The 50,170-nt window shown below is 69.6% G+C and carries 44 protein-coding genes and 1 pseudogene; 26 read left to right on the top strand and 19 right to left on the bottom strand.

From position 1 onward, the window contains the following. Positions 1-19: 19 nt before the first annotated feature. The gene (locus ACFU6I_RS28270; protein WP_384371776.1) at positions 20-1,366 is read right to left on the bottom strand and encodes an APC family permease; all 1,347 of its coding nucleotides are present in this window, start codon (positions 1,364-1,366) and stop codon (positions 20-22) included. 115 nt (positions 1,367-1,481) lie between these two features. Between ACFU6I_RS28270 and ACFU6I_RS28265 the strand changes: the two genes are divergently transcribed. Both ACFU6I_RS28265 and ppgK read left to right on the top strand, forming a co-directional pair. Further along, entirely contained in the window at positions 1,482-2,507 is a 1,026-nt protein-coding gene (locus ACFU6I_RS28265; protein ID WP_384371768.1) for a 4-hydroxy-3-methylbut-2-enyl diphosphate reductase, read from the top strand. 126 nt (positions 2,508-2,633) lie between these two features. Further along, positions 2,634-3,371 carry a polyphosphate--glucose phosphotransferase gene (gene ppgK / locus ACFU6I_RS28260; RefSeq protein ID WP_384371766.1) on the top strand — a complete coding sequence of 246 codons (738 nt, stop codon included), beginning with the start codon at positions 2,634-2,636 and terminating at the stop codon, positions 3,369-3,371. A 9-nt stretch (positions 3,372-3,380) separates the two neighbouring features. Here the strand turns inward: ppgK and ACFU6I_RS28255 are convergent, their stop codons facing one another. Then, the gene (locus ACFU6I_RS28255) at positions 3,381-3,971 is read right to left on the bottom strand and encodes a DUF6542 domain-containing protein (protein WP_384371764.1); all 591 of its coding nucleotides are present in this window, start codon (positions 3,969-3,971) and stop codon (positions 3,381-3,383) included. 194 nt (positions 3,972-4,165) lie between these two features. Here ACFU6I_RS28255 and ychF point away from each other — a divergent pair, with 194 nt between their 5' ends. Then, positions 4,166-5,254, top strand: a complete 1,089-nt coding sequence (gene ychF, locus ACFU6I_RS28250; RefSeq protein ID WP_384036735.1) for a redox-regulated ATPase YchF — start codon at positions 4,166-4,168, stop codon at positions 5,252-5,254. 179 nt (positions 5,255-5,433) lie between these two features. Here the strand turns inward: ychF and ACFU6I_RS28245 are convergent, their stop codons facing one another. Continuing rightward, positions 5,434-6,204 carry a BTAD domain-containing putative transcriptional regulator gene (locus tag ACFU6I_RS28245; protein WP_384371762.1) on the bottom strand — a complete coding sequence of 257 codons (771 nt, stop codon included), beginning with the start codon at positions 6,202-6,204 and terminating at the stop codon, positions 5,434-5,436. A 137-nt stretch (positions 6,205-6,341) separates the two neighbouring features. Between ACFU6I_RS28245 and ACFU6I_RS28240 the strand changes: the two genes are divergently transcribed. The 7 genes from ACFU6I_RS28240 (at position 6,342) to ACFU6I_RS28210 (ending at position 11,402) form a co-directional block, all read left to right on the top strand. Continuing rightward, positions 6,342-6,875, top strand: coding sequence for a redoxin domain-containing protein (locus ACFU6I_RS28240; RefSeq protein ID WP_384371760.1), 534 nt, complete (start codon positions 6,342-6,344; stop codon positions 6,873-6,875). Positions 6,876-6,948: 73 nt separating this feature from the next. Continuing rightward, entirely contained in the window at positions 6,949-7,128 is a 180-nt protein-coding gene (locus ACFU6I_RS28235) for a hypothetical protein (protein WP_345515323.1), read from the top strand. A gap of 73 nt (positions 7,129-7,201) precedes the next feature. Continuing rightward, positions 7,202-7,735 (top strand): MauE/DoxX family redox-associated membrane protein, encoded by a 534-nt coding sequence (locus ACFU6I_RS28230; RefSeq protein WP_384371758.1) that lies wholly within the window; start codon positions 7,202-7,204, stop codon positions 7,733-7,735. A gap of 15 nt (positions 7,736-7,750) precedes the next feature. Next, complete coding sequence (locus tag ACFU6I_RS28225; protein ID WP_384371756.1) at positions 7,751-8,308, top strand: TlpA family protein disulfide reductase; 558 nt, start codon at positions 7,751-7,753, stop codon at positions 8,306-8,308. Continuing rightward, positions 8,305-10,137: an ABC transporter ATP-binding protein gene (locus ACFU6I_RS28220; protein ID WP_384371754.1), complete on the top strand. Its 1,833-nt coding sequence runs from the start codon at positions 8,305-8,307 to the stop codon at positions 10,135-10,137. Before ACFU6I_RS28225 ends, ACFU6I_RS28220 begins: the two co-directional genes overlap by 4 nt. Beyond that, a complete protein-coding gene (locus ACFU6I_RS28215; RefSeq protein ID WP_384371752.1) occupies positions 10,134-10,589 on the top strand; it encodes a S26 family signal peptidase in 456 nt (151 codons plus the stop codon). Before ACFU6I_RS28220 ends, ACFU6I_RS28215 begins: the two co-directional genes overlap by 4 nt. A gap of 309 nt (positions 10,590-10,898) precedes the next feature. Continuing rightward, positions 10,899-11,402: a levansucrase gene (locus tag ACFU6I_RS28210; RefSeq protein WP_384036758.1), complete on the top strand. Its 504-nt coding sequence runs from the start codon at positions 10,899-10,901 to the stop codon at positions 11,400-11,402. 15 nt (positions 11,403-11,417) lie between these two features. Here the strand turns inward: ACFU6I_RS28210 and ACFU6I_RS28205 are convergent, their stop codons facing one another. Next, a complete protein-coding gene (locus ACFU6I_RS28205) occupies positions 11,418-11,858 on the bottom strand; it encodes a hypothetical protein (RefSeq protein ID WP_384371750.1) in 441 nt (146 codons plus the stop codon). A 320-nt stretch (positions 11,859-12,178) separates the two neighbouring features. Between ACFU6I_RS28205 and ACFU6I_RS28200 the strand changes: the two genes are divergently transcribed. Further along, positions 12,179-12,661, top strand: a complete 483-nt coding sequence (locus tag ACFU6I_RS28200; RefSeq protein ID WP_384371749.1) for a cupin domain-containing protein — start codon at positions 12,179-12,181, stop codon at positions 12,659-12,661. A 36-nt stretch (positions 12,662-12,697) separates the two neighbouring features. Here the strand turns inward: ACFU6I_RS28200 and ACFU6I_RS28195 are convergent, their stop codons facing one another. Continuing rightward, entirely contained in the window at positions 12,698-13,801 is a 1,104-nt protein-coding gene (locus ACFU6I_RS28195; RefSeq protein ID WP_384371747.1) for a threonine synthase, read from the bottom strand. Positions 13,802-14,028: 227 nt separating this feature from the next. Here ACFU6I_RS28195 and ACFU6I_RS28190 point away from each other — a divergent pair, with 227 nt between their 5' ends. Then, the gene (locus tag ACFU6I_RS28190; RefSeq protein WP_384371745.1) at positions 14,029-15,612 is read left to right on the top strand and encodes a S8 family serine peptidase; all 1,584 of its coding nucleotides are present in this window, start codon (positions 14,029-14,031) and stop codon (positions 15,610-15,612) included. 69 nt (positions 15,613-15,681) lie between these two features. On the opposite strand, the gene ACFU6I_RS28185 is transcribed toward ACFU6I_RS28190, so the two are convergent. After that, entirely contained in the window at positions 15,682-17,091 is a 1,410-nt protein-coding gene (locus ACFU6I_RS28185; RefSeq protein ID WP_384371743.1) for a glycoside hydrolase family 18 protein, read from the bottom strand. 259 nt (positions 17,092-17,350) lie between these two features. On the opposite strand from ACFU6I_RS28185, the gene ACFU6I_RS28180 reads away from it, so the two are divergent. The 6 genes from ACFU6I_RS28180 to ACFU6I_RS28155 all read left to right on the top strand — a co-directional run bounded on the left by ACFU6I_RS28180 (position 17,351) and on the right by ACFU6I_RS28155 (position 24,459). Continuing rightward, positions 17,351-18,103, top strand: a complete 753-nt coding sequence (locus tag ACFU6I_RS28180) for a GntR family transcriptional regulator (protein WP_384371741.1) — start codon at positions 17,351-17,353, stop codon at positions 18,101-18,103. Between the two features lie 301 nt (positions 18,104-18,404). Continuing rightward, complete coding sequence (locus tag ACFU6I_RS28175; protein ID WP_384371739.1) at positions 18,405-20,186, top strand: purine-cytosine permease family protein; 1,782 nt, start codon at positions 18,405-18,407, stop codon at positions 20,184-20,186. Positions 20,187-20,395: 209 nt separating this feature from the next. After that, positions 20,396-20,578, top strand: coding sequence for an SPOR domain-containing protein (locus ACFU6I_RS28170; protein ID WP_266981936.1), 183 nt, complete (start codon positions 20,396-20,398; stop codon positions 20,576-20,578). A 73-nt stretch (positions 20,579-20,651) separates the two neighbouring features. Beyond that, positions 20,652-21,131, top strand: coding sequence for a (deoxy)nucleoside triphosphate pyrophosphohydrolase (locus tag ACFU6I_RS28165; RefSeq protein WP_384371737.1), 480 nt, complete (start codon positions 20,652-20,654; stop codon positions 21,129-21,131). A gap of 147 nt (positions 21,132-21,278) precedes the next feature. After that, a complete protein-coding gene (locus ACFU6I_RS28160) occupies positions 21,279-21,707 on the top strand; it encodes an ATP-binding protein (protein ID WP_266981932.1) in 429 nt (142 codons plus the stop codon). Positions 21,708-21,900: 193 nt separating this feature from the next. Continuing rightward, a complete protein-coding gene (locus ACFU6I_RS28155) occupies positions 21,901-24,459 on the top strand; it encodes a SpoIIE family protein phosphatase (RefSeq protein ID WP_384371774.1) in 2,559 nt (852 codons plus the stop codon). A gap of 51 nt (positions 24,460-24,510) precedes the next feature. On the opposite strand, the gene ACFU6I_RS28150 is transcribed toward ACFU6I_RS28155, so the two are convergent. The 3 genes from ACFU6I_RS28150 to ACFU6I_RS28140 form a co-directional block, all read right to left on the bottom strand. Continuing rightward, complete coding sequence (locus ACFU6I_RS28150; RefSeq protein WP_384371735.1) at positions 24,511-25,224, bottom strand: PspA/IM30 family protein; 714 nt, start codon at positions 25,222-25,224, stop codon at positions 24,511-24,513. A 111-nt stretch (positions 25,225-25,335) separates the two neighbouring features. Next, on the bottom strand, positions 25,336-27,444 hold the full coding sequence (locus tag ACFU6I_RS28145) for a TPM domain-containing protein (protein ID WP_384371772.1): 2,109 nt from the start codon (positions 27,442-27,444) through the stop codon (positions 25,336-25,338). Between the two features lie 29 nt (positions 27,445-27,473). After that, positions 27,474-27,896, bottom strand: a complete 423-nt coding sequence (locus tag ACFU6I_RS28140) for a hypothetical protein (protein WP_384371733.1) — start codon at positions 27,894-27,896, stop codon at positions 27,474-27,476. A 199-nt stretch (positions 27,897-28,095) separates the two neighbouring features. Here ACFU6I_RS28140 and ACFU6I_RS28135 point away from each other — a divergent pair, with 199 nt between their 5' ends. Further along, positions 28,096-29,154, top strand: a complete 1,059-nt coding sequence (locus tag ACFU6I_RS28135) for a hypothetical protein (RefSeq protein ID WP_384371770.1) — start codon at positions 28,096-28,098, stop codon at positions 29,152-29,154. Positions 29,155-29,169: 15 nt separating this feature from the next. Here ACFU6I_RS28135 and ACFU6I_RS28130 read toward each other — a convergent pair whose 3' ends face one another. The 5 genes from ACFU6I_RS28130 to ACFU6I_RS28110 all read right to left on the bottom strand — a co-directional run bounded on the left by ACFU6I_RS28130 (position 29,170) and on the right by ACFU6I_RS28110 (position 35,353). Beyond that, positions 29,170-30,678 carry a glucoamylase family protein gene (locus ACFU6I_RS28130; RefSeq protein WP_384371731.1) on the bottom strand — a complete coding sequence of 503 codons (1,509 nt, stop codon included), beginning with the start codon at positions 30,676-30,678 and terminating at the stop codon, positions 29,170-29,172. Between the two features lie 249 nt (positions 30,679-30,927). Beyond that, on the bottom strand, positions 30,928-32,130 hold the full coding sequence (locus ACFU6I_RS28125; RefSeq protein ID WP_384371729.1) for a glycoside hydrolase family 1 protein: 1,203 nt from the start codon (positions 32,128-32,130) through the stop codon (positions 30,928-30,930). Positions 32,131-32,211: 81 nt separating this feature from the next. Continuing rightward, entirely contained in the window at positions 32,212-33,114 is a 903-nt protein-coding gene (locus ACFU6I_RS28120; RefSeq protein ID WP_384371727.1) for a carbohydrate ABC transporter permease, read from the bottom strand. Then, positions 33,111-34,103 (bottom strand): carbohydrate ABC transporter permease, encoded by a 993-nt coding sequence (locus ACFU6I_RS28115; protein WP_384371725.1) that lies wholly within the window; start codon positions 34,101-34,103, stop codon positions 33,111-33,113. Before ACFU6I_RS28115 ends, ACFU6I_RS28120 begins: the two co-directional genes overlap by 4 nt. Before the next feature lie 5 nt (positions 34,104-34,108). Next, complete coding sequence (locus ACFU6I_RS28110; RefSeq protein WP_384371723.1) at positions 34,109-35,353, bottom strand: sugar ABC transporter substrate-binding protein; 1,245 nt, start codon at positions 35,351-35,353, stop codon at positions 34,109-34,111. A gap of 235 nt (positions 35,354-35,588) precedes the next feature. Here ACFU6I_RS28110 and ACFU6I_RS28105 point away from each other — a divergent pair, with 235 nt between their 5' ends. Next, positions 35,589-36,581 (top strand): acetylxylan esterase, encoded by a 993-nt coding sequence (locus ACFU6I_RS28105; protein WP_384371721.1) that lies wholly within the window; start codon positions 35,589-35,591, stop codon positions 36,579-36,581. A 100-nt stretch (positions 36,582-36,681) separates the two neighbouring features. Here the strand turns inward: ACFU6I_RS28105 and ACFU6I_RS28100 are convergent, their stop codons facing one another. Next, positions 36,682-37,752 (bottom strand): LacI family DNA-binding transcriptional regulator, encoded by a 1,071-nt coding sequence (locus tag ACFU6I_RS28100; RefSeq protein ID WP_384371719.1) that lies wholly within the window; start codon positions 37,750-37,752, stop codon positions 36,682-36,684. Between the two features lie 157 nt (positions 37,753-37,909). Here ACFU6I_RS28100 and ACFU6I_RS28095 point away from each other — a divergent pair, with 157 nt between their 5' ends. The 3 genes from ACFU6I_RS28095 to ACFU6I_RS28085 are packed head-to-tail and all read left to right on the top strand — an operon-like array spanning position 37,910 to position 40,445. Beyond that, positions 37,910-38,371 carry a MarR family winged helix-turn-helix transcriptional regulator gene (locus ACFU6I_RS28095; protein ID WP_384371717.1) on the top strand — a complete coding sequence of 154 codons (462 nt, stop codon included), beginning with the start codon at positions 37,910-37,912 and terminating at the stop codon, positions 38,369-38,371. Continuing rightward, complete coding sequence (locus tag ACFU6I_RS28090) at positions 38,368-39,897, top strand: MFS transporter (RefSeq protein ID WP_384371715.1); 1,530 nt, start codon at positions 38,368-38,370, stop codon at positions 39,895-39,897. The genes ACFU6I_RS28095 and ACFU6I_RS28090 overlap by 4 nt, the downstream gene beginning before the upstream one ends. Further along, the gene (locus tag ACFU6I_RS28085) at positions 39,894-40,445 is read left to right on the top strand and encodes an isochorismatase family protein (protein ID WP_384371713.1); all 552 of its coding nucleotides are present in this window, start codon (positions 39,894-39,896) and stop codon (positions 40,443-40,445) included. Before ACFU6I_RS28090 ends, ACFU6I_RS28085 begins: the two co-directional genes overlap by 4 nt. 6 nt (positions 40,446-40,451) lie before the next feature. Here ACFU6I_RS28085 and ACFU6I_RS28080 read toward each other — a convergent pair whose 3' ends face one another. From ACFU6I_RS28080 to ACFU6I_RS28065, 4 genes are read right to left on the bottom strand one after another with little or no spacing between them, the layout of a single operon-like run. Beyond that, a complete protein-coding gene (locus tag ACFU6I_RS28080; RefSeq protein ID WP_384371711.1) occupies positions 40,452-41,225 on the bottom strand; it encodes a succinate dehydrogenase/fumarate reductase iron-sulfur subunit in 774 nt (257 codons plus the stop codon). After that, positions 41,222-43,138 carry a fumarate reductase/succinate dehydrogenase flavoprotein subunit gene (locus ACFU6I_RS28075; protein ID WP_384371709.1) on the bottom strand — a complete coding sequence of 639 codons (1,917 nt, stop codon included), beginning with the start codon at positions 43,136-43,138 and terminating at the stop codon, positions 41,222-41,224. The genes ACFU6I_RS28080 and ACFU6I_RS28075 overlap by 4 nt, the downstream gene beginning before the upstream one ends. Further along, on the bottom strand, positions 43,139-44,008 hold the full coding sequence (locus ACFU6I_RS28070; RefSeq protein WP_384371707.1) for a hypothetical protein: 870 nt from the start codon (positions 44,006-44,008) through the stop codon (positions 43,139-43,141). It lies immediately after the preceding gene. Positions 44,009-44,017: 9 nt separating this feature from the next. Next, positions 44,018-44,266, bottom strand: a complete 249-nt coding sequence (locus tag ACFU6I_RS28065) for a hypothetical protein (protein ID WP_345510563.1) — start codon at positions 44,264-44,266, stop codon at positions 44,018-44,020. 284 nt (positions 44,267-44,550) lie between these two features. On the opposite strand from ACFU6I_RS28065, the gene ACFU6I_RS28060 reads away from it, so the two are divergent. From ACFU6I_RS28060 to ACFU6I_RS28050, 3 genes and pseudogenes are all read left to right on the top strand, one after another. Continuing rightward, on the top strand, positions 44,551-46,863 hold the full coding sequence (locus ACFU6I_RS28060; protein ID WP_384371706.1) for an ABC transporter family substrate-binding protein: 2,313 nt from the start codon (positions 44,551-44,553) through the stop codon (positions 46,861-46,863). A gap of 697 nt (positions 46,864-47,560) precedes the next feature. Beyond that, the gene (gene typA / locus ACFU6I_RS28055; protein ID WP_384371704.1) at positions 47,561-49,432 is read left to right on the top strand and encodes a translational GTPase TypA; all 1,872 of its coding nucleotides are present in this window, start codon (positions 47,561-47,563) and stop codon (positions 49,430-49,432) included. A 406-nt stretch (positions 49,433-49,838) separates the two neighbouring features. Continuing rightward, a pseudogene (locus ACFU6I_RS28050) lies at positions 49,839-50,170 on the top strand (ABC transporter substrate-binding protein); the annotation flags it as partial.

Here is a 50,170-nt window from a genome sequence, read left to right as displayed (position 1 = left end):
CCTGTCGTGGGGGCGGCCGTCATGCAGCCGGGTGCCGCCCCCACTGCAACGCCAGGACCACGATCCCCACCGCCAGCCAGAAGACCCCCACCACCTGCGCGCTCGCCGACGCCTCCGCGATCACCGCGACCAGCACCCCCGCACCCACCACCGGCACCAGCACGTGCCGCCACCAGCTGGGCGGCCCGTCCATCCGGCGCACGGCGAACCAGCCGATCACCGACGCGTGCAGCAGTACGAACGCCGTCAGCGCACCGATGTCGACCACCGACACCAGATGGTCGAGGCCGTCGGCGCGCCGGGCCGCCCAGACCGCCGCCACCAGCGTCACGGCCGCGGCGATCAGGATCGCGGTCCGCGGTACCCCGGACCGCGGGTCGACCCGTGCCAGCATCGAGGGCAGCCGCTGCTCCCTGGCCATCGCGAACAGCAGCCGCCCCGCCGCCGCCTGCCCGGCCAGCGCCGCGAACGCCGCCCCGATCGCCTTGCTGACCGCTACCAGGTCGTGCAGCCAGGTGCCGACGGCGAAGTCCACCGTGTCGTAGAAGGCGGACCCCTGCCCGGCCGGATGGGCGGCCAGCTCCGCCGACGTCATCGGCTCCAGCAGGGCCGCCAGATAGCCCTGCGCCACGAACAGGACGCCCGCGATCACCAGACAGAACAGCACCGCCCGCGCCACCTTCTCCGAGCCCCCGGTGGCCTCCTCCGCGAACGAGGCGATGGCGTCGAAGCCCAGGTACGAGAGCACGGCCACCGACACCGCGCCCAGCACCGCCGACGTCGAGAAGCCGGAGTCCCCGGTGAACGGCGTCCACCAGCCGCGTTGCGCCCCGTCCCGCACGAGCACGACCACCGCCGACACCAGGAACACCCCCAGCACCGCGATCTCCATCGCCAGCACCGCGAAGCCGACGCGGGCGGCAGCCCGCACCCCCCACAGGTTGAGCAGCGTGGTGACGACCACCGCGAGCGCCGTCCAGACCCACCGCGACACAGACGGCACCAGCGAGTTCATCGCGATCCCGGAGAAGAGGTAGGCGACCGCCGGGATCAGCAGATAGTCCAGCATCGCCATCCACCCGGCGATGAACCCGGGCCCCTCCCCGAGCCCCTTGCGCGCATACGCGAAGACCGAACCGGCCAGCGGCGCGACCCGCACCATCTGGGCGTAACTGAAGGCGGTGAACGCCATGACGACGGTCGCCGCGACGTACACGAGCGCGACCGCACCGCCCGATTTCGCGTCGAGCGTGCCGAAGATGCCGACAGGCGCCATGGGCGCGATGAACAGCAGCCCGTACACCACCAGATCCCGGAACCCGAGCGTCCGCCGCAGTCCCGCCCTGTCCGTACCGCTGCCGGCCATGAGCCCTCCGTAGATCGCGCGGACACAGTCGCGTACGGGGCGTACGTGGCGTACGTCGCGTATGGGCAAGTCTCCCGACCCGGCTGATCCCGCGCCTGTTCGGCACGGCCTTACGATGGGACGCATGACTGCTACGCCCAGCCCGTCACCCGCCACCGACCCGAGTGCGGGCGCCACGCGCCGCGTCCTGCTCGCCGCGCCCCGTGGCTACTGCGCGGGTGTGGACCGTGCCGTGATCGCCGTCGAGAAGGCCCTGGAGCAGTACGGGGCCCCGATCTACGTCCGCCACGAGATCGTGCACAACAAGTACGTCGTGCAGACGCTGGAGAAGAAGGGCGCGATCTTCGTCGACGTCACCGCGGAGGTCCCCGAGGGCTCCATCGTGATGTTCTCCGCGCACGGCGTCGCACCGACCGTCCACGCCGAGGCCGCCGAGCGGAGGCTCGCCACGATCGACGCGACGTGCCCGCTGGTCACCAAGGTCCACAAGGAAGCGGTCCGGTTCGCCAAGGAGGACTACGACATCCTCCTGATCGGCCACGAGGGCCACGAGGAAGTCATCGGCACGAGCGGCGAGGCGCCCGACCACATCACCCTGGTCGACGGCCCCGAGGACGTCGCCCGCGTCTCCGTGCGCGACGAGTCGAAGGTCGTCTGGCTCTCCCAGACCACGCTCTCGGTCGACGAGACGATGGAGACGGTGGACGCGCTGAAGGAGAAGTTCCCGCAGCTCCTCTCGCCGCCGAGCGACGACATCTGCTACGCCACGCAGAACCGCCAGATCGCGGTGAAGAAGCTGGCCGAGGACGCCGAGCTGGTCATCGTCGTCGGCTCCAAGAACTCCTCGAACTCGATCCGCATGGTCGAGGTCGCCCTCGACGCGGGCGCCCCCGCCGCCCATCTGGTGGACTTCGCGCACGAGATCGACGAGGCCTGGCTGGAGGGCGTCACCACGGTCGGCCTCACCTCCGGGGCCTCCGTCCCCGACGTGCTGGTCGACGGCGTACTGGAGTGGCTGTCCGAGCGTGGCTACGCAGACGTGGAGACGGTGAAGACGGCCGACGAGTCGATCACCTTCTCGCTGCCCAAGGAGCTCCGCCGGGACCTGCGCGCAGAGGCTGAGGCGCTCTCCGCGAAGTAACGACCCGGTGCAGGAGGCCGCGCACACCGGTGGGGCGGCCTCTCATCCGTCCCTCACTCCCCGGGGCGCGGACCCGTGCCCCGGGAAGTGGGGCACGGTGCGGCGCGGGCCCGTACCGTGGGTCGCATGCAGATCTTCGGCGTGGACATCGGCGGATCCGGGATCAAGGGTGCTCCCGTGGACCTGGGCCGCGGAGACCTGGCGCAGGAGCGCCACAAAGTACTGACACCGCAGCCGGCCACGCCCGAGGACGTGGCCGACAGCGTGGCCGAGGTGGTCGGCCACTTCGACTGGTCGGGACCGGTCGGCATCACCTTCCCGGGCGTGGTCACCGGCGGTATCACCCGCACAGCGGCCAATGTCGACAAGGGCTGGATCGACACCGATGCCCGCACGCTCCTCGGCAACAAGCTGAGCCTTCCGGTGACCGTCCTCAACGACGCCGACGCGGCGGGAATCGCCGAGATGACGTTCGGCGCCGGGCGCGGCCGCAAGGGGACCGTGATCATGCTGACGTTCGGTACGGGGATCGGCAGCGCTGTCTTCATCGACGGGCAGCTCGTGCCCAACACGGAGCTCGGCCATCTGGAGCTGAACGGACACGACGCCGAGAAGCACGCCTCCACGAAGGCCAAGGAGGACGAGGATCTGAGCTGGCACCACTGGGCGCACCGGGTGCAGAGGTACCTGACCCATGTGGAGATGCTGTTCTCACCCGAGCTCTTCATCATCGGCGGCGGAGTCAGCCGCAAGGCGGATAAGTTCCTGCCGCTGATCGACCACGTACGGGCCGAGATGATCCCCGCGGAGCTGCAGAACAACGCGGGCATCGTCGGCGCTGCCATGGCCGCGGCGGGCAGCTGACCGGGGGAGCTAATCCTTCGGACGCCGGGTGGACCGCGCCGTCCGCGCGGCCAGCAGCATCCGCCGCCGGCGCTGCCGCATCAGCCGGACCTTGCGCACGGTGGCGATGAGCCCCGCGACGAGCGTGCCGCCGTACAGCCAGCCGGCATGGACGGCGAGCGCGGTGACGACCGCCATCGTCTGCCCGCCGAAGCCGCCCGTGCCGCCGGAGATCGGAATCACACCGAGGGCGAACGCGATCGGCACGCTGATCGGTGCGGTCACCAGGTCCGCCGGCCGTACCCACAGTGCGGTCAGCGCGCTGACCGGCAGGAACAGCACCCCGTACACCACCGGCGAACCGTCGAGCAGCAGCCGGTCGAGGCACGCCAGCGAGAACATGACGGCGGCGGCGAACAATGCGGCACCGATGCCGGTGAGCCGAGGACTGGGCAGCCGGCGCAGCGCGAGCACGGCGGGCGCCACCGGGCGTGCCCGGGGGCGGGGCGAGCTCACGGCCCGATAGGCGGTGTCGGCCTCGTCGAGGGTGCCCTGCGGGGACAGCGGGGGCTGCTGAGGCGACTGCCGGTGCCGAGGGGGACGTGTTCTGGGCTGCTCCACCGGGACAACGTAGGTCGCGAGGCGTGAGGACAGAGGCGTGGGACACGCCCTTTGGGTGACCTTGGCGATGAGTTCGATGCCACATGGCCGAACGGGAACCGGATCGGCCCGGACCGGATCTGTGACTACCCGCTTGCCCCCGCCCGTAAACTGGAGAATCGGCCCATCCATCCTTACTGCAGGAAGTCGCCAACGTGTCGCTCACGATCGGAATCGTCGGTCTGCCGAATGTCGGCAAGTCGACCCTGTTCAACGCCCTGACCAAGAACGACGTGCTGGCGGCCAACTACCCGTTCGCCACGATCGAGCCGAACGTCGGCGTGGTCGGCGTCCCCGACGCGCGCCTGAGCAAGCTCGCGGAGATCTTCAACTCCCAGAAGCTGCTCCCGGCCACCGTCGACTTCGTGGACATCGCCGGCATCGTGCGCGGCGCGAGCGAGGGCGAGGGCCTCGGCAACAAGTTCCTCGCGAACATCCGCGAGTCCGACGCCATCTGCCAGGTCATCCGTGCCTTCAAGGACGAGAACGTCGTCCACGTCGACGGCAAGGTCTCGCCCAAGGACGACATCGAGACGATCAACACCGAGCTGATCCTCGCCGACCTCCAGTCCATCGAGAAGGCCGTCCCGCGCCTCACCAAGGAGTCCCGCCTCCAGAAGGAGAAGGTCGCGGTCCTCGCCACGGTCGAGGAGGCCCAGAAGATCCTGGAGTCCGGCCAGACCCTCTTCGCCGCGGGCATCACCGCGGGCACCGAGAAGGGCAAGCTCCTCCACGAGCTGCACCTCCTCACCACCAAGCCCTTCCTCTACGTCTTCAACGTCGACGAGGACGAACTGGTCGACGAGGACTTCAAGAACGAACAGCGCGCCCTGGTCGCCCCCGCCGAGGCGATCTTCCTCAACGCGAAGATCGAGTCCGAGCTCATCGAGCTCGACGACGACGAGGCCCTCGAACTCCTCCAGTCCATGGGCCAGGATGAGCCCGGCCTGGCCACCCTCGGCCGCGTCGGCTTCGACACCCTGGGCCTCCAGACCTACCTCACGGCAGGTCCGAAGGAAGCCCGCGCCTGGACGATCAAGAAGGGTGCCACGGCCCCCGAGGCGGCCGGTGTCATCCACACCGACTTCCAGAAGGGCTTCATCAAGGCGGAGATCATCTCCTTCGAGGACCTGGTCGAGACCGGCTCGGTCGCCGAGGCCCGCGCGAAGGGCAAGGCCCGCATGGAGGGCAAGGAGTACGTGATGCAGGACGGCGACGTGGTGGAGTTCCGCTTCAACGTGTAGCGGGCGACTCAGCACCACTCGCTGATCTGGTAAAAATGCAGGTCAGACGGGGTCCGACTCTTCGGAGTCGGGCCCCTGGTTCTTCCCGTGCCGGGACGGTGCCGGGAAATCCGATTCTTCGTCCCCCGTCACCCCTGCTCACCACTACCGTGCCGGGTCGGTGGGGATGCCACGGCGCATCACACGGCGCCCAGGGCGCCACAGCGGAAGATGCCGCGGTCCATGGGATTGCCCCGCAGGATCGCGTCGCGCAGATCCTGCAGCTCGCGGCTCAGATCCAACCCCAGCCGCGCGGTCATTCGTGCTCGCGCCGAGGACAGCACTCGCAGCGCGTCCGCGCGACGGCCGCACTCGTAGAGCGTGGCCGCACGGAAGGCCAGGAGCATCTCGTTTTCCGGATGGTCCTCGGTGAGCCGCGCGAGCTCCGCGGCAAGCGACCAGTAGTTACGCAGCTTGAACTCCGCAGCGACACGCAGCAGTTGTGCCGAGATCAGCAGTTCTTGGAAAGCGGTACCGACACCTCGGCGTGTCCGCTCGGATGCGACGTCCTCCAGCACCGCCCCCCGCCACTCGGCCAGGGCGGACGAGGCGAGCCGTGAAACCTCCTGCGGCTCGGTGGCCCGCTGGGCCCGGTTGACCAGCTGAGTGAAGCGGTGCAGATCCACCAGCTGCGGATCGCCGGTCAGGGCGTACGTCGAACCGCTCCGCACCAGCCGCACCGACCCGTCGCACCCGCCCTGGCGAAGGCTCGCCCGCAGCCGGCAGACATGCACATACAGATCGGTCCGGGACGGCGGTCGTTCGTCCTCGTCCGACAGCAGATCGATCAGCCGGTCCATCGGGAGCGGCCGGCCCATCTCCAGCAGGAGTAAACCCAGCAGCAGACGCTCGCGGCGGCGGCCGATGGCTCTGGGGTGTCCGTCGACGGACCACTCAACTCTGCCGAGCACTCGAAAATGCGACCCCGTGGCAAGCATGGCGGCAATCATGCTCAGCTCGTCATGTTCCTGGCAAGGTGTTGGCATCCTTCCGACAGGCCTCGTCTATCACACTGCTCCCCCGTGCAACCGGCCAGGGGGGTCGCAACTTGCCTTACGTCATTGCGGGTCTGGTGCTCGTCGGAGCCGTCGCCCTGCTCAACCTCGTCCTGCTCATGGTCATCATGCGTCGCTGGCAGGAGCTCGAAGTCGTACGCCGACGCGACGACTTCGCAGCCCAGGGGCCGCAACCCGGAGACGGGCTACCGGACTTCACCGCCACCGCGCTCAGCGGCCGGACCCTGACCCAGGACGACTTCCGCTCCGGGGAGCTGCTGCTGGGCGTCTTCTCCCACGACTGCCCGGCCTGCACCGACAGCCTCCCCGACTTCGCCGAACGGGCCGACCGGGCGCGGGCGGCAGGCGGCCGGGTCCTGGCCCTGGTGATCGGCGCCGAAGCCGGCGAGAGCAGCCTGACCGCCCAACTCGTCGGGCCTGCGGACGAGGTGGTACCGGGGCCCGAGGCATCACCACTGTTCCGCGCTCTGCGCGTCCCCGCCTTCCCCACGATCCTCGGCTACCGGGACGGCGTTGTCGCCGCTCCCTCCGCCGCCGGCCGCGAACCGGTACCGGCGGCCTCCTGAACCCCGGTGCGATCGCGGACCGCGGTCGCACCGCGGAGTACGCACATCCCATCCACACAGGAAGAGGAGAATCATGCGCACACTCAAGGCCGGTGCGGGCCGCCTGCTCGAGCGGATTCTGCCCAAGGCCGAAGCCGAGGCAGGCTGCGCGCCGGACTGCTGGACCGAGTGGAGCACCAGCGCCCAGCGGTGCCGCCGCTGTTGCTACACGGGCGCGTGCGGGGTCAGCTGCGGCAGCTGGAACTACTGCTGAACAACCACGGGGCGGGCCGCGCGCGGCCCGCCCCGTGTCCGCCGGCCCAGGACCCATTCTTTCGGAGTCACCCTTGTCCGACCTGCTGCTCGTCTGCCGCCTGACCCTGATCTGCGTGCTGGCCGTGGCCGGTCTCGCCAAGCTGCGCGACCGCCGCCGATTCGCCACGGCACTGGGCGACCTCACCTACCTGCCGGCGGCCGCCCGGCCGGCTCTCGCCGTCCTGGTGCCCGCGGCGGAGCTCATCGCCGCCGTACTCCTCGCCCTGCCTCGGACGCTCACCGCGGGCCTGGCCGTCGCCGCCGCCCTGTGCGCGGCATTCAGCGCCGTCGCCGTCACCACCATGCGGAGCCGCAGCTCCGCCGGCTGCCCCTGCTTCGGCAGCAGGACCACTGTGCCCATGGGCCCCTGGCATGTCGCCCGCAACGCCACGCTCACCGTGCTCGCCCTCCTCGGTGGCGCCATCGCCCTCACCCACGGCACCACCACTCCCATCAGCGCCCCCGCACTCGCGCTCGCCGTCGCCATCGCCGGCTATCTCACCGTGTTCGCCGTCTTCACCGACGACCTCGCCTTCTTCTTCTCCGCCCGCACCGGCCAACGCTGAAAGGACGATCACAGAGTGAGCTACGCCATCACCGGCCTCGCCCTTCTCGCCGCGGTCTCCCTCGTCAACGCCCTCCTCACCTTCGCGGTCGTCAAACGCTGGCGTGCCATGATGGCCGCCCCCGCCCCCGCCCCCGCCCCGGCCTCGGGCCCTCCAGCCCTCGCCGTACACGAAGGTGACCACACCCCCGCTTTCACCTTGCACACCCCCCGGGGCGAAGTCAGCGAATCCACCCTGGCCGGGCACCCCGCCCTCGTCTGTTTCCTCCGCCCCGACTGCGGGCCCACCAGGGAGAGCCTCCCCGAGATCCAACGGTGGGCCGAGGCGAACACCCCGTCGGGCGCGCATCTCGTCGCCGTCATCAACGGACCGCCCACCGAGGCCGGCCCCCTGCTCGAAGCAGTCGGCCCGCTCACCGAACTCACCGCCACCGAACCCCCGAACGGTCCCGTTGCCGGCGCCTTCGGCGTACGTCACCACCCCACCTTCGTCCTCCTCGACGCCGACGGGACCATCACCGAGACAGGCATCGGCCAAGGTTCCCTGCCCGCGCTCAACCTCCTCACCGCATGAGCGGGCGGTCCACCTCCCGTACGGCCGAATTCCTGCGGGGCCTCACCGCCGTACTCGCCCTCACGCTGCGGTCCTGCCCCGGGGCACTCGCCGTCCGCATCGCCACCGTCGTCATCGCGGGTACAGCCCCCGTAGCCGCCTCCTGGCTGCTCAAGTACGTGGTCGACAGCCTCACCGCGGATGAATTCCGCGCCTCGGACCTCAACTGGGCCGCGGCCGGCATCGGCCTGCTCACTGTCCTCCTCGCCGCCGCCTCAGCCATCTCCTCCTACGCCGACGGCCGCATCCGCCGCGCCACCTCCACCCGGGCCCAGACCGACCTGCTCACGGCTGTCAACCGGCTCAGCGGTCTGTCCAAGCTCGAACAGCCCGCCTTCCACGACCGCGTCCAACTCGCCATCCAAAGCGCGCAGGGGGCCGAGCGACTCGTCGGTGCAGCACTCCAGGGCGCCCAGGGAGTCCTCACCCTGGCGGGCTTCCTGGGAAGTCTCCTGCTCATCAGTCCCACTCTGGCAGCCGTCCTCGTCGCCGCGGCCGTTCCGGCCCTCTTCGCCCACCTGGCCAACAGCCGGCATCGCGCGGACATGTTCTGGCGCACCAGCAACCTCGCCCGCCGCCAGATCTTCTACCGAGGGCTCCTCACCGACACACAAGCGGCGAAAGAGATCCGCCTCTACGGCCTCGGCGGCTACTTCGCGCAGCGCATGCGTACCGATCTCGACAGCATCAACCGGCAGGAGGAACGCCTCGACCGCCGCCTCGTCACCCACGAGACGGCCCTCGCCGTCCTCGGAGCCGGCGTCTCCACCGGCGCACTCGTCTGGGGCGTGCACCAGGCCGCCGCACACGCCCTCACCGCCGGTGACGTGTCCCTCCTCGTCGCCGCCCTCGCCGGCATGCAGTCGGCACTCGTCGGCCTGGTGGGGTGCATCGCCCAAAGCCACCAGACGGCTCTGCTGTTCAGCCACTACCTGCATGTCACCCAGGTCCGGGACGACCTCCCCGCCCCGGCCGCCCCGATCGTCCCACCGTCCCTGAGCCACGGCATCGAACTCCGGGACGTCTGGTTCCGCTACACCGACGACGGACCGTGGATCCTCCGCGGAATCAGCCTGACCATCCCGCACGGCACCAGCCTGGCCGTCGTCGGTCTCAACGGCGCCGGCAAGAGCACCCTTGTCAAACTGCTGTGCCGCCTCTACGACCCGCAGCGGGGCAGCATCCACTGGGACGGCATCGACCTCAAGGACTTCCCTGCGGACCAGCTGCGCCGGCGAGTCAGCGTTGTCTTCCAGGACCCGATGGAGTACGACCTCACCGCCGGGGAGAACATCGGCCTCGGTGACCTCGGTTCTCTCCACGACCATGGGCGCATCCACGCCGCCGCCGCCGACGCGGACATCCACACCGCCCTCGCCCGCCTCCCACAGGGGTACGACACCATGCTCAGCCGGATGTTCTTCCCCGACGACACCGAAGACACCAGCCCCGGTGTCCAGCTGTCGGGCGGCCAGTGGCAGCGCCTCGCGCTCGCCCGGGCCCTGATGCGCTCCGAACGGGATCTCATGATCCTCGACGAACCCGGCACCGGCCTCGACGCGGTCGCCGAACGCCATGTCCACGACCGGCTCACCTCACTGCGCCGGGGCGCGACGAGCATCCTCGTCTCCCACCGCCTCAACACCGTCCGCGCCGCAGACGCCATCGTCGTCATCGCCGACGGAACCGTGCAGGAGACAGGCACCCACGAACAGCTCATGACCGCCCACGGCACCTATGCCGAGCTCTTCACCACGCAAGCCGAAGGCTACGAGGAGACCGTCCGGTGACCGCCGCGGCCCCGGTGCTCCTCGCCCTCGCAGGACTCCTCGTCCTCGCCGCAGCCCTGTTGGCGCGTGGGCGGCTGGTGGCTGTGACCGTCCGCGGACACAGCATGTCGCCGACCCTCATGCCCGGCGACCGGATCCTCATGCTCCGTGGAAGACGCCGTGTCGCCACGGGCCGGGTGGCCGTCGTCGTCGCACCCCACCCCGAGCACGGCTGGCACTCCGCCACGGGCACCACGCCCGACTCGTGGTACGTCAAACGCATCGTCGCCGTCGCCGGAGAGCCCGTACCGCACTGGGCCGGCCGATGCCCCGGTACCCACGTGCCGCCGGGCATGCTCGTCCTCCTGGGCGAGAAGCCGGGCTCGATGGACTCCAAACAGTTGGGCTACTGCCCCGAGGAGAAGCTCATCGGAACTGTCCTGTTCCGCCTGCGTGCCGCTGCGGCGTCGTGAGCGTCTGATGCGCGAGGCGGACCTGCACAGCGCGGGCCCATGCCGACCCCGATCCTCAGCAGGCGCCGGTTCCGATGAAGCGTTCCACCAGGTCGGCCGTGGACTCCGGGTCGTCCAGAGCCAGTTGGCGCCCGGCTCGCTGCAGTGGCTCCACGCGGCTGTTCCTGCAGTCCGTCCTGGTGCCCATCCTGCCGGAGCGGGCCCCGCACCGCGTCGGCGACCGCTGCGGAACCGGCCTCGGCGCACCCTGTGAACCCACAGGGCGCTCCGGACTTCCGGAGCGTGCCCGGCCCGTGGACAATCGCCGCCATGAGCGAAGAGTCGATACGGAACTACCTGGCCTCGGTCGAGGGCCGACTGGCGGCCGACGGCTGCGGGCCGCGCTGGGAGGACTGGGCGGGCGTGCCGGTTCTCGTCGGCCGGCGGGCCGACTTCCGGATGCGGTGGGCGGCCACCAACCTGCATCTGTTCACCGTGGCCGCCGCCGTGCCCGAGATCACCGTCCCGGTGATCGACACGTTCACCACACAGGTGCTCGCGTACGCCAAGAAGAACAAGGGCGGGCTGCCCGTCGGCATGCAGACCGGAGTCGCCTGCTTCCCCCTCCTGGTCAGCGACCGGATCGACCCGGCCGCGATGGCCTGGGCGGAGGAGAAGCAGCGCAACAAATTCGCCTGCTTCGCCCGTCCGGTCGTCGTCGACACGGCGCAGGGGTACGTGGGGCTGTACCGAGGGAAGCCGGCCATCGGGCGCGCCTACGCCGGGCACCTCATCGAGAAGGGTGCCCTGTACTTCCAGCCGCAGCAGGGCTGAGGAACCGGTCCGGGGTCAGGGGTACTTCAGGCGGCTCAGCCACCACGGGGTGTCCGCTGATCCGGCCGCAGGATCGTTGAGGGTGTGCCGCAGGAACCGCTCGTCGAGTGGGGCGAGCACTGCGCGTAACTCGCGGGCGCAGTGCGGCGAAAGCGCGTGCAGGAGCACGTCGAGCACGCCGCGCCATGCCTCCGGACCCCAGTGGTCGCCCTGGCCGACCAGTCCTTCCACACCCGTCCGCAGAGGGTAGAGCACTCCCTGCCCGGGGATGTCAGCCAGTTGCCGCCAGTGCCGGAACGCTTCGTACGCGGCGCCCGGCCAGAAGCGTTCCCGTTCGGCGTGGGCGAGTTCGGTCAGGGCGCGCATCGAGAGCCCGGGCACCACGGCCCGGCTCTCCCACGGGCGGTGACGGTGCCGCAGGCCCCTGCGGACGGCGGCCGGCGGCCTACGCGGCATGGGCCTTTCGCGTGTCGGTCATGCCGTCCATGATGCACCGCCCCCGGGGGCGTGCGCGAGCGGTTTCGGCCGAGCGGTGCGCCCGTGCGGCCTCGGTGTCCCCGGCCACCGGCCGTCGGAGCGGGGACGGCGGCGGTCGGGGGAGACGCCGTGTGCGGGGGGCGCCGGCGGGGCGATCAGCGCGCCCGCGATCAGGTGGGGAGGACCGTGGTGAGAGAGACGCGCGCGACGCTCACTGTGCGAACGTAAGGACGCCGACGCCGTGGGCGGGCGACGCGTGGGGTGATCGGCTGACAGTTCGATCGACGGAGGAGAACGGCATGTCGTACCCGGAACCGACGTACACGGACGGCAAGGGCGAGATCAGCGCCACGTACCGGCCGGCGAGCACGGCGGCGAATCTGCTGACCCGCAGCGGCGGAAGTACCCACTACCTGGCGACCACGGAGACGACGCACGGCGAATTCGGGCTCTACCGGATGGACATGGCGCCCAGATCCGGCGGCCCTGCCACACACTTCCACCGGTCCATCTCGGAGTCGTTCTTCATCCTCGACGGGACGGTGCGGATCTACGACGGCGCGCAGTGGGTCGACGCGACGCAGGGCGACTTCGTCTACGTACCGCAGGGCGGACTGCACGCCTTCCGGAACGACTCCGAGGCACCGGCGTCGATGCTGCTGCTGTTCACACCGGGCGCGCCGCGCGAGGATTACTTCGAGAAGGTGGCGGAGGCCGCGCAGTGGTCGGAGGAGGAGCGGACCGAGTTCTTCATCAAGCACGACACGTACTGGACGGACTGACCCCGGCTCGCTCCCTCGCCGTCGGCAGCTCCCCGATCAGGGAGCCAGGCCCGTCTTGAGTCCAGCCCCGCACAGGGGGACGACGACACTGCGGTCCGTCCAGTCGCCGACCGCCGCCCAGCAGGCGACCCCGGTCGTCTCGACGTAGAAACCGCGGGCCGCAAGGTCTCTCTGTGCGGCCCGGATCTGATCTTCCGTCACTGTGAGGAAGGTGCCGCCCGACTCCCGTACCGCCGCCAGGATCTGTCGGGCGCGCGGCGGGCGGGGGATGGCGATGCCCTCGGCGAGCGTGGGGGCGGCGGGGGCGGCCCGGCCGGGAGGGTCGGGCAGGCCGTCCGCGCCTCGGTGGAACGCGGTGGCCAGCGGCGACACGGCCTCGGCCTGCACGGCGATCAGGGCGGGACGCGTGTCGATCAGGCCCTGGGCGAGGAGTTCCGAGGTGGCCAGCGCCGCGCCCAGCAGCAGCGTGCCGTTGCCGACCGGCACGGCGATGGCGTCGGGGAGCCTGCCGCCGAGGTCTTCCCACATCTCGTACACGTACGTCTTCGTGCCGTGCAGGAAGTACGGGTTGAAGACGTGCGAGGCGTAGAAGGTGCCGGCGGAGTCGGCGGCGGCCCTGGCGGCCAGCGCGGTGGCCTCGCGGTCGCCGGGGACGATCTCCAGGCGGGCGCCGTGGGCCCGGATCTGCTCGGTCTTCTTCGGGGATGTGCCCTCGGGGACGTACACCGTGCAGGGCAGTCGGGCCCGCGCGCAGTACGCGGCGGCGGCCGTCCCCGCGTTGCCACTGCTGTCCGCGACGACGCGACCGGGGGAGAGGCGGCGGGCCAGCTCGGCGAGCATCACGGCGCCGCGGTCCTTGAAGGAGAGGGTCGGCATCAGGAAGTCGAGCTTGGCGGAGACCGTGCCGGTGAGCGGTACGAGTGGCGTGCGGCCCTCGCCGAGGCTGGTGGTGGGCGAGGAGAGGGGCAGCACCTCTTCGTAACGCCACAGTGAATTGACGCGTGCGGCAAGCGCGTTGACGGAGAGCGGCGCATCCGGTTCGAAGTCGAGGTCCCAGGGGCCGCGGCAGACCGGACAGCACCAGGTCAGGGATGTGGTGTCGGCTCGGGTGCCGTCCTGCGGGCAGAGATACGTGGCCATGTCCGCCAGCATGTCAGCCGTGTGGCGGGTGGATGGCAAAGGTATGGCGTTCCTCAAGGCCGTCTTGTGGGATTCCCATGGATCGGTCAATCTTTCGCTGGCAGCAGGGAACGGGCAGCGCGGAAGCCGGCGTTGCGCTTGTCATGCTCACGTCAATGCTTTTCGTCCGTCCCCGAGCGACCCCCAACGCTACGCCAAAGCACCGCAATTGAGGAGGACCCCCCCACATGCCAGTGATGCGTCACACCCCCCACGCGCGTCGAAGACTCGCTGCGGCGAGCGTCATAGCAGGCGCCGCCCTCGCGCTCTCCACCGCGGCGGCGTTCCCCGCCGCCGCGGCCGGGACCGCGGCGGAAGGCCGGATCGAGAACGCGGGCGCGCAGGGCGCCATCAGCGGCAGCTACATCGTCACGCTCGACGAGGCGGCGGCCGACGCCGGCTCCACGCAGGGCAAGGCGCTCGCCAAGGAGTACGGCGCCACGATCAAGAAGACCTACCGCGCCGCCCTCAACGGCTACGCGGTCGAGCTCTCCGAGGCACAGGCGAAGAAGTTCGCCGCGGACCCGGCCGTCGAGTCCGTCGTGCAGAACCGGACGTTCACGGTCTCCGGCACCCAGCCGTCACCGCCTTCGTGGGGACTCGACCGGATCGACCAGAAGACCCTGCCGCTGAACCAGAGTTACACCTATCCCGACAAGGCGGGCGAGGGTGTCACGGCGTACATCATCGACACCGGTGTCCGGATCACCCACAGCGACTTCGGCGGCCGTGCCTCGTACGGCTACGACGCCATCGACAACGACAACACCGCGCAGGACGGCAACGGCCACGGCACGCATGTGGCGGGCACCGTCGCGGGTTCCGCGTACGGCGTCGCCAAGAAGGCGAAGATCGTCGCCGTGCGGGTCCTCGACAACAGCGGCTCCGGCACGACCGCACAGGTCGTCGCGGGCATCGACTGGGTGACGGCGCACGCCGTCAAGCCCGCCGTCGCCAATATGAGCCTGGGCGGCGGGGCGGACTCGGTGCTCGACGCCGCCGTGCGCAACTCCATCGCGTCCGGCATCACCTACGCCGTGGCCGCGGGCAACGAGTCGACCAACGCCTCCACCAAGTCCCCGGCACGCGTCACCGAGGCCATCACCGTCGGCTCCACGACCAGCACCGACGCCCGCTCCAGCTTCTCCAACTACGGCAGCGTGCTGGACATCTTCGCCCCGGGCTCGTCGATCACCTCCTCCTGGAACACCAGCGACAGCGCCACCAACACCATCTCCGGAACGTCGATGGCGACCCCGCACGTCGCCGGCGCCGCGGCCCTCTATCTGGCCGACCACCCGGCCGACACTCCCGCACAGGTCTCCGCCGGCCTGGTCGCCGCCGCCAGTACCGGAGTGGTGACCAGCCCGGGCACGGGTTCGCCGAACCGGCTGCTGAACGTCGGCAGCGGCACCACGACGCCGCCGGGCCCGAAGTTCGAGAACACGACGGGTTACACCATCAGCGACAACTCCACGGTCGAGTCGCCGATCACCGTCACCGGTGTCACCGGCAACGCACCCGCGGCGCTGAGTGTGCCCGTCAACATCACGCACACGTACATCGGCGACCTGAGGATCGACCTGGTCGCGCCCGACGGGTCGGTCTACAACCTGAAGGCGTACGGAACGGGCGGCAGCACCGACAACGTGATCACCACCTACACGGTGAACGCCTCGTCGGAGGTGGCCAACGGGACCTGGAAGCTGCGGGTCAGCGACAATGCCGCGGCCGACACCGGGAGGATCAACTCCTGGGCCCTGCAGTTCTGATCCGTGCGACGACGGGTCCGTGAACGGACCGAGGGTGTGGGGGCGGCCGCCCCCACACCCTCTCGCCCGCTAACGCCGGCCCAGGCCCTGGTCGACGGCGGTCATCAGCTCGCCGTCTTCCGTGTCCCCGTCCAGCGACCAGAACATCGCGCCGCCGAGGCCGTGGCTGCGGATGTACGAGGTCTTGGTGCGCAGCACCTGCGGGTCGTCGTACGTCCACAGGGTCGTGCCGTCGAACAGCCAGGCGTGCCCGTTCCTCACGTCCCGGTGGATCTTGTACATACCGGAGTCGGCCAGCTTCTTGAGGGCCTTGTAGTCCTCGTAGCCCGCCGCCCAGGTGGCGGGTGCGGGGGCCGCGGCCGGCCGGCCGAGACCGTCGCCACCGCCCGTCACGCCGGTCCAGCCCTGACCGTAGAACGGCATGCCCATCACCAGCTTGCGGGCAGGGGCGCCGCGCTCGATCCAGTCGCCGACGGTCTGGTCGACACTGAAGTCGCCCTTCGCGTACAGCGCGGACTGCTGCGCGGTGGTTTTCTCGCCGGAGACATGGAAGTCGTAACCCTGGAGGTTCACGAAGTCGAAGTCCCGCATGATGCGGCGCACGTCGAAGCCCGCGTCGATCTTGGCGGGGGCGGTGGGGACGAACGCGGAGAGGTCGTAGTGCTTCGGCCTCGCGCCGTGGCCCTTCCCCTTCCCCTTCCCCTTCCCCTTCCGCGCCTTCGCGCTGCTCTTCGCGTACGCGTCGAGCTGGGTACGGAACTCGTGCACCAGGGCGGTGAAGTTCTGCTTGTCCTCGGGGCGGTGGACCGTGTCCGTGTCTCCGGCGGAGCCGGGCCATTCCCAGTCGATGTCCACGCCGTCGAAGAGCCCCGCTGCGGCTCCCTCGCCGCCGCGCGCCCCGTCCACCGGCAGATTGCCCTTGATGTACAGGTCGATGCAGGAGGAGACGAATGCCTTGCGGGAGGCGGCGGTGCGGGCCGCGTCCGAGAAGTGGGTGGACCAGCTCCAGCCGCCCAGCGAGATCATCACCTTCAGACCGGGGTGCTTGGCCTTGAGCCGGCGCAGCTGGTTGAAGTTGCCCGCGAGAGGCTGGGTGTCGGTGTCCGCGACGCCGTCCACCGACTCGGCGGCGTCGAGCGGACGGACGTAGTCCGCCCAGGCGTCCGCCTCACCGGGCACATTGCCGGCCAGGCACGTGCCGTCGGCGCTCGCGTTGCCGAAGGCGTAGTTGATGTGGGTGAGTTTGGCGGCGGTGCCGCTCGTGTCCAGGTCCTTGACCTGGAAGTCGCGCCCGTAGACGCCCCATTGGGTGAAGTAGCCGACGCGTTTGTAGGCGGGGGCGGACGCGGCGGCGCGGCGGTCGTGGCTTCCGGTGCCGCTGCTGGCGCGATCTGCGGTGGCGGAGGCGGGGGCGATGCCGGCCGCCAGAGAGAGGGCGGAGGCGGCGAGGGCGAGTCCGGACAGGGTTCTTCGACGCATGAGGCCCGTTCCTGTGCGTATGCCGAGAGGTATGAGAGCCGTGCTGTGAGGTGTGCTGTGCGCAGAGGAAGCTATTGGTCTGGACCAAATCGGGTCAAGGGGTGGGAGCCGATCGCGGATGATCGGGGGCGGCCGGGGGGTCGGGTATGCGTCGTGCGGCGCCAAGTCATCACTTCGGGTGAAACATTGGCCTGTGCTTGCGGTCCACAACCGACGGTTGCCAGGCTGTTGCAGACTGTCAACCTGTTGGGAGTGGCCTGTGACTTTCGGTGAGCAGCCCGCCTATCTGCGCGTTGCGAGCGATCTGAGAGAGAAGATCGCCAATGGTTCGCTGCCGCCGCATACGCGCCTGCCGTCGCAGGCCCGTATCCGCGAGGAGTACGGAGTCTCCGACACGGTCGCGCTGGAGGCGCGCAAGGTGCTGATGGCCGAAGGGCTGGTCGAGGGGCGCTCCGGTTCCGGTACGTATGTGCGCGAGCGCCCGGTCCCGCGTCGCATCGCCCGATCCGGATACCGTCCGGGCGCCGGTGCCAGCCCGTTCCGCCAGGAGCAGACGGCGGACGGGGTGCGGGGGACGTGGGAGTCCCACAGCGAGCAGGAAGGGGCGAGCCCGGAGATCGCCGAGCGGCTCGGCATCGAGACGGGTGACCGGGTGATGCGTACGAGATACGTCTTCCGGGAAGCGGGGGAGCCGATGATGCTCTCCACTTCCTGGGAGCCCCTCGCCATCACGGGGCGCACGCCGGTGATGCTGCCGGAGGAGGGCCCGTTGGGCGGCTGCGGGGTGGTCGAGCGGATGGCCGCGATCGATGTCGTCGTGGACAACGTGGTCGAGCAGGTCGGCGCGCGCCCGGGACTGGCGGAGGAGCTCCTGGCGCTCGGCGGTGTGCCGGGTCATGTGGTGATGGTGATCGGGCGCACGTACTACGCATCGGGGCGGGCGGTCGAGACGGCGGATGTGGTGGTGCCCGCCGACCGCTACCGGATCGCCTATCACCTTCCTGTCAGGTGAGCGGCGGTCCGCGCGCCGGTGGGCTTCATCGGGGCGCGCTGTCGAGCCCTCGGTCGAACACGGCGCCGATCCCTTTGCCGAGTGCGCCGGCGGGACTCTTCCGGGCCCCGGCGGGCCTGCGGCCGGGACTTCTGTCGGGTGACCGATACCCGGACGGTCTGTCCTGGACCCGTGACGACGAGTTAACGCCCACCCGGTTCCCGTAACCGAGGGGCAATCGCCGGCCGTAACGAGTTGTCATGTCCTGCTCCTACCTTCCCGTCCGTACCCGCACACCGGACAGACGAACGGGAAGTCACCGATGACGGACACAGCCACCCCTGCGACGGCCGGGGTCCCGGAAGCGCAGCCCGCCGGAGCTCCCGGATCCGACGGGGCTGCCGGGACACCGGCCGTCGCCCCGTCGCCTCCCGGACGCAGCTATGCCGGACTCGCCGCCGACGAGAGCCGGGAGGACTACTCCCTCCGCTACGCACCGCATTCCTTCCGGCGCTGGTCGCCCTCGGTGGTCGCGGGCACCGCGCTCGGCGGGATCGCCTATCTCGCCGACTTCGCGATCGGCGCCTCGATCGTCTTCACCTACGGCTTCACCAGCGGCCTCGCCTCGATCCTCGCCGCGGCGACGATCATCTTCCTCACCGGTATTCCGATCGCCCGGGCCTGTGCGAAGTACGGCCTCGACATGGACCTGGTCACGCGCGGCGCCGGCTTCGGCTACTTCGGCTCGACGCTGACCTCGTTGATCTACGCGTCCTTCACCTTCATCTTCTTCGCCCTCGAGGGCTCGATCATGGCGCAGGCCATGCACCAGGCCGTCGGACTGCCGGTCCAGGCCGGCTATCTGCTGACCACGTTGATCGTCATCCCGATCGTCTTCCGGGGCATGGGTGCGCTCGCCAAGGTGCAGGCCTGGACCCAGCCGATCTGGATTGTCGGCATGGTCCTGCCGTTCGTGGTACTCGCCTTCGAAGCGCCGGACGCCTGGGGCGCGTTCGGCTCCTTCGGCGGTACGGAAGGCGCGGGCTCCGGCTTCTCCTGGATCGGGTTCGGACTCGGCACGGGCGTCGCCCTCTCGCTGATCGCCCAGATCGGCGAGCAGGCCGACTATCTGCGCTTCATGCCCGCCAGGACCGAGGCCAACAAGCGTCGCTGGAACCTCGCGGTGCTCGTCGCCGGGCCCGGCTGGGTCGTCATCGGGGCGGCGAAGCAGCTCGGCGGCGCGCTGCTCGCCTTCGTGGCGCTGGAGGCGGTCGGCAAGACACATGCACTGGAGCCGATCGCACCGCAGATCGAGGCGCTGAGGCCGTGGCTCGGCTCGTTCGCCCTGCCGGCCGCCGCGGTCTTCGTGATCGTCTCGCAGATCAAGATCAACGTGACCAACGCCTACAGCGGTTCACTGTCCTGGTCGAACTTCTTCTCCCGCATCACCCACAAGCACCCGGGCCGGGTCTGGTACATCTTCCTCAACCTCGCCATCGCGCTCACGCTGATGGAGATGAACATGTTCGCGGCCCTCAACAAACTGCTGGGCTTCTACTCGAACGTGGGCATCGCCTGGATCGCAGCCGTCGCCGCCGACCTGGTCATCAACAAGCGGATCGGTCTGAGTCCCCGGTACATCGAGTTCAAGCGCGCCTACCTGTACGCGGTGAACCCGGCCGGATTCGGCGCGATGGTGATCGCCTCGACCCTTTCGATCCTCGCCTTCTTCGGGCTGTTCGGCACCTACGCGGAGGCCTTCTCGACCTTCATCGCCGCCGGACTCTCCCTGGCGCTCTGCCCGTTGATCGCGTGGGCGACGAAGGGCGCGTACTACCTGGCCCGCCCCAACCCGGTGAACGGGCCGGGCGTCGAGATCGAGGACCTCACCGCCACCCACACCTGCTCGGTCTGCGACACCGCCTACGAGCTCCCGGACATCGCCGACTGCCCGGTCCAGTCGGGGCCGATCTGTTCGCTGTGCTGCTCGCTCGACACGGAGTGCGGGGACGTCTGCCGCAAGGATCCGACCGCCGGCCCGGTCCTCATGCCGATGCCGACGCTGCGCACGGCGCCGGGGCCGGCCGAGGTGGCGGAGGCGTAAGCGGCACGACCGCTCCGCGCGGCACGGGGGCGCATCCGAATGGGTGCGCCCCTTTCGCGTTGGCCGGATCGGTGCCTCTTTGTGTAATTACGTATCCGTTGCGTAAAGGTCAGGCGTACGCTCGGGCATATGCGTACTGCGGTTTCCTGGGGATCCTTAGAGACGTGCACGCCGTTCAGGGGAGGGGCTCAATGCTCGGGAGGGACGCGATGAGCGACGGCGGTGCCGTGCTCCCGTGGCTGGTGATACGGCAGGACGACAACGGCAATCGGTACCGCGTCGGCAGGTACGCCACGCGGGACGAGGCGCAGAAGATCGCCGACAAGCTCGACAATCGCGGACACAAGCAGCTCTATTGGGTGGAGCGCATGGGGCAGAGCGCCCGGCCGTGACCGACGGGCGACTACGGGGGTGGTACGGGGCCGGGGCCGGTGAGGGGCGGAACCGGGGACTACGCTCCGGCCTATGAGTGATCGCGTGGTGGTGGCCGGAGCCGTCTATGACCAGGGGTGCCTGCTGGCCGCGCGTCGCAGTGCGCCGCCCGAGCTGGCCGGCCGCTGGGAGCTGCCCGGTGGAAAGCTGGAGCCGGGGGAGAGCGGCGAACAGGCGCTCGTGCGTGAACTCCGCGAGGAACTGGGCGTCGAGACCGAGCCGCTGGAGCGCATCCCCGGCGAGTGGCCGCTGGGGCCCGGATACGTACTTCAGGTGTGGACCGCGCGACTGGTGTCCGGCGTGCCCGCGCCGCTCCAGGACCATGACGAGCTGCGCTGGCTCGGGCCCGGCGAGGGTGACGAGATCGACTGGCTGGATCAGGACCGGCCCGCCGTCGCCGAAGCCATGCGCCGCCTCCCGGCCGGATCCGCGCCGGTCGAATCCACGACGGCCGAATCCACGCCGACCGGGACCGCGTCGACCCGGAGGCTGCCGGGCGGTGCGTGCTGCTGATCGGGTGCCCCTCTGCCCGCGCTGCGCGCACGTCGCCGTACGCCCGTACGCCCTACGCGTCGATTCCGGCGATAGGGCGCCCTAAATATCGGGTATGTGCTGATTAGCCCCCGTAAACAGGACGTTCTTCGTTGCTGGTCTTGGGAAGTGATCGGCGTGATCGATACCGAAGGCGACTGCGCCGAGTGGACCTTTCCAGCAGTGCCCGGCGCCGTCCGTACTGCTCGGCATGCGGTCCACGAGGCGCTGCGGGGGTGGGGACTCGATGCGGCCGTCGGTGATGTGACCGTCCTGCTGGTCAGCGAGCTGGTGACCAATTCCTTGCGCTACGCCTCGGGCCCCATCGGGGTACGGCTGGTGCGCCCCCACCTCGATGGCGAAGTTCCGGACGCCCACCCCGGACTGCTGGTGGAAGTCTCCGATCCGCTTCCGGATCCGCCCACCGAACGTGCTGCCGCGCCCGACGACGAAGGCGGCCGAGGACTGCAACTGGTGGCCTGTTCCGCACGCCGCTGGGGGACCCGGCGCGGAAAGAGCGGAAAGACAGTGTGGTTCGAGCTGGCCCTCCCTGGTTAGGAGTGGGGTGGGACGCACAGCGATCACCGGAGGCCGGGCCGAACCTGGCTGAAAGGGACTGTGGCCGTGCTGTGATCCTGAACGCCGTGCCGGAGAGCGCCGTAGTGCTGAATACTGCGGGCAGGACCGGTCCGGTGTGTGAGCTGGAGGGGACGGTCGCGTGAGCGAAATACCTGGGACAGCGGGCGACGTCGTGTGGCAGAGCAACCCGCCTGGCTCGATCTATGACTACATCAGGGTCGCCTCCTTCTCGATCGGCCCCGACGGGCTGATCGAGCAGTGGAGCCGCCGGGCCGCCGGCCTCTTCGGCATTGCCGCGCACGAGGCGGTGGGCAGGGACCCGGTCGAGACCTTCATGCCCGCAGAGCTGCGCACCGGTGGCCATCGCCGGGTCGGCGAGATACTCGACGGCAAGGAGTGGACGGGCCTCGTCCCCTTCCGGATGCCGGGCGAGAACGCCGTGCACGGTCTCGCCGAGGTCTATGTCATGCCCAGCGAGACGGAGAGTGGGGAACCGGCCGCCCTCTGTATAGTCGTGGACGTCCGCGCCCTGCGGCGTATCGAGACGGACCTTGCGGCATCGCAGGCCATTTTTGGTCAATCTCCCTTCGGTTTCGTGCTGTTCGGCACAGACTTCACGGTCGTGCGCGCCAACCAGCGCTTTGCCACCGTCTTCGGCGGCCAGGCCGACGACCACCGCGGCCGCACGGTCGACGACTATCTCGCCCGCCCCGAGGCCGAGCGGCTCACCACCACACTCCGGCGTGTTCTGGAGACCGGGGACTCCGTCACCGATCTCCAACTCGTCGGCACCGCACCGGGCAAATCCGAGAGCCGCCACTGGTCGATGAACCTCTACCGCGTGCACAGCGGAGCAGGCCGCCCCATCGGCATAGCCGGACTGGCCACAGATGTCACCCGTCGGCACATCGCCGCCCGCGAGGCCGCCAGCGCCCGCCGCAACCTCGCCCTGCTCAACGAGGCCGGCGCCCGCATCGGCAACTCCCTCGACCTGGAGACCACCGCCCGCGAACTCCTCGGCGTCGCTGTACCCGGCTTCTGCGACCTCGCCTCGGTCGACCTCTATCAGGGGCTGCTCACCGGTGACGAAGCGCCGCCAGGCAGTTGGGGCTCGCTCCACCACGAGCCCGTCGGCGGATCCGCGGAACTGCGCCGTGTCGCCTTCGCCAGTGCCGTGTCGGATGCCTTTCCGGCCACTGCCCCGGACAGCGCCTCGACCGACGGTGCCGTCGACCCGCCCGCCCTGGGCGCCGTCCACCGCTACTCCTTCAACTCCCCCTGCTCCATAGCCCTGCGGACAGGCCACGTCGAGGACGTCCCCGGCGACGACCGCGGCTTCGTCCAATCAACCCTTGCCGTTCCGATGGTCGCCCATGACACCGTCGTCGGCCTCGTCCAGTTCTCCCGCACCAAGGGCAGCGAACCCTTCGGCGAACGCGACCGGGCCCTCGCCACCGAACTCGCTGCCCGCGCCGCCGTCTGTATCGACAACGCCCGCCTCTACCGGCGCGAGCACGAGCGCGCGCTCATCCTCCAGCGCAGCCTGCTGCCACCGGGCGATCCCGAGGCAGCCGGTCTCGACATCGCCTGCCGTTATCTCCCCGGCAACACCGCGACCGAGGTCGGCGGCGACTGGTTCGACGTGATCGAGCTCCCCGGACACCGCACCGCCCTGGTGGTCGGCGACGTCATGGGCCGTGGACTGCGGGCCGCCGTCGCCATGGGCGAACTGCGCACCGCCGTAAGGACCCTGGCCCTCCTCGACCTGGAACCCGCCGAGGTGCTCTCCGCCCTCGACGAGGTCGCCCGCGGTCTGGGCACCCCCGGTGCCAGCACTCCCTCCGACGGCCTGGGCGGCGCCCAGTGGCCGTCACGGGCGTCCCACAAGGCCCGGGACGCAGATCTCTCCGAGGTCTATCTGGCGACCTGTGTCTACGCCGTCTATGACCCGGTCACCCGGCGGTGCACCTTTGCCAACGCCGGACACCTCCCCCCTGTTGTGGTCGAGCCGGGCGAACCCGCCCTGCTGCTCGACGTCCCGCCCGGGATGCCGCTCGGCGTCGGCGGCGAACCCTTCGAGGAAGTCGAGGTCGAACTGAAGGAGGGCGCCCTCCTCGCCCTCTACACCGATGGTCTCGTCGAGTCCCGCGACCACCCGCTCGACGAAGGACTGCAGGCGCTGCGCAACGCCCTCGTCGAACCCGAGCTCCCGCTCGAGGACGTCTGCGACCATGTACTGACCACGCTCGACACCCGGCACGGTGAGGACGACATCGCCCTGCTGATGGCCCGCATCCAGGGGCTGCCGATCGACGCGGTCGGCGACTGGCGGCTGCCGCGCGAACCCCGCTCCGTCGGCCGTGCCCGCGAACTGGCCCGTCGCCAACTGCTCGCCTGGGAACTCGATGACCTGGTGGACACCACCGAACTGCTCGTCAGTGAGCTGGTCACCAACGCTTTGCGCTACGGCGAGGGCGAGATCCGGCTCAGACTGCTGCGTGACCGTACGCTCGTGTGCGAGGTATGGGACGCAGGTCTCGTCCAGCCGCGGCGACGCCGAGCACGCGACACGGACGAGGGCGGGCGCGGGTTGCAGCTGGTCGGGCTGCTGAGTGCGGCCTGGGGTTCGAGGCGGACTCCGCGCGGCAAGACCGTCTGGTTCGAGCTGCCGCTGCCCGACGGGGAACCGGCCGCAGAACGCACGGTCGAGCAGCTGCTGAGCATGTTCTGAACGCGGGACCGGGACCCGGGGCCGGAACGGCTGCCGCTCCGGGTGCGGCGGTCATGACGCCGTTTTCAGGGCGGCAAGCCGGGCCTCGATCTCGGCGCTGTCGCCCAGGCTGTCCAGCCGCTCGAACTGGGCGTCCAGGGACGATGCGGCGAGCTCCTGCTTGCCCATCGCCTTCGCCTCCTCGCGCCTCACCTTGTCCTCGAAGCGGCTGAGCTCACTGGTCGGGTCCAGCACGTTGATGTTCTTGACGGAGTCCATCATCTGGTTCTGTGCCCGGGCGGACTTGGCGCGTGCGACGAGCTCGTCCCGCTTGGACTTCAGCTCTGTCAGCTTGCTCTTCATCCGGTCCAGGCCGGACTTGAGCTTGTCCACCACCTCCGTCTGCGCGGCGATCGTCGGCTCTGCGGTCTTGGCCTCCTTCTCCGACTGCAACTGGCGGCCGAGCGCGACCTTGGCCAGGTTGTCGAACGTGTCGGCCTCCGCTGCCGATCCCGCCGCCCGCAGCTCGTCGGCCTTGCGACTGGCGGCGAGGGCCTTGTCGCCCCATTCCTCGGCCGCCTCGACGTCCTCCCGGTGGTCCTGCTCCATCAGCCGCAGATTGCCGATGGTCGCCGCCACCGCCTGTTCGGCCTCCGAGATGTTCGCCGTGTAGTCGCGGATCAGCTGGTCCAGCATCTTCTGCGGATCCTCCGCCTGGTCCAGCAGCGCATTGATGTTGGCCTTCGCCAGCTGAGTGACGCGGCCGAGGACGGTCTGTTTGGTCATGGCACCTCTCCTTGGTATGGGCCGTGTGGACCGTATGAATTCCATGGGCCGTTCGAATCGGACAGGCCGTACGGGCAGCCCGAACGCAAGCGCGGATGTTCCGCCGATTTTTCAGAAGCGGCCGCCGCCGCCCCGCCTTCCGCGGGTGCCCCCGCCGCCGAAACTGCCGGGCCCGCCCCTGCCACCGCTCCCGCCGAATCCGCCCCCGAACCCCCCTCCGTAGCCGCCGCCCCCGCCGCCCAGGAGACCGCCGAGGATGATCCCGCCGAGGACTGCCCCGCTCATCCCGCCTCCGCCTCCTTGTACACCGCCCGGACCGTTTCGGTTCCCGTACGCCCGCACATCCTGTTCGGCCAGGCTCTGCGCCTGTCTGGCCAGCGAGTCCGCCCGATGTGCCTCGGCCAGGGCGCCCTGCGGATCGTCGTTCCCGGCCAGCTCCCCGGCCCGCTCCAGTCGCCGCTGCGCCTCCGCGAGGCGGGTCCGGGCCTGGCTGCCCACCGCCCCGCGGTTCGTCGTGATGTAGTCCGCGGCTGCGGCAATCGCCGACCGTGCGGTGAGCGTCGCGTGGTCGAGCAGGGACTGGGCGCGGCGATGACCCTGCTCCCGCTCGCGTGCCCCGGCCAGCGCCTCGTCGAGCGCCGCATCCGCCTCCTCCACCCTGCGCAGCGCATCGATGGGGTCGTGAGGCCCGGCCGCCAGCTCCCTCCTCACCTCGCCGAGCACCGACCGGGCCCGGGCGATCCGGCCCCGTAGATCCGCGGTCGGCACGTTTTCCGCGGTGCCTTCGAGCAGCCCGTTCGCATCGGCAAGATCGGCTTCTGTCTCGGTGAGGGCGGCCGGCAGCTTCGCCGCCGCCTCAGCGAGCTCCCGGGCCCGCCGGTCCACGGCGTCGACGAGGGTGGTCGCCTGGCCGACCGCGCCCTCGGTGGCCCGTACATACACCGCGGCTGCCGCGTTGTTGCCCCCGTCCACCGCCTGTCGCGCCTGGTTGAGACTCGAGGTCGCGAAGAGGAGACGGTCCTTCGCCTGTTCGACATCGCCCGTGACGGAGGAGGAGGCCGATTCCGCATACCGATCGCGCAGCGTGGTGAGAACCGTGGCGGCCGCCGAGACCCGACCCGCGAGCGCACGGAAAGCGGACTCGGCGGTGGCCACTGCCTGCGGAGCGTTGCGTTCCAGTGCGCGCAGCCGGTCGAAGTCCTCGGAGACGGCGTCGAGTCGTGTGTTGGCCTCGGTGCAGCGGCTGATGATCTCGTCCAGCATCCGACGGCGCGTCGCGTCGTCCTCGGGGAAGGCGTCGTCGAGCTGCTGGCGCAACCGGAACGCGGCGGTCAGCTCGTCCTTCGCGCATGTGACGGCCCCGGTGAACGGGGCGGCGGTCTCCTCCCCGAACTGCGCGGTGGCAAAACCGAGTTCTTCTTCGCTGGTACGGACCGCGTCGTCCGTGTCCACCAGCGTCTGTTTGGCCCGGGCATCGAGCTCCGGAAGCGGAGTCGGCAGCTCCGGCGGAGGGGCGCCCTGTCCCCAGCCGGTCGCGCCGGGAGTGGTGCGGGTCGTGGTGCGTTTCTTCCTGCGGGTGTACGTATAGGCGGCGAACGCTCCGGCCCCGCCGACGAGGGCCACGGGCAGGAGCAGGTCCCAGGCGCTTGTCCCGCCGGGAGTCCCCGTTCCGGGATCGTTGACGCCGGGTGTGACGGCGGGGGTGGGCACGGCCTTCCCGGCCAGCACGGCGGTATAGCCGTCGGCGGCTCCGATGGCGGCGCCCGCCCAGTCGTTCTCCCTGAGGGCCGGTTCGATGGCCGTGCTCGCCACGTCCCGAAGCTGGGCGTCGGTCAGGCGGGAGCCCTGGTCGACGGTGTACGCGTACTTCCGGTCGTGTGTGGCGACAGCGAGCAGGACGTCCTCCAGGCCGAGTCCGTTCCTGCGGGCGGTCTCATCGGCCCAGTTCTGCGCGGAACGGCCGGAGAAGTCACGTACGTACACGACGAAGAGCTGGATGCGGCGGTCGGTGTAGAGACGGTCGAGCGCGGCGACCACTTCGGACCTTCGATCACCGAGAGCACCCACCTTGTCGGTGATCTGCCCGTCCCGGGACAACGTCACGGGGCCGTCGGCGCGGGCGATCGGCGCAGCGGGAAGGGCCGGCCAGGCCAACGCCAACAGCACGGCGACGAGGGCGCGGCCCGGTATGAGGATCCGGGTACGGCTCACGAGCTGCATCACCTTTGTGAGGCTATGTCCACCCTCAGTCACCCGCGACCCGGCGGTCCGCCCGGGGTGGCGCCACGTGGTCCTCCGTGGTGGGGTCCCGCGATCCGCACTGCGGGGGATCCGATGACGCCGTCGTACGACCGCATCCGCCACCACGCCTCCCGTCGCCACGGATGACCGGGCGCGGGTGGATCGAGGAGGGTCCGGCGGAACGGCTTCCTGTCGTTTCGGGCGACGAGGCGGCGCAGCTCGGCCTGCGGCCGGGGCGGCAGCAGCGCCAGGACGTCGTCGAGCACGTCCCTGGCAAGGGTCACGTCGTCGAGCGAGCAGCCCCGGCAGTGGCAGTCGGCGAGGCCGGGGTGCAGCGTGCGGCCCGGGAGGCCGAAGAAGGAGTGACAGCGACGCACGGCTGCGGCTGTGACACCCGGGAAGACCGTGTACCCATCGTTCTCGTGCTCCACACGACGGATCGCGGCGCCGGCGCAGAGGGACAGCCGGTGATCCTGCCCGGCTCGAACAGCCGTCCGGGCGTTCTCTGCTGGGCGGCGCGCAGCGCGCCGGGCTGCTTACGCGGCATCGGCCCTTCGGCAGGGAGGAGTCAGGGCGGTCATACTGCCACGGCACGCCGACAATCAAGGGGGTACCGGAGTGCGTACGCGTATGAGGGGTATGGCCAGTGCTGTGCGGAAACGGCTGGGCCGGTTCCGCTGGAGCAGGCTCTGGGAGACCTGGCCGCGACGGATCGCGCTCGGCCTCGTCCTGGTGATCGTGATTCCGGTGGTCACGGCGGGTGTCGCGCTGCGGATCAACTACTTTGGCGATCCCGGCGCCGGGACCCGTACCCGCGGCCGTGATGCCGTCTGGCTCGGCCACGCCTGGGTCGACGGGCGCAAGACCGACAAGGACCTCGCTGCGTTTGCCGCCCGGATCAGGGGGACCGGGATCAAGGACCTGTACGTCCATGCCGGGCCCCTGGAACACGACGGCACGCTGCCCACCACCCGCTACCCGAGGGCGTCATGGCTGCTCGATGCCGTGCACCGCACTCTGCCGGGCATCCGGGTGCAGGCCTGGCTCGGCGACGTCCTGGCCACCGAAGGTCCCGACGGGCTCCGTCTGGAACGGTCCGCGTCCCGCACCGCGGTGGTCGCCTCCGCGCGGCAGATCCTCGATGCCGGTTTCGACGGTGTCCACTTCGACCTCGAACCCCTGCACTCCGGCGACCGGCACTATCTGTCGCTGCTCGACGACCTGCACGCCCTCACACAGGCCCGATCGGCACCGCTCTCCGTCGCCGCCCACCAGATCGATCCGCTGCCCGCCGCGCACAGTGTCGTGGGCACGCTCAGCGGCAGCCCCAAGTGGTGGTCGCAGAAGTTCTTCGGGCAGGTGGCGCGACGGGTGGACCAGATCGCCGTCATGTCGTACGACAGCTGGATGCCGCTGGAGGGCATGTACGGCGGCTACGTCGCGGAGCAGACAGCGCTCGCCCTCGAAGTGACCCCCCGGGAGACCGACCTGCTGATGGGCCTGCCGTTCTTCCACGAGGACGATCTCGGGCACCACGAGTCGGCGGAGACGGTCGAGGCCGCGGTCCGCGGCACCAGACTGGGTCTGGGACGCACGGACCGCGGCCGGGAACGGTTCGGGGTCGCGCTCTATGTGGACTTCGCCGCGCGGGAAGGTGACTGGGCGGCGTACCGCGAGGGCTGGAACTGACCCCGCCGCCGGGGGTCAGATGGAGAACCGCTCCTTGGCGAGCAGCGGACGCACCTTCGACCGGAACCCGCCCGTCCGGAAAGGCTGTTGCAGCAGACCGGGGCGGATCGCCTGGGCCAGTGCCGCGGCGATCATGCCCTGGTCGAGGGCGAGCATGTAATCACTGACCCGTCCGGTCCGGACATTGACGGAGTCCCGGAAGCCGTAACCGTCGTGGTAGGCGCCGAAGTCGCGGTCGAGCGCCCGCAGGTTGGCCATCGCCTCCACCGGTGCGTACGGCAGGGCGAGGAACGATGCGTGCGGGGTGACCACACCGTTGGTGAACGCCGACGCGGGCGGCAGCGGCGCGCCGTCCGTGGTGTACGTGCGGTCGGTATTGGAGGTATAGCCGTCGATCTGCATGCCGATGGCGTCGACGCCGTACTCCTGGTAACCGCCCTCGGGAATGTTGGCGGGGGAGAAACCCCAGTACCCGTACTTCGCTTCGTCCATGCCGTGTTCGATCTGGCTGCGGACGTAACGCTGGTGGGTGAGGCCCCAGGACTGCGGCGACCACTCCGGCTCCGGCACGAACAGCGGCACCATCAGCGCCTCGAACATCGAACCACCCCAGCTGGGGATGATCTTCCGGCCGCGGTGGGTGTAGTGGCCCTGCCAGACGCGGACGCCGTCCATGGCGACGTACGAACCCTGCGGATACTGCTCCTGCCCGTGCTCCGGAAGCATCGTGCGCAGCAGGTGCCAGTAGTGGTCGGGCGGCAGTGATCCGTCCGCGATGCCCAGGTAACTGGCCATGCGGGGCTCGGTGTTGAGCGCGCCGTAATGGTGGCCGGTGGGCTCCTCGGTGTCGGTCCAGAAGCCGCCGCGCAGCTGGCCGGGCCCGGCGGCCGGGTCGGCCGGGTCGTACGGCGTGTAGTAGTACGACCAGTCGGCGGCAGCCAGGATCCGGGAGATGCGCGGGCGCAGCGCGGGCGAGGCGTCGGCGGCGATGCGCAGGCCGGTGATCAGCCAGGCGTTGTCGACGGAGGAGAGGAACGGGCGGACCGGGTCGCCGGTGCCGGGCCACTCGGTCAGCACCGAACCGTCGTGCGCGTCGTACCAGTTGAGCCAGAAGCCGTGGTGGCGCTCCAGCTTCTCCACGGCCTGCACGGCGCGCTCCAGCCTGCGGTGCATTGTGGCGTCGCTGATCACGCCGAGACCGCCCGCGGCCACGGTCGACCAGAGCCCGCAGCCGATATTGGTGGGCGAGGTCTGGCGGGACTGGACGGGGCCGCCGGATCCGCTGACATCGATCTTGTCCGTGGCCAGACCGAGGTCGGTCGTCATTGCCTCGATCGAGTGGTACGTGTCGCGGAACCAGCGCAGCAGCAGCGGTGTATCAAAGGCATGAACAGGATGCGCGGTACGAGTGGGTCGACCGGATCGAGCGGTCGGAGCGGCGCTCGCGGAGGACGCGGATGCGACTCCGAAGGACAGGGCGGCAGCCCCGGTCCCTGCAGCGGTGATGAACGTGCGACGGTCCATGAAGGTCCAGCTCCCGGTGGCAGAAGGGGGATGGGGGGATTTCGTGGCGTGCTCGATGCGGCGGCAGGAAGACAGCCGCGGGTGTGGCTGCGCCGGTGGCGCGGTTTTCGGGTGTGGCTGTCGGCGCGTCCGAGGCCGTGGGGCGTCGGGCGCGCCGAAGGGTGCAGTGCGGGAACCGGCGGCCGTCAGGTTCCGCCGGTTCCCGCACTGGAGGGGGCCGTCAGGTGGCTCCCGGTCTGTGGGGTTTCGTCAGTCGGCGATGCGCGGCAGGGTGCGGGTGCGGCCCATTTCGCCCAGCCAGACGGCGGACGGCTTCGGCAGCCGCTCGAAGGTCTCCGGGTTCCAGCCGATCAGACCGAAGGTGGGCTTGTAGGAGCCCCACTCGTAGTTGTCGAGCGCGCTCCACGCCAGATAGCCCTGAACGTTGAGACCGTCCTGCAGTGCGGACGCGACCTCGTTCAGAGCCCCGGTGTAGTAGTCGACCCGGCGACTGTCGACATCGGTCGCGATGCCGTTCTCGGTCACGATCAGCGGCATCTCGCTGCCGACCACCTCGGCGGTGTGGCGCAGCGCGTAGCCCACCGCGGACGGGTAGTACTCCCACTGCGTGAGGGTGCGCTCGACGCCCTCGGCCGTCGGGATCGGTCCGTCGGCGCCGATCCTGGTGCGGGTGTAGGACTGGACGCCGATCCAGTCGTCGCCGCGGGCGGCCTCGATGAAGATGTCCTCGCGCGGGTAGCGGTACGCGGCCGTGACGTCCTCGGCGCCCGGGAGCGCCTGGTAGACCTGGTTGGCGATGGTCCAGCCGACCTGGATGTCGGCGTTGATCGCCTTGACCTCCTTGACGGCGGCGTGGTGGGCGGCGATGACGGCCTGGGTGGTCTCGTCGTCCGGGGTCGGCAGCCCGGCCGGCGGGAAGCTGTTGTCGCCCCGCTTGGCCTGGCCGGCCATCACGGCGATCATGTTGGGCTCGTTGATGGTGCAGACGTGGCTGACGTCCTGGCCGATCACCGGTGCGCAGGCTGCGACGTAGCGGGCGAAGAGCTCGGTCGCGCCCTCGGCGGTCCAGCCACCGCGCGCCTCGAACCACTGGGGCACGGTGAAGTGGTGCAGGGTGATCATCGGGCGCAGGCCGCGCTCGACGGCGCCTTCGACCATGCGGCGGTAGTGGGCGAGTTCGGCCCGCGAGAACTGGCCCTCGGCCGGCTCGATGCGCGCCCACTCGATGGAGAACCGGTAGTCGGTGAAACCGAGACCGGCGAGTACGTCCATGTCCTCGTGCCAGCGGTGGTAGCTGTCGCAGGCGTCCAGGCTGGGCTCCTGGATGTGGGTGCCCGCGGTGTGTTCCTTGACCCACCAGTCGCTGTTGGTGTTGTTGCCCTCGATCTGGTGGGCGGCCGTGGAGGCACCCCACAGGAATCCTTCGGGGAACGGGACCTGGGTGTGAGTCATCGCAAAATGTCCTTCTGGTGCATGGAGGGGTGTGGCCGACAGGGGAGTGGGGTGCGGCCTTGTGCGTTTTGGCCGGGCGGGCTACTTCATGCCGGCCGTGGCAATGCCCTGGGTGAAGTGGCGCTGCAGCGCGATGAACAGGACCAGCACGGGCAGCACGACCAGGAACGCCCCGGCCATCAGCATGCCGTTGGAGCCACCAGCCTTGTTGGGGTCCGTGGCGAAGGTCGCGAGTGCTACCGGCAGGGTGTATTTGTCCGGGTCGTTGGTCGCGATCAGCGGCCAGACGAAGTTGTTCCAGGAACCGAGGAAGGTGAAGATCGAGAGCGTTGCGAGGGCAGGCTTCACCAGCGGCATCACGATCCGCCAGAAGATGTACCACTCGCCGGCGCCGTCCATCCGGGCCGCTTCCAGCAGTTCGTCCGGGATCGACTGCATGAACTGCCGCATCAGGAAGACACCGAAGGCTCCGGCGGCGAAGGGCAGCACGAGCCCCGCGTAGGTGTCGATCAGCTGGAGCTTGCTCATCAGCACGAAGAGCGGCAGCAGCATCAGATTGCCGGGCACCATCAGGGCGCCGAGGACCAGCCCGAAGATCTTGTTGCGCCCGATGAAGTTCAGCTTGGCCAGGGCATAGCCGAGCATCGAGCAGAACACCAGGTTCGAGAGGGTGACCAGCACCGCCACGATCACCGAGTTCATGAAGTACAGCGGCAGATCGAGCTTGTCGAGCAGGTCCCGGAAGTTGTCCAGGGTCCACTCGGTGGGGATCCACACCGGAGGGCTGGCCGACAGTTCGCTCGACGTCTTGAAGGCCGAGAGAGCCATCCAGAGGAACGGTGCCGACATGATCAGCAGACCGACCGAGAGCAGGACGTAGACCAGCGGCCGCTTGGGGTTCCGGGTCTTCTTCACGCCCTGGGGCCGGATCGGCTCCTTCGACTTCGCCGTCGGGACGGCGCCGGGTGCACGGGTGGCGCTCATTTCGTGTTGTCCTTCAGCAGTCGGAGCTGGAGCACAGTGATGCCCATGATCACTACGAAGAGGACATACGCCATGGCGCTCGCATAGCCCATGTGGAAGAAGTTGAAGCCCTCGCGGTACATGTTTAGCGAAACGGTGAGGGTGGAGTCCGAGGGCCCACCCTGCGTCATCACGAACGGTTCCTCGAAGACGTTGAGGTAGCCGATGGTGGTGATGACCGTGGCGTAGAGGAGCGTGGGCCGCAGCAGAGGCACGGTGATCCTGCGGAACTCGTGCCAGACGCCGGCACCGTCGAGCTTCGCCGCTTCCCGCACTTCGGTGGGAATGGCCTGCAGGCCGGCGATGAAGAGCACCATGACCGTGCCGAGGTTGCGCCAGACCGCCATGGCGATCATCGACGGCATCGCCAGCGTCTCGGAGCCGAGGAAGTCCGGAGGGGTGAGGCCCACTTCTGTGAAGAGGCCGGCGATCAGCCCGTCGCTCGGGTCGAGCACAAAACGCCAGACCACGGCGACCGCGACGATCGTGGTGACCACCGGAGCGTAGAAACCGACCCGGAAGAAGGTCCGCGCCCGGTCGATGCCGTTGTTCAGCAGTACCGCGGCGACCAGACCGAGGAAGATCGTCAGGGGCACACCGATGACCACGAAGTACGCAGTGTTGAAGAGCGACTTGAGGAACTTGTCGTCACTGAACAGATTGACGTAGTTCTCGAGACCGATGAACTTCGCGTCCAGCGGGTGCGTGACATTGCGCAGCCCGAAGTCGGTGAAGCTCATCAGCAGAGTGGCGAGGATCGGGAACGCCATGAAGACGGCGAAGAGGACGAGGAAGGGAGTGGAGAACAGCCAGCCGGCCGCGTTCTGCACACCCATCGAAGCCCTCTTGCGACCCCGGCGCCCCTGTGGCCCGGCGGCCGGGGACGCGGAGGTCCCCGGCCCGGCCTGCACCTTGGCCGACTGTGCGGCCTGTCCGGTCGTGGTGCTCATGGCTCCTACTTCACGAGGCCTTCGATCTGGGACTGCGCCGTCTTCAGCGCGTCCTCGGCGGAAGCCTTGCCCTGGGTCACCTTCGCGATGGCCTGGTCCACCTTGTCGGTGATCTCGGTCCACTTGGCCAGCGAGGGCGAGGACTTGGCGGTGTCCATCTGCTTCTTGAACACCTGGAGGTTGGCGTCGTCGGCGAGCGTTCCGGAGGTCCAGGCCGCGGTGTTGGCGGGCAGGTCCTTGGTGCGCTTGTACCAGTCGGCCTGGCCCTTGGCGTCGGTCAGGTACTTGATGAACTGCGTGGCAGCGGCCTTGTGCTCACTGTCCTTGGAGATCACCAGGGAGGAGCCGCCCGCCATCGAGACGGAGGACTTGTCGGCGGGGACGTTGGCCACCGCCCACTTGCCCTTGAGCTGCGGCTGGCCCTCGTCCAGCAGGGTCACGTGCCAGGGGCCGCCGAAGAACATGGGGACGCGGCCGTTGCCGAAGTCCTTCACGACGTCGTAGCCGGGCTGCACGGACTTGTTGGAGAGACCCTTGTCGAAGTACGAGCCGTACTCCTTCAGCGCCTTGACGGCCTCAGGGCTGTCGATGACGGCTTCGCCCTTGTCGTTGACGATCTCGCCGCCGGCCGAGTACAGGAAGGAGTAGAAGTTCTGCACCGTGTCCAGGCCGCTGGGCTGGATGGACAGGCCCCACTTGGTACCGGCCTTCTTCTGGTAGGCGGTCGCGAGGTCCTGCATCTCCTTCCAGTTGGTCGGGGCCTTGTCGATGCCGGCCTTCTCGGCCAGGTCGGTGCGGTAGTAGAGGACGCGGGTGTCGACGTACCACGGCACGCCGTACGCGGTGCCGTCCACCTCGCCCTGGTTCCAGCCGGAGGCGAAGAAGTCCTTCTTGTCGAAGGTCTTGGTGTCCACCGGCTCCAGGACGCCCAGCTCGGCGAACTCGCCCATGTAGCTGCCGCCCATCTGCGCCACGTCCGGCAAGGTGCCGGCGGCGGCCGCGGAGACCAGCTTCTGGTGGGCGACGTCCCAGCCGACCGGGGTCACCTTGACGGTGATGTTCGGGTGGGACTTCTCGTAGACCTTCGCCACATCCGCGAGCTTCTCGCCCTCGGCCCCCATGGCCCAGACGGTGATCGTCTGCTTCTTGTCCGCGGCGACGTCGTCGCCACCGGAACTGCCGCACGCGGTGAGGCCGAATGCGAGAGCGACTGCTATGCCGACCGAGGCGGTTCTGACGGTGCGGGACATGGAGGGCTCCTCCTTGAGCAATCCGAATGTATGCGCTGCCTGTAAGCGCATACATCACTCTGCGGCACATATTCGGGGATGCGCAAGAGGGTGCTAGGTCACACTCGTGCAACGTGTCGGTCATCTGAATGTTCAACTTTGGAACCGTAAACGGGGTGTTTGTGGATATGAAACCGATGTGACCGATTCGGTAAGTGGTCTGGACCGCGGATGGTGGGGCGATACTGTCGCGATCATGGCTCCGTTCACGCATGACTTCCCGTTCGATCCGTCCTACGGGCGCTCGCTCGATGAGCTCCTGCGCGTCCCGCCGCCCGCCGCCCCGGGCGATTTCGCGGCCTTCTGGCGAGCCCGCCACGACGAGGCCCGCAAGGTCGCCACGGAGCCGCGGATCGGCCCGTCGGAGGGGGAGCGCGACGGGCTTCGGATCCACGGTGTGACGTACACCTCCGTGGGTGGGGCCCGGATCGGCGGCTGGCTCGCACTGCCTGCCGAGGGGGCGGCGGAGCACGGATTCGTGATCGGCCACGGCTACGGCGGCCGGCAGGAACCCGGGCCCGATCTGCCGCTGCCGCTGCCCCGGTCCGCCGCGATCCTGCCCTGTGTGCGTGGCATGGGCAGCCGCGGCCTGCAGCCGGGCATTCCCGACGCGGCCGACGCGCATGTCCTGCACGGCATCGAGTCGCGCGACACGTATGTCATCGGCGACTGCGTGGCGGACCTGTGGTGCGCGGCCTCGGCGCTGCACGAACTCGTCCCGGAGCTGGCTCCCGAGGGCGGGCAGGGGGCTCCTCGCCTGGGCTACCTCGGGGAGAGCCTCGGCGGTGGACTCGGCGCGCTGGCCCTGCCGTGGGACGACCGGTTCGGGGCCGCTCAGCTGACGGTGCCGACGTTCGGGAACCACCCGCTGCGCCTCACGCTGCCGTGTGTCGGCAGTGGTGAATCGGTGCGCGCGTACCACCGGGAGCACCCTGAAGTCACCGATGTGCTGCGGTACTTCGACGCGGCGACGGCCGCCGCGCAGGTGGGGTTGCCGACGCTGGTGGCGGCCGCGCTGTTCGATCCGGCGGTGCCGCCGCCCGGTCAGTTCGCCGTACACAATGCGCTCACCGGGCCGCGGGAACTGCAGGTGCTGAGCGCGGGGCACTTCGAGTACGAGGGGCTTGCCGCGGAGACGGCGGAACTGCGGGAGAACCGGCGGCGGTTCTTCGGTACGTACCTGGCCTAAGGGCTGCCCCGGGGGGCCGGGATCAGCCGGCTGCCGGGTCGTCCTCGGGCGCCCGAGGGGCTGGGACGCGTGCCCGGCCGTGGGTGACTTCCGGCGTCCGTCAGCCGCAGCCGCAGCTGGCCCGGCGGGCCAGCGAGACCGGGAGCATGAGGGAGACCGGGGGGCGTTCCCGGTTGCTCAGGCGCTGCACCAGCAGTTCGACCGCCTGCTCGCCCAGCTGGCGGATCGGCTGCCGTACGGTCGTCAGTGGCGGTCGTACGATCCGGCTCAGCGGGATCCCGTCGAACCCGGTCACGGCGATGTCCTCGGGCACCCGCACCCCCCGGCGCTCCAGTGCGCGCAGTGCGCCCACCGCCATCTGATCATTGGCGAACAGCATCGCCTGCGGACGTTCGGAGTCGCTGAGGCCCGCGTTCCGGTCCAGCAGCGCCTCTGCCGTCCGAGCGCCCTCGGCCTGCGTCATCATCTCGGCCCGCAGGTCCGGTGCCTCCGGCACCGGGAGCCCGGCGTTCCGGCAGGCCTGCTGGAAGCCGCGGAACCGTGCCTCCGCGTCCGGGGACTCCACCTCGCCCCCGATGAAGGCGAGCCTGCGCAGCCCGTGGTCCTCGATCAGGTGGCGGGCCAGTTCGCGTTCGCCGTCCGCGTTCGCGACGACGATGTGGTCGAGGTGGTCGATCTCGCGCGGCCCGGCGAGCATCACCACCGGCAGCCGGCGCGATATCACTTCGAGGTCCTCGGTCGGCACGGTCTGCGCCAGTACGGCGAAGCCGTCGACCCGGCCCGCGACCTTCGCGACGAGGCTCTCCGGCCCGCCCTCCAGCGATGCCGCGATCAGCAGGGCGTATCCGTGCCGCCGCGCCGCCCGTTCCATGCCGCGGATGATCTGGTCGGAGTAGAGCATCACCGCGTCGTCGGCGTCGCTGTCCGCCTCCGCGTCGGCCTCGGCGTCAGGGTCGGCGTAGTCGGGGAAGCAGAGTCCGAGCACACCGGTCGTCCGGCTGGCCAGTCCGCGGGCGTTCCCGCTGGGTACGTAACCGAGCTCGCGGGCCGCTTCGAGAACCCGTTCGCGGGTCTGGGCGCGGACGGAATCCGGGTTGCGGTAGACCCGCGAGACCGTCGCGATCGAGACCCCCGACCGCTCGGCGACGTCGTACACCGTTGGGGCGCTCACCCGACCGACCGTCCGCTTCTTCTTCCGTACCGAAATTTCTTCTGAAAGCGCATTCACCCTAGATCGCGGGGTCGTGCACGAGCAAGGTCCCGAGCGGCTCGGAGGAAATAGACAGGCAACCTTGCAAGATGGCCTGTGCATCTTTTACCTTGGGGATATGCGGGAACCGACATCGTCCGAAGACGCACCCCTCGAGCTGGGCGCCGAGCAGGTGGCGACGCAGCTTGTCTCCGTCGTCAACCGGCTGCTGCGGCGGCTGCGCACCAGTTCGTCGGACAGCCTGCTCACCCCCACCCAGCGCTCGGTGCTGTCGCGGCTGGACCGGGAAGGTCCGGACACCACGGCCGGGCTGGCCCGCGCGGAGTACGTACGGCCCCAGTCCATGCGGCTGACCCTCGGCGCGCTGGAGAGCCAGGGGCTCGTCGAGCGGGCCGCCGATCCCGCCGACGGCAGGAAGTCGGTCGTGTCCATCACCGGATCCGGCCGCACCACGCTCGACGCCGTCCGGGCCGCCAAGCACAACTGGCTGGCCGAAGCGATTGCGGCCGGACTCGACGGCGACGAGCGCCGCACCGTCGCCGAGGCCACGGCCCTCCTCGACCGCCTGGTCGAGAAGTGACCGCCTGCGAACCGATACCACTACGGGCGGCCGGCGACCGGCCGGCACCGGAAGCGGCCTCCGGCCCGGCCGCCGCCACCGCACCCGCGCCCGGCCCGGCCGCCGCCGCAGCCCCCGGCCCGGCCGCCGCCGTCCCCGGCTTCAGCGCCCGCCTCACCGCCCCGCTGCTCCTCGGCTCCGTGCTCAACCCGCTCAACACCACCATGATCTCCACCGCCCTGGTGGCGATCGGGCATCACTTCGGCATCGGTGCCGCCGACATCGCGTGGCTCATCTCGGTCCTGTACCTCGCCAGCGCTGTGGCCCAGCCCGTTCTCGGCAAGCTCGCCGACGCCCTCGGCCCGCGCCGTGTCTTCCTCGCCGGTCTGGTCGTCGTCATCGCATCCGGCCTGGTCGGGGCGTTGGCGCCGAGTTTCGGCTGGCTGATCGCGTCCCGGCTGCTGCTCGGCATCGGTACGTCGGCCGCCTACCCGGCCGCCATGGCAGTCCTGCGCGACGAGTCCGCCCGGGTCGGCCGCGCCACCCCGCGTCCCGTCCTGGCCCGGCTCTCCTTCGCCGCGCTCGGCAGCGCGGCCGTGGGGCCGACGCTCGGCGGGCTGCTCGTCATGGTGGTCGGCTGGCGCGGCATCTTCGCCGTCAATGTGCCCGTCGCCCTGATCGCGCTGGGCGCCGCGCTGCTCTGGATCCCGGCGGATCCGCCGCGCACGCGCGCCGCGGACGGCCGTGCGCCCCGCCCCGACGTGGATCCGCTGGGCATCGGCCTCTTCTCCACCGCCCTGACCGTGCTGGTCTTCTTCCTGCTCGATCTCGCCCACCCGGTGTGGTGGCTGCTCGGCCCCTTCGCCGTGCTGAGCGCGGCCCTGGCGTGGTGGCAGCTGCGCCGCCCGCAGCCCTTCATCGATCTGCGGATGCTGGCGGGAAACGCCGCGCTCGCCCGCACGTATCTGCGGCACGGGCTGAGTTATCTGCTGATCTACTGCGTGATGTACGGATACACACAGTGGTTGGAGGAGGTACGCGGCTACTCCTCCGGGCACACCGGACTGCTGATGCTGCCGATGTCGGTCGCCGCCCTGGTCTGTTCGCTGCTCGGAGCCCGCACGAAGGGCATCCGCGGCCCGCTCACACTGGCCTGCGTCCTGCTGACCGTCGGCGCCGCGATGATGGTGTTCCTCTCCGGCTCCACCCCGCTCGCCCTGCTGCTGCTCGCCGGAGCCTGCTTCGGCATACCGCAGGGGCTGATCGGTACGAGCAACCAGGCCGCTGTCCAGACGCACGCACCACCGGAGAGCATCGGCTCCGCCGCCGGACTCCAGCGCACCGCCCAGTACATAGGGGCCATCACTGCGTCCAGCCTGATCGCCCTCGCCTACGGGCAGTCGCCGAGCGACGGCGGACTCCATCTGATGGCAGCGGTCTCGGCCGTGCTCGGCCTGCTGCTGATCGTGCTGACCGTCACCGACCGCGCACTGCGCACCTCTCACCGACACCCACCGACAAGAACCGAGCAAGGAGCTCCACCATGACCGCCACCACCCTGGACGCGAAGACCGCCCTGGTCGTCGTCGATCTCCAGAAGGGCATTGTCGGCCTGCCAACCGCCCATCCGGCGGCCGACGTCGTCGCCAACTCCGCGACCCTCGCCGACGCCTTCCGGGCCAAGGGTCTCCCCGTCGTCCTGGTCCGTGTCACCGGCGGCGCCCCCGGCCGTACCGAGGGCCCCCGGCGCTCCGGGCAGCCCGCCGCCGACTGGGCCGAGATCGTCCCCGAGCTCGGCCCGCGCGAGGGCGACGCCGTGGTCACCAAGCAGCAGTGGGGCGCCTTCCACGGCACCGATCTCGACCTTCAGCTGCGCCGCCGCGGCGTCACCCAGGTCGTGGTGACGGGAGTCGCGACGAGCATCGGCGTCGAGTCCACCGCCCGGGCCGCGCACGAGCACGGCTACCACGTCACCGTCGTCACGGACGCGGTCACCGACATGGACGGCGGCTCCCACACCAACAGCATCGAGAAGATCTTCCCGAGGCTCGGCGAGACGGACACCACCGAGGCGATCGTCAAGCTGCTCGGCTGACCGGCATCAGGGAGCCTCCCGCCGTCGGATCCTGTTCCCCAGCCACACCAGCGGGTCGTACTTGCGGTCCACCGCGCGCTCCTTCAGCGGGATCAGCGCGTTGTCCGTGATCTTGATGTGCTCGGGGCACACCTCCGTACAGCATTTCGTGATGTTGCAGTAGCCCAGCCCGTGCTCCTCCTGCGCCGTCGCCTTCCGGTCGAGTCCCGCTTCGGAGGCGGCGTCCAAGGGGTGCATGTCCAGCTCGGCGACCCGCATCAGGAAGCGCGGTCCGGCGAACGCCGCCTTGTTCTCCTCGTGGTCGCGCACCACATGGCAGGTGTCCTGGCAGAGAAAGCACTCGATGCATTTGCGGAACTCCTGCGAACGCTCCACATCGACCTGCTGCATCCGGTAGTCGCCCGCCTTCACGCCTTCCGGCGGTACGAAGGCGGGCACCTCCCGTGCCTTGGTGTAGTTGAAGGTCACGTCCGTCACCAGATCGCGGATCACCGGGAACGCCCGCAGCGGAGTGACGGTGATCGTCTCGTCCCGGTCGAACACCGACATACGGGTCATGCACATCAGTCGTGGCCGTCCGTTGATCTCCGCGCTGCACGAACCGCACTTGCCCGCCTTGCAGTTCCAGCGCACCGCCAGATCGCCCGCCTGACCGGACTGGATCCGGTGGATGATGTCGAGGACGACCTCGCCGTCATTCACCTCGACCGAGAAGTCCTGCAGGTCACCGCCGTCGGCGTCGCCGCGCCAGACCCTGAACCGGGCTTCGTAGCTGCTCACTCGTACAGCTCCTCTTCGGCGAGGTACTTGACCAGCTCCTCCTTGTCGAAGAGGGAGAGCAGGTCCGGTCGGATGGGTTCGGTCGTCTTCCGTACGAGTTCGATCCGGCCGTCCAGCGGCAGGGCGCCGTCGTCGGACGGCCGGCAGAGCAGATTGACCGGCCGCCAGGAGCGCTCCATCGTCGGACAGTCCTCGCGGGTGTGACCGCCGCGGCTCTCCGTGCGTTCCAGCGCGGCGCGGGCGATGCACTCGCTGACGAGCAGCATGTTCCGCAGGTCCAGGGCGAGGTGCCAGCCCGGGTTGAACTGGCGGTGGCCCTCGACCCCGGCGCGGCGCGCCCGTATCCGCAGCTCGGCGAGCTTCTCCAGCGCCTGTTCCATCTCGGGTGCCCGCCGGATGATGCCGACCAGGTCGTTCATCGTCTGCTGGAGTTCCTGGTGGAGGGTGTACGGATTCTCCGCCGGCCCCCCGGCGGCGTCAGGCTCCTCGGCGCTGAACGGACGCAGTGCCTCCGCCGCCGCCGCGTCGATCTGTTCCTCGTCCACCACCGGCGGTTCACCGATCCCGCTCGCGTACTCGGCGGCGTGCAGTCCGGCGCGTCGGCCGAAGACCAGCAGGTCGGAGAGGGAGTTGCCGCCGAGCCGGTTGGATCCGTGCATACCGCCGGCGACCTCGCCCGCCGCGAACAGACCGGGCACGGCGACGGTTGCCGCGGTGTCCGAGTCGACGGCGATCCCGCCCATCACGTAGTGGCAGGTCGGGCCGACCTCCATCGCCTCCGCCGTGATGTCGACATCCGCCAGCTCCTTGAACTGGTGGTACATCGAGGGCAGCCGCCGCCGGATCGTCTCGGCCGGCATCCGGGTGGACACGTCCAGGAAGACGCCACCGTGCGGTGAGCCGCGGCCCGCCTTCACCTCGGAGTTGATGGCGCGGGCGACCTCGTCGCGCGGCAGCAGCTCGGGCGGGCGGCGGTTGTGGTCCGGGTCCTCGTACCAGCGGTCGCCCTCCTCCTCCGACTGCGCGTACTTCTCCTTGAACACATCGGGGACGTAGTCGAACATGAACCGCTTGCCCTCGGAGTTGCGCAGCACCCCGCCGTCGCCGCGCACCGACTCGGTGACGAGGATCCCCTTCACCGACGGGGGCCAGACCATGCCGGTCGGATGGAACTGTACGAACTCCATGTTCAGCAGGGGCGCGCCCGCCAGCAGCGCGAGGGCGTGGCCGTCGCCGGTGTACTCCCACGAGTTCGACGTGACCTTGAAGGACTTGCCGATGCCGCCGGTGGCGAGGACGACCGCGGGCGCCTCGAGGACGAAGAAGCGGCCGGACTCGCGCTCGTAGCAGAAGGTCCCGCTGACCCGCCCGCCGTCCTTGAGCACCCGCGTGACGGTGCACTCCTGGAAGACCTTCAGGCGGCCCTCGTGGTCGCCGTGCTCGCGGTGGTCCTCCTGCTGCAGCGAGACGATCTTCTGCTGGAGGGTGCGGATCAGTTCGAGGCCGGTACGGTCCCCGACATGGGCGAGCCGTGGATACTCATGGCCGCCGAAGTTGCGCTGGGAGATCTTTCCGTCCGGCGTACGGTCGAAGAGCGCCCCCCAGGTCTCCAGCTCCCAGACCCGGTCCGGCGCCTCCTTGGCGTGCAGCTCCGCCATCCGCCACTGGTTGAGGAACTTCCCGCCGCGCATGGTGTCGCGGAAGTGCACCCGCCAGTTGTCCCCGGAGTTCACATTGCCCATGGAGGCGGCAATGCCGCCCTCCGCCATGACCGTGTGTGCCTTGCCGAAGAGCGATTTGCAGATGACCGCGGTACGGGCCCCGCGCTCCCGCGCCTCGATGGCGGCGCGCAGCCCGGCGCCTCCGGCACCGACCACGACGACGTCCCACTGCTGCCGTTCGAGCTCAGTCATTCAGAAAAACCTCGGATCGTCGAAGGCGCCGGAGGCCACGAGATACACGTAGAAGTCGGCGACCGCCACGCTGATCAGGGAGGCCCAGGCGAGGAGCATGTGCCGGGCGTTCAGCCGGCCCACCCAGCCCCACAGCCGGTAGCGCACGGGGTGCTTGGAGAAGTGCCGCAGCCGGCCGCCGATGATGTGGCGACAGGAGTGGCAGGACAGGGTGTACGCCCAGATCAGCGTGATGTTGATGAGGAAGATCAGGGAGCCGAGGCCCATGTGGCCCCAGGCGTAGTGCTCGTCACGGAAGGAGAGCACGGTGTCGTACGTGAGGATTCCGGCGACCGGCACCGCGGCGTAGAAGAAGTACCGGTGGATGTTCTGCATGATCAGCGGGAAGCGGGTCTCGCCGGTGTACGTCGTGTGGGGCTCGGCGACCGCGCAGGCCGGGGGTGAGGCCCAGAAGCCCCGGTAGTAGGCCTTGCGGTAGTAGTAGCAGGTCAGCCGGAAGCCGAGCGGGAAGATCAGGATCAGCAGGGCGGGTGAGAGGCCCCACCAGCTGCCGAGGATTTCCCAGTTCGGGCCGTGCCGCATGGGGGCGCAGTTCTCCGCCAGACAGGGCGAGTAGAACGGCGACACATAGGGGGCGGCGTAGTAGTCGGCGTTCGAGAAGGCCCGCCAGGTCGAGTAGACGATGAAGGCGAGGAGCCCGCCCGCGGTGACCGCGGGCGCCAGCCACCAGCGGTCGGTCCGCAGATGGCGGGCGGCGATGGCGGCCCGCGAGGCGTCGTGCACGCCGGTCGGCCGGGTGGCGGGTGCGCCGCGCCGCGCGGGGTCCTTGCGTCGAGATGGTTCCGTACCTGGTGCTGTGCCGGTGGCCAAGGAACTCTCCTAGGGGGCGTGCCTGCCGCGGACGCCCAGACCCTCGTCGTCCGAGTCCGTCCACAGGCTGGCGTCGTACGGCGCCTCGGTGATCGTGATGACGCCGTCGACGGGATCGGTGCCGGCGGCGGGTCCGGGCGGCTGCGGACCGGTGTCGGCCGCGCGCAGCTGCGCAAGGCTCCGCTCCAGCCGTCCGACGGTGCGGACCAGGTCGTCGAGGCAGTGCTGAACAGCAGTCAACTCGTCCTGCAGTGACATGACTTGCTCTCACCTCCGCGGTCGCGGGTGGCAATGCTCATGCGCATGCGAGTGTCGCGCGTCACATGCCCTTTGGGAAGGGAGCGGGCCGCCCCGTCTTCGCGCGGTGCTCCGCCGCCCGGGTGAGGTTCGCGGGCCGAGCGCCGTGTCTGCGCCGTCTCGCGCGCGTGGGCGCCTTCATTGGATGAGCGGAACCAGTGTGATCAGCATTCAATGCCACTAAATACGCACAATCTGGTCCATTCGCGTACGGGTGGGCCGGGCCGGCCCCGGAGGTATCAGCCATGTCCCACGTCGGCGTCCCGCGCGGGACAGTCCGAAAGCGCCGCTCGCTCGCGCTCCTTGTCGCGGGCGTGCTCACGATCCCGGCGCTCGCCGGGTGCGGCAGTTCGGACGAGGACGCCACCGCAGCCATCGCCGTTCCGCAGGACGTGGCCCCCGCGGGCCGGGGCCAGGTCGCCGAGGGCGGCACGGTCAACTGGGCGATCGACGCGATGCCCGCGACCTTCAACGCCTTCCAGGCGGACGCCGACGCCACCACCACACGCATCACCGGGGCGCTGCTGCCGACGCTCTTCCCGCTCGACGCCAAGGGCACCCCGCGGATGAACACGGACTACCTGAAATCCGCAGAGGTCGTCGAGCGCGAACCCAAGCAGGTCGTGCTCTACCGGCTCAACCAGCAGGCGGTCTGGAGCGACGGCCGGGACATCGGAGTCCCCGACTTCGTCGCCCAGTGGCGGGCGCTCAGCGGCAAGGACTCGGCGTTCTGGACCGCCCGCAACGCCGGCTACGAGCGGATCGAACGGATCGAGCGCGGCGCCGACGACCTGGAGGTCCGGGTCACCTTCGCCAAGCCGTACGGGGACTGGCGCTCCCTGTTCTCCCCGCTGTACCCCAAGGAGGTGACCGGCTCCCCGAACGCCTTCAACGACGGAGCGCGGACCACGCTCAAGGCCACCGCAGGCCCCTTTCAGCTGCGCAGCGTGGATCAGGGGAAGGGCGCCATCACGCTGGTCCGCAACCCGCGCTGGTGGGGTGGCCAGGCGAAGCTCGACTCGATCGTCTTCCGCGCGGTCAAGCCGAAGGACCGCACCGCGGCGCTGGTCGAGGGCAAGGTCGACATCGCCGATGTCGACGCGGCGGCGGCGCACCGGATCGTGGCGGCGGGACGGGACAAGGGAGGCAACGGGCAGCCGCTCACCCACGGCCCCGGCTGGGAGAACGGCCCGGCTGCCGCGATGCGCTCCTGGGCCGTGGCGCACGGCTCGGACGAGAACGCGGCGGCGGTCGCCCGGGCGGCCAGGGAGAAGACCAGGGCGGCCGCCGAGGTGTACGCCTCCGAGCAGGACGGGCTGCGCGCCTATGTCCTCCGCAAGTCGCTGGAGCCCGCCTACACCCAGCTCGCGCTGAACGGCGAGTCCGGGCCACTGGCCGACAACCGGGTGCGTCGCGCGGTCGCCCGGGCCCTGAACCGCCAGGAGATCGCCGACGCCGTACTGAGCCCGCTCGGCCTGCCCGCCGCCCCGCTCGGCAGTCACCTGGCAGTGGCCGGACAGCGTGGCTACCACGACAGCAGTGACGTGCTCGGCGACCAGGACACCAAGGCGGCGCAGGCGCTGCTGGCGGACGCCGGCTGGACCCGGGACGGCGCGGCGAAGAAGCCCGACGGCACGAAGGCGGGCAGCGAGGGCGAGAAGACGAAGGGCAAGTCGGCCGAGGAGAAGGCGGACAAGACCGCGAAGGACGAGAAGGCGGCGAAGTCCGGCAGCGACAACAAGCCGGGTGACGACGAAGGATTCGGCCGCGTCCTCGCCCCCGCTCCGGCCGCCGCCGTCCAGAGCGCCGCACTGCTGCGCCAGGCCGGAACCTTCTCGGACGCGCACGCCGACGCCCGCCCTGCCGAGGGCACCCGGGAGAAGGTCACGGCCCAGGAACGCGGGCCGGGCGGCGCCGCAGGCGCCTACGCCCCCGCCGGGACTGCGGCTCCGGCGGCCCCGGCGGGGGCCGCCGACTCCGCCCGCGGCCCCCTCGGCAAGGACGGCAAGTCGTTGACCCTGCGTTTCGTCCTGCCGTCCGGACCCGGCTCGGAGTCGTTGCGGACCGTGGGGGAGAAGATTTCGGCCATGCTCGACGCGGTCGGCATCCGCACCGAGATCATCAAGGTCTCGGACGCCAGCTACTTCAAGGACCATGTCGCGTCCGGCGACTACGACCTGGCGCTGTACTCCTGGCCCGCCACCGCCTACCCGGCCACCGACGACCGGCCGATCTTCGCCAAGCCGGTCCCCGCCACCGACGGTTCGCTGCTCGTCGAGCAGAACTACACCCGCGTCGGTACGGACCACATCGACCAGCTCTTCGACCAGGCGGTCTCCGAACTCGACGAGGGAACTGCCCAGGACCTGATGAAGCAGGCGGACGCCCGGATCTGGGCGGCTGCAGGATCGATTCCGCTGTATCAGCGCCCACAGCTCGTGGCCACCGACAAGAAGCTCGCGAATGTCGGCGCCTTCGGCTTCGGAGTCCCGCACTACCAGGACATCGGTTTCAAGAAGCCGCAAGCGGCAGGACCCCCCGCGAATCGTAAGAAATAGCAGGTCAGGGCCGCAGCAGAAGCTCAGAACTGGCTCAATTCCCTTGCCCGCCGAGGCACTCGGCGGGCAAGGTCGTGCCTACCTGTTGACCCGGGCAATCAATGCGCGGACACCCCCACCGCTGCGCATCCCCTCCCCGCCGAAGTCGCTCGACTGCTGCCGCGGCGAGCGGCCCCCGGCCGGGAGCGTGTCCGAGACCGTCGGTGAAATTCACCGGAAGACATGACCACGGGGGCAGAAACACGGGGCGCGAGGACGGTGGGCTGCCGCCGCGTCGACGGGCGGGGCGACGGCTCCGGCCCGGAGGACGGCGGACAGGGGCCCCGCCCGGGCGGCCGGACAGCGGGTATGTGGCGTACAGCACCCTCCGGCTGGACGAGGCCGATTTCCGCTCCTCCGCGGCGGGGGAGCGGAGGGCGGGCAGACCGTCGGACATGTGGCGAACTGAAGTGTTTCGGGTGCCGGAGTGGTCGGCTGTGACCAGGCGTCCGGCGCGAACGGCGCCCGCCGCGGCCCGCGCAGCCGACGGCTCCGGTCGCCGTCCGTGAGCGGCCGGTAACCCTTGCCCGGGAAGCCGCTACGGCGTCAGCCCCGTACCATGGGGGGTAGCCGTGGCGCGTCCGCCCGGCGGGCGTACGAGGACTTGAGACCGACTAAGACGCCTGATCCCACGATCCGAGAGAAGCGCAAGCCACCCATGCCCACGCGCCACGACATCCGTAACGTAGCCATCGTCGCCCACGTCGACCACGGCAAGACCACGCTGGTCGATGCCATGCTCAAGCAGGCCGGCGCCTTCGCCGCGCACGCCGCCGAGCACCTCGACGACCGCATGATGGACTCGAACGACCTGGAGCGTGAGAAGGGCATCACGATCCTCGCCAAGAACACGGCGGTGAAATATCACCCCAAGGACGGCGGGGACCCGATCACGATCAACATCATCGACACCCCCGGCCACGCCGACTTCGGCGGCGAGGTCGAGCGCGGTCTCTCGATGGTGGACGCGGTCGTGCTGCTCGTCGATGCCTCCGAGGGCCCGCTCCCGCAGACCCGCTTCGTGCTGCGCAAGGCGCTCGCCGCGAAGATGCCGGTCATCCTCTGCATCAACAAGACGGACCGCCCGGACTCCCGGATCGCCGAGGTCGTCGACGAGACGTACGACCTGTTCCTGGACCTGGACGCGGACGAGGACCAGATCGAGTTCCCGATCGTCTACGCCTGCGCCCGTGACGGCGTCGCCTCGCTGACCAAGCCGGAGGACGGCACCGTCCCGGCCGACAGCGACAACCTGGAGCCGTTCTTCTCCACGATCCTGTCCCACGTCCCGGCCCCGGAGTACGACGACGAGGCCCCGCTGCAGGCCCACGTCACCAACCTGGACGCCGACAACTTCCTCGGTCGTATCGCGCTCTGCCGCGTCGAGCAGGGCGAGCTGCGCAAGGGCCAGAGCGTCACCTGGATCAAGCGTGACGGCACGATGTCCAACGTCCGCATCACCGAGCTGCTGATGACCGAGGCGCTCACCCGCAAGCCGGCCGAGAAGGCGGGCCCGGGCGACATCTGCGCCATCGCCGGTATCCCGGACATCATGATCGGCGAGACGCTGGCCGACCCCGAGAACCCGGTCGCGCTGCCGCTGATCACGGTCGACGAGCCGGCCATCTCGATGACCATCGGTACGAACACCTCGCCGCTCGTCGGCAAGGGCGGCAAGGGCCACAAGGTCACCGCCCGTCAGGTGAAGGACCGCCTCGACCGCGAGCTGATCGGTAACGTCTCGCTCCGCGTCCTGGACACCGAGCGCCCCGACGCCTGGGAGGTCCAGGGCCGCGGTGAGCTCGCGCTGGCCATCCTCGTCGAGCAGATGCGCCGTGAGGGCTTCGAGCTCACGGTCGGCAAGCCTGAGGTCGTCACCAAGCAGATCGACGGCAAGACGCACGAGCCGATCGAGCGCATGACGATCGACTCCCCCGAGGAGCACCTCGGCGCGATCACGCAGCTGATGGCGACCCGCAAGGGCCGCATGGAGACCATGACGAACCACGGTTCGGGCTGGGTCCGCATGGAGTGGATCGTCCCGTCCCGCGGCCTCATCGGCTTCCGTACGGAGTTCCTGACCCAGACCCGTGGCACGGGCATCGCGCACTCCATCTTCGAGGGCCACGAGCCGTGGTTCGGCGAGCTGCGCACCCGCCACAACGGTTCGCTGGTCGCCGACCGCGCGGGTTCCGTGACCCCGTTCGCGATGGTGAACCTCCAGGAGCGCGGTGTCATCTTCACCGAGGCCGGCACCGAGGTCTACGAGGGCATGATCATCGGCGAGAACTCCCGCGCGGACGACATGGACGTGAACATCACCAAGGAGAAGAAGCTCACCAACATGCGTGCGGCCTCCGCGGACACCACGGAGAACGTGGTTCCGGCCCGCAAGCTCTCCCTGGAGCAGTCCCTGGAGTTCTGCCGCGAGGACGAGTGCATCGAGGTGACCCCGGAGACCGTGCGTATCCGCAAGGTCGTCCTCGACCAGAAGGAGCGCGGCCGCGCCGCGTCGCGCGCCAAGCGCTGACCTCGTAGGACCCATTGACACCGGGCCCGGGCCCTCGCAGACACTGTGGGGGCCCGGGCTTTTCGTCAACTCGATTTCCTGCCCGGGGTGTCCGGATATCGGGCGTCGCTCTCCGGAACATGTGTTAACGGTCCGTTTCGCGGGTGTCTGTCTGGGATCGCTTTGTCCGGATTTCGGTCAACCGGGCCGGGTCGATGTTGTCAAACCGAGACCCTTTAAGTGTGGTTTACAGCCCGGGCGTACTTAATAGTTGGCTCCATTGAGCTCGGGTCAATGGGTCACGCACTGTGGGGAGTGCCGACTCACGAGCACACTCGAGGCACTGAAACGATCACCGTCAGGGGTGTCGGTGTATCACGCCAGTGCCTTTCTTGCAGTCAAAAGTGGACTCATGAGGAGGAAACCCATGCGTGGTGCCAAGAGCGCCAAGTGGGTCGCGGGAGCGGCCATCATCGCCCTGGCTGCGACCGCCTGTGGTGGCGGCGACGACAGCGGCAAGGGCAAGGGGAGTGACAGCGGCAAGGGCGCTGTCAACGCCAACGGCATCTTCTCCGTCGAGGTCGGTGAGCCGCAGAACCCGCTGCAGCCGGCGAACACGATGGAGTCGAACGGCAGCATCGTCACCGACGCGATCTTCTCGCAGCTGGTCGACTACGACCCCTCCGGCAAGCTCGTGATGGTCAACGCGGAGTCTGTCGACACCAAGGACAGCAAGCTCTGGACGGTCAAGCTCAAGAA

This window comes from Streptomyces sp. NPDC057486 (assembly GCF_042802415.1).
Classification (GTDB): Bacteria; Actinomycetota; Actinomycetes; order Streptomycetales; family Streptomycetaceae; genus Streptomyces; species Streptomyces yanii.
This window is presented reverse-complemented; position numbering and strand designations above follow the sequence as displayed.

Coding starts and splice junctions, on each gene's coding strand:
- ACFU6I_RS28175 (WP_384371739.1), top strand. CDS start 18,405: ATGACGGACACAGCCACCCCTGCGACGGCCGGGGTCCCGGAAGCGCAG.
- ACFU6I_RS28105 (WP_384371721.1), top strand. CDS start 35,589: ATGGCTCCGTTCACGCATGACTTCCCGTTCGATCCGTCCTACGGGCGC.
- ACFU6I_RS28185 (WP_384371743.1), bottom strand. CDS start 17,091: ATGCGTCGAAGAACCCTGTCCGGACTCGCCCTCGCCGCCTCCGCCCTC.
- ACFU6I_RS28265 (WP_384371768.1), top strand. CDS start 1,482: ATGGGACGCATGACTGCTACGCCCAGCCCGTCACCCGCCACCGACCCG.
- ACFU6I_RS28210 (WP_384036758.1), top strand. CDS start 10,899: ATGAGCGAAGAGTCGATACGGAACTACCTGGCCTCGGTCGAGGGCCGA.
- ppgK (WP_384371766.1), top strand. CDS start 2,634: ATGCAGATCTTCGGCGTGGACATCGGCGGATCCGGGATCAAGGGTGCT.
- ACFU6I_RS28125 (WP_384371729.1), bottom strand. CDS start 32,130: ATGACTCACACCCAGGTCCCGTTCCCCGAAGGATTCCTGTGGGGTGCC.
- ACFU6I_RS28115 (WP_384371725.1), bottom strand. CDS start 34,103: ATGAGCACCACGACCGGACAGGCCGCACAGTCGGCCAAGGTGCAGGCC.
- ACFU6I_RS28060 (WP_384371706.1), top strand. CDS start 44,551: ATGTCCCACGTCGGCGTCCCGCGCGGGACAGTCCGAAAGCGCCGCTCG.
- ACFU6I_RS28145 (WP_384371772.1), bottom strand. CDS start 27,444: ATGCAGCTCGTGAGCCGTACCCGGATCCTCATACCGGGCCGCGCCCTC.
- ACFU6I_RS28235 (WP_345515323.1), top strand. CDS start 6,949: ATGCGCACACTCAAGGCCGGTGCGGGCCGCCTGCTCGAGCGGATTCTG.
- ACFU6I_RS28110 (WP_384371723.1), bottom strand. CDS start 35,353: ATGTCCCGCACCGTCAGAACCGCCTCGGTCGGCATAGCAGTCGCTCTC.
- ACFU6I_RS28165 (WP_384371737.1), top strand. CDS start 20,652: ATGAGTGATCGCGTGGTGGTGGCCGGAGCCGTCTATGACCAGGGGTGC.
- ACFU6I_RS28195 (WP_384371747.1), bottom strand. CDS start 13,801: ATGGCCACGTATCTCTGCCCGCAGGACGGCACCCGAGCCGACACCACA.
- ACFU6I_RS28200 (WP_384371749.1), top strand. CDS start 12,179: ATGTCGTACCCGGAACCGACGTACACGGACGGCAAGGGCGAGATCAGC.
- ACFU6I_RS28205 (WP_384371750.1), bottom strand. CDS start 11,858: ATGCCGCGTAGGCCGCCGGCCGCCGTCCGCAGGGGCCTGCGGCACCGT.
- ACFU6I_RS28120 (WP_384371727.1), bottom strand. CDS start 33,114: ATGAGCGCCACCCGTGCACCCGGCGCCGTCCCGACGGCGAAGTCGAAG.
- ACFU6I_RS28220 (WP_384371754.1), top strand. CDS start 8,305: ATGAGCGGGCGGTCCACCTCCCGTACGGCCGAATTCCTGCGGGGCCTC.
- ACFU6I_RS28135 (WP_384371770.1), top strand. CDS start 28,096: ATGAGGGGTATGGCCAGTGCTGTGCGGAAACGGCTGGGCCGGTTCCGC.
- ACFU6I_RS28270 (WP_384371776.1), bottom strand. CDS start 1,366: ATGGCCGGCAGCGGTACGGACAGGGCGGGACTGCGGCGGACGCTCGGG.
- ACFU6I_RS28075 (WP_384371709.1), bottom strand. CDS start 43,138: ATGACTGAGCTCGAACGGCAGCAGTGGGACGTCGTCGTGGTCGGTGCC.
- ACFU6I_RS28085 (WP_384371713.1), top strand. CDS start 39,894: ATGACCGCCACCACCCTGGACGCGAAGACCGCCCTGGTCGTCGTCGAT.
- ACFU6I_RS28150 (WP_384371735.1), bottom strand. CDS start 25,224: ATGACCAAACAGACCGTCCTCGGCCGCGTCACTCAGCTGGCGAAGGCC.
- ACFU6I_RS28065 (WP_345510563.1), bottom strand. CDS start 44,266: ATGTCACTGCAGGACGAGTTGACTGCTGTTCAGCACTGCCTCGACGAC.
- ACFU6I_RS28170 (WP_266981936.1), top strand. CDS start 20,396: ATGAGCGACGGCGGTGCCGTGCTCCCGTGGCTGGTGATACGGCAGGAC.
- typA (WP_384371704.1), top strand. CDS start 47,561: ATGCCCACGCGCCACGACATCCGTAACGTAGCCATCGTCGCCCACGTC.
- ACFU6I_RS28190 (WP_384371745.1), top strand. CDS start 14,029: ATGCCAGTGATGCGTCACACCCCCCACGCGCGTCGAAGACTCGCTGCG.
- ACFU6I_RS28130 (WP_384371731.1), bottom strand. CDS start 30,678: ATGGACCGTCGCACGTTCATCACCGCTGCAGGGACCGGGGCTGCCGCC.
- ACFU6I_RS28095 (WP_384371717.1), top strand. CDS start 37,910: ATGCGGGAACCGACATCGTCCGAAGACGCACCCCTCGAGCTGGGCGCC.